This window comes from Pseudoalteromonas sp. TP27 (genome assembly GCF_056470645.1).
In genome coordinates this window covers 1-56,520 of sequence record NZ_JARDAK010000018.1, presented here as the reverse complement: position 1 = coordinate 56,520, position 56,520 = coordinate 1, and the positions used below count along the sequence as shown (strand labels likewise).

The window sequence follows — 56,520 nt, the reverse complement described above, 5'->3', positions numbered from 1 at the left end:
AGCAGGAGCCGAAAACCATAATGAAGGTGAAGGCTTATTTAGTGAGCGTAAGCTCGCCGCACTTCAAGCTTATTTTGAATGGATGCCAATACGTAATGTAGCTGATAAAGAGCGTATCTACCGCCAGTTTGAGTTTGGTAACTTAGTATCATTATATATGCTTGATACCCGAGTGTTAGCGCGTGATGAACAATTAGATTACGCTAATTTTGATCTAACAACTGCAACAGGACAAGGGGAATTTGTTAACGCTATAAGTGCCAGCGATCGAGCACTATTAGGAAATGAGCAGCTAACGTGGCTTACCGATAGAATTTTGACTTCAGACACACAATGGCAAGTACTAGGTCAACAAGTATTAATGACAAAAATCCATGTGCCTTTCGAAGTCATGCAATTGCTTTCAACAATACAACAAACGCAAGCCGCAGGTGGGAGTACCAGTAATTTGCTTGTTCAAGCAAATGTATTATTTGCCGAGCTTGCGCAAATTAAAGGCCGATTACTGGGTGCAGACCCAACCTTAACCGAAACAGAGATTGCGCGAGTAAAAACGACGATCCCTTACAATTTGGATGCGTGGGATGGCTATGCATACGAGAGAGAGGTACTACTTGGTACAGCTATCGCTGCGCAAAAAAACCTGGTTGTACTTGCTGGTGATACACATAACGGTTGGGCAGGACAGCTTAAAACTGACGCAAGCAACCCGATAGCTGCATCACAAAATGCAGGAGTGGAGTTTGCTACTTCGTCAATTTCATCTCCTGGACTTGAGAGCTACTTAGCACTTAACACTCAAGACCCACAGACTGTCGCCCAAATAGAGCAGGTACTTACATTGTTAGTTGACGATCTTGCGTACACCAACTTGGTAGAACGAGGTTTTCTAACAGTCACATTTACACAAGAAAAAGCCCACGCACAGTGGAATTATGTAAGCACAATTAAATCTCAAGACTATCAAGTCTCTGAAGATCGTAGAAAAGAGTTTAGTATGGTGGCGGGTCAGCCACAGTTGCAGAGCGCTTAACGTTTAGCTTCTAACCCTGCCAAGCGCGTATCTATGCGCTCTACCACCTCAACTAAGCGGGCAAGTAATGCTTGGTTGAGGTGATTTTCTGCTAACTCTTCTGCTTTAGGCGTTTGTTCATTCAATACATCTTTTTGTGCAAGTATCGCTTCTCTAAACTCACTCGCGTTAACTACACCGAGTAAAGATACTAGTGCGCCATTTCCTGACTGCCCAGCTGTTTCAAAACTTAAACGGTGCAACCCAAATAGTCGCATTAACGGGCCTTGGCTTAACCCTACATCAGTTATTTTTTCAAGCGGAATCGATTTTTCTTCTTTAAATAATATGCCACGTTTAACAACTAGTTTTTGCTGTAATAAATCAGCCGACATAGCTGCGAGTATTCGCCCGCCCACCAGCCATACGATAAGTAAAATGATAGGTATAAGCGGTATAGTAACAAGAACCAACATTGCAAATAGCGAGGTAGTAACCATCCAATATTGTTTTACCTTGTAATCGAATGAAGCACTTTTTAAAATATGTTTTGTCATTGTTTTAATCCTTTATCTATATAACTACAAATACACTCTGCAAGCTTCAATGCTCTCTACTCAATCTTACAAACTAATAACGACTTTTATAGCAAGAACAATAAACACAACACCCAATATTTTATCAAGCCATGGGCTTTGCTTGGTAAAGCCTAATTTGTTTTTTGAAACCTCAGTAAGTAACGCCACCAGCAAATACCAGCCTGTATCAATTACAAACACCGTTAAGCACATAACAACACCAATGCTAAATGTCAGGTTTTGTGGATCTATAAATTGCGAAAACAACGCTAAAAAGAAAATGGCTAATTTAGGGTTTAAAAAAGCAATGGCAAAACCATCTTGCAATGCTTTAATGCTACTCACTTCGCTTTTTTGTATTTTAAGTTCATCGTTGTTGGATTTAGACAATAAAATTTTAATTCCTAGGTAAGCTAAATAAGCAGCGCCTAAATAAACTAGCACTTGGTATACGGAAGGAAACTGCGTCATTAAAGCGCCTAACCCCAATAACGATGCACCGGCATACAAGCCAACACCAGTACCATGACTGAGCGCGGCAAGCATACCGTTTTTCATACTACCGTTAAGTGAGTGCTTTAAAACCACCGCTAAACTTGGCCCTGGTGACATTGCGCCCATCATGCAAATAGCCGCTAGGCTTAACCATACTGAAAATGTCATTTAAAGCTCGTCAATTTCAATAAGTAACGTATAACCGTGCACTTGCCCATAAAAACCTGCCAATGGCACTGCGTTTAACACTTTCCAGCCATCTTGGTTTAATTCCTGTATGCGCTCATTCAGTGCAGCTATATCTACCCCACCCAAAAAACGGGTCTTTCTAAATTCGATTACTTTTTGCATTTTAATCCTTGTATACCTTATAACGTGTACTCAAAATCGTAGTAGTGAGCCCCTTGCTCAATGCGTATTTTCATACTGCCAGTTAACCCTTCTAGCTCATTAGTGCCTGAATCAGGAATAACATTTAAAATAAGGCTGTCTTGGCCTTTATCCATAGTGCCAAAATGCTGCAGTACAAAACTGCCTTTTTTGCCGTCAAGCTCACCTATCACTTGCTCTATAGCAACATAACCGGCACTGCCTTGCGTAGGAGTCATTGCGCTTAACATTTCGCCTTGGCTGGTAGCATTAAGCGCGCCATTAAATGTTTTATCTATCGACATGCGCCCTAAATTAATGCCATTTTGGCCGCTTGCGTAGCCTTCAATTGGGGCTAGATTTACATTAAATTTTCCACTTACGGTTGCTGTAGTCATAACGTTTCCTTATTGATGCTAATGTTTAAGAGTATTGATTTTTATTATCTTAGTACCATATCTATACCTTAACCTTTAAAAAGAATCCACTATGTCAAAAAACACATCCGCATCCGAAAAAGCCGCTTTTAGCAGCTTATTACCTGTTTTTGCTTTTATTAAACCGTATAAATGGATGGTAGTCGCCGCCCTGGCTGCGTTATTAGTTACTGCGGGTGTTAACTTATCCTTAGGGCAAGGTGTTAAATTTGTTATTGATCATGGATTTATTGCAGGCTCTAAAGAACAATTACAACAAGCTGTACTTGTACTCATTGGTTTAATCAGCTTATTAGCAGTAGGCACTTTTAGCCGTTTTTATTTAATGTCGTGGATTGGCGAACGAGTAAGTAACGATATTCGAAAAGCCGTGTTTAATCGTATTGTTACCTTGCACCCAAGCTACTTTGAAGAAAACCGCAGTGGCGAGCTTATGTCGCGTTTAACCACCGACACCACATTACTGCAATCAATTATTGGTTCATCATTTTCTATGGCGCTGCGCAGTGTACTTATGTTGATTGGTGGACTTGCTATGCTGCTATTTACTAATTTAAAACTTACTTTAGTGGTTGTAGCCTGTGTACCGCTGGTACTTGTACCCATGATGATATTTGGTCGCAAGGTACGCAAACTAGCAAGTTCTAGCCAAGATGCAATAGCCGACATAAGTACCTATGCAGGCGAAATCATACAAAATATTAAAGTAGTACAAAGCTATAGCCATGAAGAACAAGAGCAACATGCCTTTGCACTTGAGACCGAAAAAGCCTTTAACGTGGCAAAAAAACGCATTAAGCAACGTTCATTTTTAATAGCTGTGGTGATTTTTTTAACCTTTAGTGCAATTAGCGCTATGTTATGGGTAGGCGGTAACGACGTACTTGCGGGCACTATGACCGGCGGCGAGTTAGGTGCATTTGTGTTTTACGCTATTATGGTTGCAATGTCGGTGGCAACCGTTGCTGAAGTATATGGCGAGCTACAACGCGCAGCAGGTGCAGCAGCAAGGCTGCTTGAGTTACTTGCTGTTAAAAGTGAAATAGAAAACCCGCTAAACCCACAAGATAGTAATTTACTGCAAGAAAATAATAGCCCTGCTATTACGCTTGAAAATATAAGCTTTAACTATCCCTCTCGCCCAGACGTAAGCGCGCTTAATAAAATAAGCCTAAATATAAATCAAGGCCAAACCGTGGCAATTGTTGGCCCTTCTGGCGCAGGTAAAACAACGTTATTTGAATTACTACAACGCTTTTACGATCCAGCTAGCGGAGCCATTAAATTTAAAGATGTAAACATTAAAGATTTATCACTTAATACTCTGCGCAATAAAATGGGCATGGTAGCGCAAAACCCTATTTTGTTTAGCTCCGATGTAATGCATAACATTCGTTACGGCAACCCAAACGCAACCGATGAGCAAATATATGCCGCAGCAAAGTATGCGCATGCCGATGAATTTATTAAACAATTACCGCAAGGTTATAACAGTTTTTTAGGTGAGCAGGGTGTGAGGTTATCGGGTGGGCAAAAGCAGCGTATTGTGCTTGCACGTGCTATATTAAAAGACCCTGAAATACTTCTTCTTGATGAAGCCACCAGCGCGCTGGATGCGCAAAGTGAGCACCATGTACAAGCAGCGCTTGAGCATTTAATGCAAAATAGAACAACATTAATAATTGCCCATAGGCTGGCAACGGTAAAACATGCCGATGTGATTGTAGTCATGGAAAATGGGGAGATTATAGCAACGGGTACTCACCAAGAGTTGTTAGTAAGTAACCCGCTGTATCAAAAACTGTGTGAATTACAGTTTAATAAGGATTAACCTTCGGTATTTGGCACTATCTGAATTTCTACACGGCGGTTTTGAGCACGGCCATTTGCACTATCATTAGTTGCAATTGGGCGTGTTTCGCCATAGCCCATAGTGCTAATACGTGTAGCCATAATTTGTTGATTCACTAAGTAGTCTTTCACACTTTGTGCGCGTTCACGCGACAGGTTCATGTTGAAGCTATCTTTACCCGTACTGTCGGTATGCCCTTGCACACTGAGGTAGGTTTTTTCGTACTTGTTCATTACTTTAGCAATAGCATCTAACGTATCGTTAAAGCCTGATGAAATATAAGACTGAGCAGTCGCAAACGTAATGTTTGATGGCATTACTAAACGTAAGTTATCGCCTTCACGCACTACTTCAACACCTGAACCCGCTAATTCATCACGAAAAGCTTCTTCTTGCTTATCCATGTAGTCGCCAACAGCAGCGCCCGCAAGTGCTCCTATTGCTGCGCCAATAAAAATACGTTTATCTTTATGATTACCCGTAGCCTTACCTAATACACCTCCAGCTGCAGCGCCTATAGCGGCTCCTTTACCTGTGTTATTCATTTCACAACCAGAAAGTAATACAGCTACTACGGTTACGCTTAAAAGTGATTTAGTTAAAGTCATGGTGATGCCCTATTCATTAAGAATTTAGCAAGAGTATGCAAATATAGGTATGAACAAACTATGAAGAGGGTGTTAAAACCAACGCATCTTGCTTGATTGTTAAACAGACACCAAACTAATGTGTCATTTTAATAAAAATGTCATACTACGCTGTGACAATTTAATAAATTTTACAAAGGATATTGGTGCAATGCTAATTGCTATTTTTAGACAGTTTTTTTTACTAGGGTGCATGAGTTTTGGTGGCCCCGCTGCGCATTTAGGTTATTTTAAACGCCACTTTGTAGACTCGTTAAATTGGTTAACTAACACCCGTTACGCGCAGCTTATTAGTTTAAGCCAAGCACTGCCAGGGCCTGGCTCCAGCCAAGTTAGTTTTGCTATTGGTGTTGAGCGTGCTGGAGTACTGGGTGGTATAGCTGCTTTTGTAGGTTTTACGCTGCCTTCCTTTTTAATAATGGTGCTGCTTGCGGTTAGTGCTCATCAGTTTGACGCTGTTTACTTTGCTATTATTGCAGGCTTAAAGTTATTTGCTGTTGTTATAGTCGCTGATGCAACACTTAGTATGGCTAAAAGCTTTTGTACAAGTGCTGCGCTTAAGTTACTTGCTGTAATGAGTACATTTGCTTTGGTGTTATTTCCAATGATGGGAACTCAAATCGCTATTTTAATAACCGCTGCAACAATAGGTGCTATATGGCCTTTATTAAAACTGGGTACAGCCACAGAAGATGCTAGCAGCAAAAAAAGTAATATTAATTGGATTGCACTGGGATTATTTGCGATCTTGCTTAGTGTTAGCTTTATTCCACTAGGACATGAGTTTGCTTTGTTTGCCCCTTTTTACCAGGCAGGTGCAATGGTGTTTGGCGGCGGACACGTAGTACTGCCGGTACTTCAAGCTGGCGTGCCAGCATTGAGTAATGATCAGTTTTTGAGTGCTTACGCAAGTGCACAGGCAGTGCCAGGGCCTATGTTTACTATTGCTACTTACTTAGGCGCACAACTGACTACAGAATTCCCTTTAGTGGGTGCTCTTATAGCTACACTACTTATATTTATGCCTGGTTTTTTACTTATACTGGCGTTTCAAAAGAGTTGGATTAACTTGGCAAGTAAGCCACGCTTTGCAAGCTCAATAACGGCACTTAATGCTGCTGTAGTAGGTTTTTTAGCGGCTGCACTGTATTCGCCAATTTGGACATCAGCGGTGCACAACCTTTGGCAAGTTGCGTTAGTAATAATTGCATTTGCATGGCTGCGATTTAAAAAGCCACCTATTTGGTGGCTCTTAGCTTTATTTATTGCTGTGGGTCTTTTACAGCACTATTTGCCATTACTCTAAACGTTGGCTTATCTGTTTGTTGCTCGTTAGGTGGGCTTAATTGCCCACTTACACTTTGATACGCTCTAAGCCCAAACACGGGTAATACCGCAAGCAAATGGTCCATTATTTCGGCTTGTAAATGCTCGTACGAAATCCAGCGTTTGTCTTCACTAAAGCAATAAAACTCAATAGGTAAACCATGATTAAGTGGTTGTAGCTCTCGTACCATTAACGTAAGCGACGTATTAATTTTACTGTGCTGCTTTAAGTAACCCTCTGCATAGCGACGAAATAGGCCTAAGTTAGAAACCTGAGCAGGTAACGTCGTTACTCGAATATAGTCGTGCAGCGGAATAGCCGCATCAATTTGCTTTCTAAACTCATCGCCCACTAAACAAATACTGTGCATATCAATATTGAGTGAGCGTTTAATACGTCTACCGCCCGACTCTTGCATGCCGCGCCAGTTTTTAAACGAACCAGCTACCAGCATATAAGTTGGAATAGTGGTTATGGTGTTATCCCAGTTACGTACCTTTACAGTGTTTAAACCCAAATCAATTACTTCGCCATCGGCGCCGTAGTTTTCTACTTGAATCCAATCACCATAGGTTACTAGGCGATTTGCTGCTATTTGAATACTGGCTACAAAGCCTAAAATAGTGTCTTTAAATACTAATAACGTAACGGCAGCAATAGCACCAAAGCCAGAGAGAATATAAGTAGGTGACTTCTCAAGAAAAATGCTCACAATTAAAATTGCACACACAATAAAGGTTATTAGCTTAACAACCTGAATTAAGCCCTGAATAGGGACTTCGCGTGCAAACTCTAACTGGTTATAAATAGTACCCGCAATACTCACAATACTACTAAAAATAAAACCCGCATAAATAATAAGCAAAGCTTGTCCTATTGTTTTTAGTATTTCTCCTGCTATTTCGTTAACAGGGTATACGCTATCAAACGTAGCTAAAAACAATACGCAGCACAGCATTCCGGCAATACGTTTATTTAGCTTATTAAGCATAGGAGAAAGCGCACCAATTCGCTCAGGAGAAAGCCTCGTCACTATTTTTTGAATGCCAGGTAACATTAATCTACGAGTAAATAAGTAAACAATTAATAAAGAGAATATTCCTATTGAGACTGCGGTAATTGAGCTAAGAAAATCCGCGTCGGGTACTTTTTCAAACCAAGGAGCAATTAATTCCTGTAGGTGGGTGTTGGTCATAGTGTTTCAATTTCCTTACTGATTTGTGGTTCAGGTAAATCTTGTGGAGCATAAATGTCGGCAAGCTGCTGATCTTTAGCAACCCATAGCTCATTCACATAATGTTGAAAATTAGCTTTAAATACTTTATCGCTTTGATAGCTGCCCTGCATACTTTCATTAATGGGCGTTACGTCTATAGAAACATAAATAGAATCTAGCTCACCTTTTAACAAGTTACGACAAACGTGATCTGTTTTACCGCTATATACTAAACTTGTATTAAGCATGGCATCAAATTGATCGGCTAATACTTCAAGCGCAAAAGCAATGCCGCCCGCTTTGGGCTTTAATAAATGTTTAAAAGGACTTTGTTGCAGATTATGTTTGGCTGGCGTATAGCGTGTACCTTCAACAAAATTAATGATGGTAGTAGGATGATGACGAAAATTACGACAGCTACGTTTGGTGCGCTCTACATCCAACCCTTTCAACTTTGGATTTTTAGCTAGTTGCGCTTTGCTTACCCGTTTCATAAACGGCATACCCATGGCCCACGCACCAGTGCCAATAAAAGGCATGTATTTTAATCCGTCTTTTAAAAAGAACTTAGGGGCAGGCAATGCATGTAATGAGCTAAGTACCGTTATATCTAACCAACTCGCGTGGTTACAAATAAGTAAATACCAACTTTTTGAGTTTAAGTTGCCACTTATATCAACCACAATATTAGGGCAACCTAACCAAAGTCCTAAACGGTTGCCATTACACCAACCTCTATAAGCACTGTGTAATATAGAGTTAACCACAGGCAAAGGCAGTAATAACTTAATAAGGCCCAGTACAAATACTAACGAGCCAAAAAGTATCATGTTAGAAAACAATACGCAGCCTACAATTAAGCCGTTAAGCCAATTTGGTAACCACTTTTTTAGCATAACTGTAAGCTCATATTTTTTACCTTTTATTTATGGTTTTTTTCGAGCGATTGCAGTGTTTGCTCTTTATTTTCCCATAAGCGGTTTAGCTCGCTTTGAAAGCGCACTCTAAATTCAGAATCACCGGTGTAGTCACCAATCAGCTCTTCGCTTACCGGCCTTACTTCCACGTGTATGTTGATATTTTTTACCTTACCACCAGCAAAATCCATAAACGTAGGAATACCATCTGGGTAATGAATGGTTACGTTAACCACTTTAGTAATCTGCTCACCCATTGCTTGCATTACAAAAGCAATACCACCCGCTTTTGGTTTTAACAAATGTGGAAATGGGCTATTTTGGCGCTCATGCTTTTGCGCAGTAAAACGTGTGCCTTCAACAAAGTTAACCACACTTACTGGCATTTCTTTAAATTTTTCGCAGGCCTTACGCGTTGTTTCTAAATCTTTGCCACGCAGCTTTGGATTCTTTTTTAATTGGCTTTTGCTCGTGCGAGTCATAAATGGGAAGTCGAGCGCCCACCAACATAAGCCTAAAATAGGCACATAAATAAGCTCTTTTTTCAAAAAGAAGTTTAAAAATGGAATTTTACGATTAAACACGCGCTGTAATACTAAAATATCGACCCAGCTTTGATGGTTTGCAATTACTAGGTACCAATCTTTTAGTTTAAGCTCTTCAAGGCCAGTTACATTAAGTTTAGTGGGTGTAAATAACTTTTGATTTAGGCTATTAAAGGTAACCCAAATTGTTGCAAATTGCTTTGCAGCCCAACTCATAAGCTTTTGTAGCGGCTTAATAGGAATAAGCTTTATAAGCCCACAAACAAAAATAGGCACAAACCAAAAAAGTGTGTTTATTGTGTAAAAAATAATACTAAATACACTGCGAATAACTGACATTACTTCCATTCCTTTAAACATGGCGCAGCAACCTTGTTACTGCACTTTTTATACTTAGTGATGTAATTATACCAATTCCAATAAATAGCTGATCTATTTTACTTGCTAAAACAACTCATTTCTTTGTTGTAAATTTTGCAAAGGGAACAACCATTTACATCAATTTACGCCTAGAACTGAATTATTTTTTCGGCGTAAAATTTAGATCACATACTTAATGGAATTGGTATTAACCTAAATTATTAATCTTCAAAATAGGTATAGCCTTCAAGGCCTGCATTAAGCTCAGCCAAATAACCTTCTTTACACTGCGCTGATACATCAAGTTTATTAACTTGGTACGCAAAGTTGTCAGCTAAAATGGCGCTATCATAGTCAACAAACTTTAATACATCCTTAACGCTATCACCTTTTATGGCATTGGTTAACACGTAGCCATCGTCGTTAAGCTCTACATGCACCGAATCGGTATCGCCAAATAGGTTATGTAAATCACCTAAAATTTCTTGATACGCGCCGACCATAAACATAGCAATATGATATTGTTCGCCATGTTTATATTCTGGAATGGGTAAGCTAGTCTCGATACCAGCGCCTTCAACGTATTCACGAATCTGCCCGTCAGAGTCACAGGTAATATCTTGAATAATCGCGCGCTGAGTCAGTGGCTGAGTTAAGTTTTCGATTGGCATAACCGGAAACAACTGCTGAATACCCCATACATCAGGCAACGACTGAAATAATGAAAAGTTAACAAAGAGTTTATCAGCAAGCTTTTCATTTAAATCGTCGAGTACTTCACGGTGCGCGCGCGCGTTATTACTAAGCGATGCACGTACACGATGTAAAATAGTAAAGTAAAGCTGCTCTATTTTCGCCCACTCTAGCATGCTTACTAAGCCATGCACGTACTGATCGTGCGCTTCGCTAAATAAGTGCATAGCATCGTGATAAATCTCAAGTGCCATACGCGGGTTTAAACGCTGTAAACACTGCCACATCTCATCAAGCACTAATGCGCTATTTTCAAGCGGTGGCTCTGGATTTAAATGATTTGGCGCTTTTTCTACGTCAATTACATCGGTAATTAATACCGCATGGTGAGCCGTTAAAGCACGACCAGATTCGGTGATAATGGCCGGATGCGTAAGGTTATGTTGGTCACACACTTCTGCAAATGCATTCACTACATTACGCGCGTACTCTTCTACTGTGTAGTTCATTGAACATGCACTACGCGATCCAGAGCCCTCGTAATCAACGCCTAGACCGCCGCCCACATCAACGGTATTTAACGGTACGTTTAATTGCGTAAGCTCAGCAAAGTGACGCGCACATTCACGCAAAGCACGGTGAATATCACGAATGTTGGCAATTTGAGATCCAATATGAAAATGCACCATTTGCATTAAATGCAATTTGTTATGTTTTTTAAGTACTTCAACAGCGCTAAGCACTTGCCCAGCAGTTAAACCAAACTTACCTTTTTCGCCACCGGTATTTTGCCACTTGCCTTTACCGACTGAATTTAGACGAATACGAATACCAATAGCTGGCTCAATGCCTAGGTTGTCTATTTCATCTAATAACGTGGTTAATTCTGAAAGCTTCTCTACCACAATTTTTACACTGTGGCCCATTGCTTGGCCAATACACGCTAAGCGTAAAAACTCACTGTCTTTATAGCCGTTACACACAATAGTAATTGGCTCTTTTGCTACACCCAAAATGGCCATAAGCTCTGGTTTTGAGCCGGCTTCTAAACCAACAAGCCCACTTGGATGCGCTAATAGCTTACTTACTACAGAGCGTTGCTGATTTACTTTAATTGGATATACGCAGGTGTATTTACCGTTATATTCACGATTTGCCCGCGCTTGCGTAAATGCGTTAGTAAGTGTGTCTACACGATTTTTTAAAATATCGGTAAAGCGTACTAAAACCGGCAACGTTAAACCCTGCTGTTTAAACTGCTCAGTTAATTGTGTTAAAGAAATGGCCGGTTTTGTTTGGTCGCCATCTGGGTAAGCCACCAGTTCGCCTTGTGCGTTAATATCAAAATAACCATCACTCCAATGAGCAACGTTATAAGTGGCGCGTGCTGTTTCTAAACCCCAGGTCATGGCAACTCTTCTTTAGTCAATTAGGTATAAAGGCGCATTTTAATACGTCACTATCCACTAGGCTAACAAAAATTGAACTTTCACTCACTCCTAACTAACTTTATTCGTCAAATCAGTTAAAATGTCATTGAGCAAAACGCCAAGCACTGGCAGAATTGCCCCTTTTTCATACTCAACCTAAAAAGTGTAATAGTAACTATGGCAAATTTAGATCAAAGTAAGTGGTTTACTGAAATTAGCGACCGTGATGGCAGCGCATTTTCATTACGTATTAATAAAAAGTTAGATGAAAAGCAGTCTCCTTTTCAAAAGGTAGAAATGTTTGAAACCACAGACTTTGGTAATTTAATGATCATCGACGGGTGTACCATGGTAACAACCCGCGAAAACTTCTTTTATCATGAGATGATCAGCCACCCTGCACTTTTAGCGCATCCAAACCCTAAAAACGTCGTTATTATTGGCGGCGGCGACTGCGGTACTTTACGCGAAGTATTAAAACACCCTGGCGTAGAAACAGTAACGCAAATAGATATAGACGAAGTAGTAACGCAAATGTCGTTAAAGTACTTCCCAGAGCTTTGCGAGTCTAACGACGATCCACGTGCAACGGTGATGTTTGACGACGGTATTAAATACATGCGCGAAGCCGCTGGCGAATCTATCGACGTGGTTATTGTTGATGGCACAGATCCGGTAGGCCCAGGTGAAGGTTTATTTAATCATGCGTTTTACACAAGCTGTTTAGATGCACTGCGCCCAGGTGGTATTTTAGTACAGCAAAGTGAATCGCCACTTATGCATATGCCATTACTAGTTGAAATGCGCGAAGCAATGCTAAGCGTAGGCTTTAACGATTTACAAACACTGCCATTCCCACAACCAATTTACCCAAGCGGTTTATGGTCAGTAACACTTGCACGTAAATCAGAGACATTTAACGGTTTCAGAGAAGACGGCGCAGCACAAATAGCTGAGCAAAGTGAATACTACAATAGCGGCATTCATCATGGTGCACTCGCTACACCTAACTACATGAAGCGCGCATTCGATAAAAAATAATACCAATCTGCTTATATATGGGGTCTATTTAACGTTAAGAAAATTACGCTAGAACTAGGCAAAAATTTTTGTATCTAGTTGTTCTAAATAAAAAATTTTTAACGACGTTATAGTGCAATTTAATTCGTTAAATTGATCAAAGATTTATGCAGGTTGGTATAATCTATACCAATTTTATTAAACTAAAAAGGGAGCATGTAAATGCTCCCTTTTTTATACTTTTAAAAACGCCATTGCGCATTTAGCATTACTTGCTGCTGCGAGATTCGTTCATTAAATCCAATTGGCACTCTGTTTTTTGCAACACTTTTAACTGCTGAACCTTCAACCCCAATTTGTAATTTATTAGTAAGCTGGTATCTCCATGTTGCGGTTAAACCTTCGCCATTGCTTGCATTAGGATCAAATGCAGTGGTGTCGTTATCTGTCACTTTAAAATAATCATAACGTACCGAAACTCGATGCTTACCTTCTTTATGGCTTAGCATTAAATAATGACTGTAAAAGGCATTATCTATTAAAGCATTAGCGCCCATTTCGGTTTTGCCATTGAGCACCTGTGCAATAAAACGTGTTTTACTGTTAAATTTATAAAGCCAAGCGGCGCTCGTAAAGCGAGTATCCCAAGCATACTGCCCTGAACTATAATTAACCGCCGCTGGATCGCCGTTGTTATCATAGTAGTAAATTCTAAATTGTGATTTTTTCAAATAATCCCAATGTATACCGGCGTAATAGCCAAAGCGCCCGTCTACCTCTTCAAACGGTAAAACCTGATTAGCTTGCCAGCGTAATTCGTATTCGTTTAATGCCGCTACAGGCAAAAATTGCACGCTTTCGTTAAATGTAGTTTGCCTATCGTGTAATGCAAAACCACGCCACGCAAGTAAAGTACCTGCAGGGTCATTGCCTTTAAATGTCGCACCTACAAAGCTAAAGCTATGTCTGCTGTTAAAACGTTTTGCTGGGCGCTTAATAGTTACTTCAGCACCAACAGTACGCACTTCCTCACCTATCCAGCTATTAATAGCTGAGTTTGTATAGTTATAAGGAGAAGTCCAGCCTATGTCAGGGTTTTCAAGCGACATAAGTGGATAAAATCCCCCTACGCGCACATGCCATTTATAGTTACTGTTAGAAAGCGGCTGATACTTTACATAGGCTTGCGTAAAACCTAAGCCAACGTCAGGATCCTGATTCGCATTTAGCACACCATGAGCCGACCAACTAGATGCCAAATCAATATTAAAGTCTAAAATACCTTGGGATAAAATAAGTTCATCGCTTTTAGTATCATGCCGATAAAGCCCGATACCGCCCTCTTGGAAGCTAAGCGTATCGTCGCCTTGCACTGTTCTGACCTGTATTAAGCCTTTTACTTGTGCGTACAATACATTACTAAAACATAAAGCACCGGAGACAAGCACCAGCCTCATTAAGCTATTAATAGTCATCAAATTCATCCGTAGCAAAGTCAATTTGCTCCGCAATTTCCTGCTTTACTTTATAAGTGATCGGGTTAGTAGCCACAGTAATAGTTTGAGATTCAACCTTACTAATATCACTAAATCCAGAATGCCAAACACTTAACGTGTATTCGCCTGCATTAGCGCTTAAATCAACACTCCCGTTTTCATCAGTAATAGCAAAAATAGTACTATCTACCACCACAATATAACCTAGCATCCAGTCGTGAATGTTACAGCCAAGCTCAACCACACCCGTTTGGTCAAAAGTAATGGGCGCTTTAGGATGCTCTTTATATAGCTTTAATTCGAACGTTTTGGCTTTAGAAAATGAATAAACATGGTGCATGATAGAGTCCGCATTCGGAAACTCTACTTTTGCATTTTTTGGTACAACTAAAATACGTGGCTTAAATTCTCGATTTTGCTGGCTCATAGCATAAGGTGCTTCAGGAGGAATAACACTAGAAGAGTCTCCTGCAGTTAGCCATACAACAGCGTTGGGTAACTGGTCATTATTAGCATTTTTAATTGTAATATTTACTGCAAAAACTCCAGTACTAACACTTAGTAAAAATACACAAAGTAAGCTTTTTATCATTTTTCTGACCGTCATTATCAATTTGTTTACATTATAGACCGATTAAGCCATTAAATTCTTTCTATTTTTTAAAACATTGAATACGTATGTAAGCAGTCGTATTAATCACCAACAGTCATTATCCTTAAATGTCACCACCGACTCATCTAAGGACACACCATGAGAATACCAGCACTTGTGCTTTTAGCCTTTGCTAGTAATAGCTACGGACAAACCGTAGAGCTAAAATCGCCAGACACAAAAATAACAGTCATTATTTCTGACGAAAGCACCACGCCAAGTTATTCAATTAAATTTAAAAATAAAGCAGTTATTAATAAGTCCTTACTTGGCTTTGAATTTAAAACACAAGCAGCCTTTAGCGATGGTTTTAAAATTAAAAGCATTGAACAACAAAGCGTTAACTCGCAGTGGCAACAACCCTGGGGTGAACGCCAAAACGTTGTTGACGAATATAACGAATTAGCCGTTACCTTTACAAAAAATGAGCCAAATAAAGGCACCTACACCATTCGATTTAAAGCATTTGATAGTGGCGTAGGTTTTAGATACGAAGTGCCACAACAAACCGGCTTCGAACATACAGAAATAACTAAAGAGTTAACTGAATTTGCAATAAACAATAGTCAAGATGCTACCGCATGGTGGATACCTGCTCGAGGCTGGAACCGCTACGAATATGTGTATAACACTACCCCACTTAACGAAGCTCCACTAGCTCACACACCATTTACGTTTAAAACAAGTGACGGTACTCACATTAGTATTCATGAAGCTGCCCTTGTTGATTACGCAGGTATGGTGCTTAATCAGCGTCGTCCTGGTACGTTTACCGCCGATTTAACTCCGTGGTCAGATGGTGTTGCCGTTAAAAAACAAGGTGCTTTTAAAACACCATGGCGCACCATTCAAATAGCCGACAGCGCTGTTGGGTTAGTTAATTCAGACATAATACTAAATCTAAACGAGCCTAATAAGTTGGGTGATGTGTCGTGGGTTAAACCTGGTAAATACGTCGGTATTTGGTGGGGTATGCATATAAACACGCAAACATGGGGCAGCGGTAAAAAACACGGCGCCACTACACAAACCACAAAATACTACATGGATTTTGCAGCACAATATGGGTTTGATGGCGTACTCGTTGAAGGCTGGAATATTGGCTGGGATGGCGATTGGTACTTTAATGGCGATGTATTTAACTTTACCAAACCGTACGACGACTTTGATATAGCAGCGCTTGCTCAATACGGCAAAGAAAAAGGCGTACAGCTCATTGGCCACCATGAAACATCAGGCAATGTAAGCAACTACCGTGACCAAATGGAAGATGCCTTTGCCCTTTACGAAAAATCAAACGTAAGCCAAGTAAAAACAGGTTATGTAGCCGATGGCGGTAATATAAAGCGTATAGACGAAAGCGGCATTGCTCGCCACGAGTGGCATGACGGCCAGTTTATGGTTAACGAATACCTTTATAATGTAAAACTTGCAGCTAAACATAAAATTAGCATTAATACTCACGAGCCAATTAAAGATACAGGCCTGCGCCGTACTTATCCAAACTGGATTGCGCGCGAAGGTGCACGCGGACAAGAATACAATGCATGGGGTTCACCACCTAACCCACCAGAGCATGTACCAATGCTTGCTTTTACCCGCATGCTTGCAGGACCAATGGACTTTACGCCAGGTATTTTTGATATGAGCTTTAATGGTTTAGGAGGCGATACAAACCGCCCACAAACCACACTTGCCAAACAACTCGCACTTTATGTTGTGTTGTATAGCCCAATTCAAATGGCTGCTGATCTGCCTAAAAATTACTTAGAGAAGCCCGACGCATTTCAATTTATTCAAGACGTACCAACAGATTGGCAACAAAGTGTGGCTCTTGATGGTGAAGTAGGCGACTTTATTGTATTTGCTCGCAAAGAGCGTAAAAGTGCTAAATACTCAGGAAACGATTGGTACCTAGGTGCTGTTACTGACGAAAAGGCTCGTACTATTGAGGTGAAACTCGACTTTTTAGAGCAAGGCAAAAAGTTTGAAGCACAAATTTATAAGGATGGTAAAAGCGCAGAGTGGAAAAACAATCCGTACGATCTAGTTATCGAAAAACGTATTGTAACTACAAACGATAAACTAACGCTTAAGCTAGCCACCAGTGGCGGCACCGCTATTCGTTTTAAAGCACTTTAATATAATAAAACCCCTGTATTTACTATGCAGGGGTTGATACCTTTATTGGCAAATATACTTGTGCACTTAAACCGCCTTCTGGGCGGTTTTCTAGTTTTACTTTACCGTCGTGCATATCAACAATGCGCTTAATAATAGCAAGGCCTAAGCCGCTACCTTCACTGCCACGCGCCGCATCGCCTTGTTTAAATGGCTCAAACACAGACTCTAATTCATTTTCAGGAATGCCGGGGCCACTGTCGTTTACAGCAATAACCACGTATTTTTTGTTTGAATTAAAATAGCTAAGTACTTCAATATCGCCCTCAGAATAACGCAGTGCATTACCAATCATATTGGTAATCACACGCTTAATAGCCACAGAGCTTAACGGTATATTTCCTATATTTGGATTACTTTTAAACGTAATAGTACGTTGATGCTGAAGCTCAGAATTAACAACTTCGGCAACTAAAGCATTTATATCTTCGCAGCTTAGCTCATCTGTTTTATGGTGGCGTAAATACTCAATAAACTGATCGATAATCCCGTTCATATCTTCTATATCGTAAATAATACCTTCACGAAGATAGTCGTCCTCATCAACCATCATTTCGGTAGCTAAACGGATGCGAGTAAGCGGCGTGCGTAAATCATGAGACACACCAGCCATTAGTAAACGGCGGTCGTTTTCAAGTGCGGCAATTCCGCGCGACATTTGGTTAAACGCGCGCGTTACTTCTATTACTTCTGTAGAGCCTTCTTCTTCTAACTTGGTAGAAAAGTCGCCTTTGCCTACTTTTACTGCGGCTTGTTGCAAAGCTTTTAAAGGCCTATTGAGGTGCCTTGCAAACAACCATCCACCCAGCACACTCAAAAATCCAATACTTGATAAGTAAAAAGTCAAAAACTCTAAGTTATTCTCTTTAAAACCTTTAAGCGGTACTTTTACCCAATAACCAGGCGCTTGAGGTGCTTCAACCCAATAGATTAACGGATCTGTTTGACTAATACGTACACGAGAATAACCACCAAGTTGCTCAGTCATGCTACGCGATAGCATAGAATATTCGCGGCTTTGCCCAAGTCCTTGGCGCATTGCTTCGCGCTGCGTCATTACCTCGATGCCAGTGATTTCAAAAAACTTTGCAGATACTTCGTCGTTTATTTCAACGCCGTCTTCCCAATCAATAAATACCGTTTTAATTTGTTTAGCGAGCATTAAATTAACTTGCTCAATAGTTGGCTTTACAACGTAAAAACTAACCGTAACATACGACACTATTTGATTGATCAGCAGCAAAGCTGCCACTAAAAATACAGTTTGCCCAAACGCACTACGCGGAAAAAAACCCATAAATATTACTTTTCACCGTCGGGAACAAACACATAGCCCAAACCCCAAACGGTTTGAATATAACGCGGATTGGCCGCATCTACTTCAATCATGCGGCGAAGTCGCGACACTTGCACGTCAATACTTCGTTCAAGCGCACTGTAATCACGACCACGCGCTAGGTTCATTAGCTTATCGCGGCTAAGTGGCTCACGCGGATGCGAAACCAGCGCTTTAAGTACTGCAAACTCACCACTGGTAAGTGAAATTGTTTTATCTCCTTCACTCATTTCTCGCGTTGCCAAATTAAGCGTAAATTTACCAAAAGCAATTAAGTTTTCCTCAGCAGCGGGAGCACCTGGCACTTCTTTTGCGCGGCGACGTAAAATTGCTTTAATACGCGCAAGCAATTCACGAGGATTAAAAGGTTTAGGAATGTAGTCATCAGCGCCAAGCTCAAGGCCAATAATACGGTCTACTTCGTCGCCTTTAGCGGTAAGCATTACAATAGGGATTTCGTTTTCTTTTTGGCGTAAACGGCGGCAAATCGATAAACCATCTTCGCCTGGGAGCATTAAATCAAGAACCATTAAGTGAAAGTTTTCACGCTCTAGGAGTCTATCCATTTGATCCGAATTACCTGCGGTTCTAACAATAAAACCTTGCTCTACTAAGTAACGTTCAAGCAAACTGCGTAAGCGCATATCGTCATCTACAACTAATACTTTTGTGGTTTCGTGTCCCATTATCTCTTTCTTATTTTTATATCCAATTACTAGTTAATATAAATGAAAAACTTAATAATCAAAAATTAATTACCTGCTTAGATTGTTACTGAACATTTCAAAGCTTACTTGCGCATACTTTATTAAATTTTACACTCGACAAGTTTTGGCAAATTTAATAACGTGCACACCATTAGAATTAATAAAGAATTCACCATGAAAACAAATTTAGTTACCCGCGAAGGTTACTTGCAGTTACAACAAGAACACGACCACTTGTGGAATGTTAAGCGCCCCGAAGTAACCAAAATAGTGAGCTGGGCAGCCAGCCTCGGAGACCGCTCTGAAAACGCTGACTATCAGTATAATAAGCGCTTATTACGCCAAATAGACCGCCGGGTACGGTACTTGCGAAAGCGTATTCCTGATTTAAAAATCATCGACTACTCTCCCGTTCAAGATGGGAAAGTATTTTTTGGCGCATGGGTAGAAATAGAAAATGATGAAGGTGATATCAAAAAATTTAAAATTGTAGGCCCGGATGAAATTTATGAGCGTAAAGACTATATATCAATAGATTCGCCGATGGCGCGCGCGTTGATTAAAAAACAAGTAGATGACGATTTTGAAGTACTTACCCCTCAAGGTAAAAAGCAGTGGTATATAAATACTATTGAATATCAAAAATAATTCCTATATCAGTACCTACAAATAAAAACATTGATTCAGATCACATTAACTTTTCATTGTGTAATCTATTTGAGTAGGATATAAGGTAGTTAAGCAGGTTATTTTTAACTTGAAATTTTTAAGGTCTTTTTGAAATTTTTAAGGTCTTTTTAAGGTCGTGGTTATGTCAAACGTAGTACAGCGCATATTAAGTAATGCCGTATTGTTTGCACTTTTAATGAGTGTGAGCTTGACGCTGCACGCCCATACCACGCAGGTAAACCTTGATAACGCTAAAATATCTAATCACTTTATTGCTTGCGATACTCCTGACCAAGCGAATCTCGACTTTGACGTCGATTCTCATGCTAATACGATTACCCTTGGGGCGCTTCAACCACTCCCTAATGCCGTACACTCTTTTTACAAGAGCACTAATTTAAACAGACCTTTTAGCACTGCGTACCAACGTGGACCACCTAGCTATTTAATTTAATTCATTATTTTACAATTTAATTAAATTTTATAACTAGTAAGGTGACTATTATGTCTAACTTTAAAGAATTACGTACTCAAAATGTATCTCACGGCGTTATTGCAAGCACATTTGCAGATGATCAACCATTAATTGATTTAGCATCTCCTGCATTAAAAATGGTAAACAACTTTACGCAAACAACACCTATTCGCGCTCAGCACGAAACAACAATAACTGAAGCACTTAAACAAGTAAGCGCAAAACAATCAGACTTTGTTTTAGTAACTGACGAGCACCAAAAATTGATTGGTCTTGTTTCTAGCGCTGATTTACAAAGCTCTAAAATAACTATTATTGCCGAGCGCTTAAATACGCCAAGAGGCGAAGTAAGCTTACGCCATATCATGACACCTATTAGTAAAATTATGGGTGTGAGCATGCAAAGCTTGAGCTACGCATGCATTGGTGACGCGCTACAAACAATGGAGCATCAGGGTACAATGTTCTTATTAGTAACGACGGCAAGCAACGAAATTTGCGGTTTAATTTCAGCACGTCAAATAGCTAAAACATTGCATATCCCTATAAATATTTCGCCTATTGCTCACTCTTTCAGTGAAGTATTAGAAAACATAGAGCACCCTCACTAGGGCGCTCTTTTAGCTGAATTAATTTACTCCCTACCCAACCATCTTAAAGCAAGTAAAATAGCTTGCTTTAAGAGCTTTTCATTACTACCTCCTGTGATATTATTCAAGCAATTAACTACGCCAGAAACACGCTTCTGGTCTTATTTTATTGTATAAAAAGGTTTTTGCATGAGCGATATCTCTGCACGTTTAGCCATAGAACTAAACGCACAGCAGCAACAAGTTGTTGCTGCAACAAAGTTACTTGATGAAGGCGCAACTGTTCCTTTTATTGCCCGCTACCGAAAAGAAATTACAGGTGGTTTAGACGACACTCAATTACGCCTTTTAGAACAGCGCTTATCTTACTTACGAGAGCTTGAAGAACGCCGTAGTTTTATTTTATCGACTATCGAATCTCAGAAAAAGTTAACTGCTGAACTAAGTGCCGATATTGCCAATGCACAAAGTAAAACTGAACTCGAAGATTTATACCTACCTTATAAAGCTAAACGCCGTACTAAAGGCCAAATAGCAATTGAAGCAGGTTTAGAGCCACTGGCCGATGCACTATTTAAAGATGCGAATCTTGACCCAGAGCAACAAGCAGCGCAATTTGTAGATGCCGAAAAAGGCTTTGCAGATGTAAAGGCGGTACTTGAAGGCGCTAAATTTATTTTAATGGAGCGCTTTGCAGAAGACGCTAAATTACTCGCTAAATTTAGAAGTCATATTAGTCAAAATGGTGCTATTGAAAGTACAGTGATTAAAGGCCAAGAACAAACAGGTGCAAAATATCGCGATTACTTTGAGCATCAAGAGCTTCTTAAAAAAGTCCCTTCTCACCGTGCTCTTGCAATGCTTAGAGCCCGAAATGAGGGCGTACTTCAGTTAAATGTTAACCCTGAGCCAAGCTCTGAAAATTCAGCACAACTGTGTGCTCAAATGATTGCCGATCATTATCGTTTAGATATTAAATATAAAGCGGCAAGCCCTTGGTTATTAAATGTTGTGCAATGGGCGTGGAAAATTAAATTAGGCCTGCACCTAGAGAATGAATTTTTTGCAGCAATGCGCGAAAAAGCAGAAACTGGCGCCATTGATGTATTTGCTAAAAACTTGAAAGATTTATTAATGGCAGCACCTGCTGGCCCTCGTACTACACTTGGCCTCGATCCTGGTTTACGTACAGGCTGTAAAATTGCCGTTGTTGATAGCACAGGTAAATTGCTAGCGACACAAACTATTTTCCCTCATGCACCACAAAACCACTGGGATAAATCGTTGCGTACATTAGAGCAACTTTGTCGCCAGCATAAAGTAGAGCTTATTGCGATTGGTAACGGTACAGCATCTCGCGAATCTGATAAGTTAGTTGCTGAACTTATGAAAGCCAATACCGAGCTAAAACTTAATAAAATAATGGTGAGCGAAGCGGGTGCATCAGTTTACTCAGCGTCTGAATTTGCCGCGAATGAATTTCCTGATTTAGACGTTTCTATTCGTGGTGCTGTATCTATCGCGCGCCGCCTTCAAGATCCACTTGCTGAACTAGTTAAAATTGAGCCGAAATCAATTGGTGTTGGCCAATATCAACACGATGTATCGCAAAGCCAATTAGGCCAAAGCCTTATTTCAGTCGTTGAAGATTGTGTAAACTCAGTTGGCGTCGATTTGAACATGGCATCAGTACCGCTACTTACCCGCGTGTCTGGTTTAAACAAAACATTAGCGCAAAATATCGTTAATTACCGAGATACTAATGGCGTATTTACCAAGCGTAGTGAGCTTAAAAAGGTTGAGCGTTTAGGGCCAAAAGCTTTTGAACAAGCCGCTGGGTTTTTACGTATCAACAATGGTAGCGATCCGCTAGATAATTCATCTGTTCATCCTGAAGCCTACCCTATTGTTAAACGTATTTGTGAACGTAACAGCGTAGATGTAAGTAGCTTAATTGGTAACAGTGACTTTTTAACTAAACTTGCTGCTAACGATTATATTGATGATAAATTTGGTTTGCCAACCGTTACCGACATTATTACTGAGCTTGATAAACCAGGTCGCGATCCGCGTCCTGAATTTAAAACTGCTGAGTTTAAAGCGGGTGTTGAAAAAATTAGCGACTTAAAACCAGGTATGATCTTAGAAGGCGTGGTTTCAAACGTTGCTAACTTTGGTGCATTTGTTGATGTAGGTGTTCACCAAGATGGCTTAGTGCATATTTCAGCAATCACTAATAAATTTATATCAGACCCACGCGAAGTAGTAAAAGCGGGCGATATTGTAAAAGTGAAAGTAGTTGAAGTAGACGCAGCACGTAAACGCATAAGCTTTACTATGCGTTTAGATGACGATATTGATACAAGTAATAAGTCAGCAGCCCCTGCGGCGCAAAAAGCACAAACACGTACTAATAACTCACAATCTCGCGCTGCAAAGCCTAAACGTGACAACGGTAACGCGTTAATGGGTAATGCATTTGCCGATGCGTTCGCTAACGCTAAAACGAAAAAATAAACTTTAACCAAAACTAAAAAAACCGCGTAAGCGGTTTTTTTGTGTTCATTTTACTAAATTATTAACCATACGCCGAAAAGCCACTTTCGCTTTGTGGTGAACTCGTCATTTGATAAAAATTAGCAATACGCCCAGATCGAGCTTCCACATCGGCATCGCGAGATTGCTCTGTATTGGTGTCGTTTTCTGATTCTGCAATGCTGTTTTCGCTGGCTGAAAGCTTATTACTTTGCTCATCTTCTTCGCTTTGCTCTTCTTCTGGCATCGCAAGTTCGGCTTGGGCAGCTGCCATTTTTTGTGTTGCATCAGCTGCTATTGATCTATCCGCTCCCGATGGCTCTGCAGGCGCTAATGCGGCAGCACGTACGGTTTGCATTTTATCGATAGTGGCTTGCGGATCATTGGGGACTTCAGATACATCAATTTGTACCTCACCACTTACAGCATAGTTGGTGCCGTCCGGACCGCGTTCATAACCATAACTAGGCGATCCTGCATGTTGCCCGCCAACAGCAGCATGAGCTTGCTCGTGCACACGTACTTCCGTATCGCGGGCTTTAAGTTCTTTAATTTGCTGTTGTTCTTGTTCTAATTGCAGCTCTTCTTGCTCAGATTCTTTTTTCTCGATTGCTTCACTTTCTTCCTCAGAGCCCTCAGGATTTTCTGAGTTTCCATCGCGCTGCTGAACTGACTTTTCGTCTGCTATTTTTCCCGTTGCGTTATAAGTCGCAGCATCGCTACTGCCTGGTAATTTTGCTTTTTCAGCATCGCTTTGCGCTTTGGTTTCAGTATTGCTCGCACTGCTTGAAGCAGGAGCAGGAATAACTTCTCGTAGCTGGTTGTCACGCCGTGCGGTTTCCGTATAAACATTTGCTGTGTTTATATTGATAGACGGAAATGGCATGACAATATTCATTATACTAAACTTTAATATCGATTAACGTGCCAAGTACATCATCGGCCGTTTGAATTGATTGCGTGTTTGCCTTAGCGTTAAATTCTTCAACTTTCAAATTAACAAGTGCTTCATCAACACGAGCTGGTTGTGCTACAGGTGCAGTAATGGCTTCTTCTGGGCGTGCTGCGCTAAGCTGACGTTGCTGCGCTAATTGCGCGTCGTCTTGCTGCTCTATACTGGCACGGTTAATCTCAGCACTGGCTTTTTCAATACCTTGGCTAGCGCGATTAAACCCTTCTACACCACTATTAAATACAGATCCGATTGGCATATTAAAATCTCCATCAAATAAACATTGTTTAATTATCGCTCAGGTTATACTCAAAATAAAGCTTTAAACCGCGCTATTATTAGCTCTATTTTAAAGCATTGATTTAACGACAGATAAAAACTCACTTTTATGAGAAATAAATGGCGCATGCGACGCTTTATCTAGCACTTCGTATTCAAACTCAGTATTTAGTGCTGACATTTTTGAAATTGCTTTATAAGGCACTAACGCATCTAGTCGGCCAAATACGCCTTTAATAGGTACTGGGCAATGTGCAAATAAGTCACGAAGGTCGTCATTTTGTAAAATATCTAAGCCAGCACTTAATGCTTCGCTTTTTGGCGCACTATATTGGTTTAATAATTGTTTAAGTTGCTTTATATCATCACGCGCCGATTCGCTACCCATTGCTTGAATAGCTAAAAAGCGATCTATGGTTTTTTCTCGATGATTAACTAATTGCTCTTTAAACTGCGTCAATACATTCGGTTTTATTCCAGGCCAATTACCTGCCTCCGCAAAAAAAGGAGTCGATGCAATTAAAATAACTTTTGATACTTTTTCGGGCCAATGTTTTGCAATATAAAGTGCAAATAAACCACCTAACGACCATCCCATTAAAATAGACTGAGGCTTTAGCTGCTCACTTAAAATTACTGCTGCATCATGCAAAGTATAAGGGCTTGGGCAAACAAGGCTATTACCAAATCCCGGTAGGTCAAGGCTACGTACATTTCCTGAATATAAAGACTCAAGTTCTGGCTGTACTAATTGCCATACACCCTGATTCATTCCCCAACCATGTAATAACACTAACTCATTTTGCATATTTGCCTAACCTTTACCAAACTTAGGCTTATCATAACGTTTAAATAGGTGGTTGTAATGCACGGAGTGAATCAATGAAACAAGCCGTTTTAAATTGGTTATTTCCCTCTTATTGCGTGCAATGTCAAAGCCCGATTACGGCCAATTTAGGGTTATGTGATTATTGCCTTGAAGATTTACCGTTATTTGATTTTAGTAAGCATAATAACTTGCTCCATCGGCCCGATATTGTTGAGATGTTTCCTAATTGCGAGTTTGATAAGTTATTTTCCTGCGCTTTTTATCAACCGCCCTTTGAGCATTGGCTTAAACGGCTAAAATTTAATAACCAAATCCATTATAAAAAAGCATTACAGCAAACTATTAAAAAGCAGTTAGCGCAGTTTTTTGAGCAAAGTCCCGTTTTACCAAATGTTTTTATTATTTTACCTCTTCATAAAAGCCGGTTCGTAACACGCGGTTTTAATCAGGTAAGCCAAGTATGGCAGCCTCTTTTGTCTCAATTCGCACCTTTAAATAGTAGTCTTATACGCAATAAAAAAACCCAAGCGCAATCTGCACTTTCAAAAACCAAGCGAGTTAAAAATTTAAAAAATGCCTTTATTTGTACAGAGGATATGAGCGGAAAAACCGTCGCTATTATTGATGATGTGATGACGACAGGGGCAACATTAAACGCAGCTACTAGTGCACTAAAACAAGCAGGCGCTAAACAAGTGTGGGCTTTTACAACTTGCTTAACGCCTATTTAATTATTAAAAAGTATTATTCGCCATTTGCACGAAACGTATGACCAAAAAATAAAGCGTTGCTTAGTAGTCGACTAGTCCCATACCAGTAACCTCTAAATACAGGGTCGTCGGTCATGCCTATCACTGTACCTCGTCCATATGAGTGAGCAATTAAGCCAGCGCCGCCAGCAACCTGCTCAACATTAACGGCATCGGTAAAGCCTGCCAATAATGGGTTTTTAGTGTAGGTAAGTATATTTACAAACGGTGCATCTGAAGTTTCAAGTAACCAAGTACTGTTTTTGAATACGGGCAATGTATTGCGCTTAAGTGAAAACGTAAGCGGATGAGTCAAATCTACATTAGTATTAAAAATAGCCCCGGCAATGCGCTGACGCCCCGCTAAATGATCTTTATCGGCGTAACTTAACCCTTTGGTTTTAAATACACTTGCTACATCTTGGCGTGATAGATAACTTGCTTTGAGTAATTGCTGATCAGCTAAAAATTTAGCGCCGCCTTTATGGCCCCAAATAACGCCACCTTTTCTTACCCAACCTTTGATTGCCACTTTGTCAGCATCCGATAGGCTATTGTAGTTACCATGAGCAAGTACTATATGACTGTAATTACTGAGTTCAATAGAGCCTAAACGCTCCATTTCAACAATTGTTGGTGCAACGCCTACAAAGCGGTCGAGGTAATACCATACTTCTCCTGCTTCATACTGGCTTACGCCTTTACCGCCTATTAATAACACTTTTGGCTCGCTAACAACGGCCATTGTACGAGACCCTAAATCAGCACCTTTACTTGTAAGGCCGGTAGTTATTGGCTTAATCGCAATTCCAAATTCATTTTGTGCTTTATTTAGTATATCTACCCAATCGTTAGTTGTTTGTAAGCCAGCTGGGACAATAATACTGCCAGCATCAAAGTTCACTTCGCCTGAGTTTGTTTTAGCTGTTAATGGACTTAATGCTACCCGCGCTTTAACACCTTGCTTTAAAAGGCTGTTTAACATTTTAGGTGCTAGGTAGTCATCCCACGAAAAACCAAAAGCATAACCTTGCTCAAGTTTAGCAAAAGAAGGTTTAACTGCTTTTTGCCATGATGCATTTGCCACCTCTAAACCCCAGCTGCTTTTTACTTTGGCAAAAGGTAGATTAAACGCATGCGCTAATGTCCATCCAGACACATCGTAAAAGGTATTATCAGCAAAGTTTTTTTGCTCACTAAAAATAGCTTTTACCAAACGATATTGCGGTTGTGCTAAGGGCACAAAATAGCTATTAGTTGTAAAGCTTTTACCATTCGCTTTAAGTGATTTAGTCAGTGGGAAAGCATCAATTTGATGTTGCTTTAACAACTCTAAAAAGTATTTAATACGCGAGTTATCTTTTTCGCCCTCAACAACATAACCTTCAAAGCTTTCATCACTGGCTAAATCAGCCGCCTGATTATAAAACTTAGCTTGGTAGTCAAGTAACGCAGTTCGATTGTCAACAGCTGCTTTAAAGGTTGATAAGCTCGTTAATAACTGGTTTTTAATAGTAAAAGGAAAAGTAAGTGTACCGTTTATGGTTTCTTGCACATGCCCGCGAGAGCTTGCTTGTTCAAATAAAATTCCTACACCACCATTCACATCAGGATAAGTTGAACCTTTACCGTAATAAAAGTCGTCAAAGCTTTCTTCGGTAAAATAAAGAGCGTTGTTTTCATCTAATGTTTTTGCATGATAGTTAGCAATAGCTTTGGTTAATGTTACATTTTCATCTGGTGTTATTGGGTGCTTACGGCTCGCAATACCAGGCTGAAAAAAGTAACTGCTGTTAGGTCCCATTTCATGAAAATCGGTTAAAACATTAGGTTTCCACTGATGAAATTTGGCAATACGCGCACGCGATTCTGGGTGCTGCAGCAATAACCAGTCGCGATTTAAATCAAACCAGTAATGGTTAGTACGGCTACTTGGCCAATTTTCAACATGTTCACGCGTTTTAGGATCGCTTGATAAGTTCATGCCCCGATTACTGTTCGCCCAATTAGCAAAACGAGCAAGTCCATCTGGATTAAGTGAAGGGTCGAGTAAAATAACCGTGTTATTTAATAATTCATCTATTTCAGCACCTTGTGCGGCGGCTAAGTAATATGCCACCAGCAACGATGAGTTACTGCCTGATGATTCATTACCATGCACACTGTATCCCATCCATACAACTGCAGGCTGTTTTGCAGAGTCAGTTTTAGTGCCATTGTTATTACTTAATCGAGCTAAATGAGACTCTCGAATTTGCTCTATATTTTTAAGCTTTTGCGGTGCAGTAATCGTTAGCATTACAAGTGGGCGCTGTTCATGCGTGCGACCAATTACTTCAAAATTTATACGATCGCTTTTATCAGCCAATATTTCCATGTAACGCACGAGCTGATCGTGCCTTACATGCCACTCTCCTACTTCGTAGCCAAGCACTTGCTCAGGTGTTGGAATAGCGGGGTCAAATGTTACATCTTGTTCAAAATAATACGAAAGCGGTTTTGCTACACTTGAAAAGCTAAGCATTGCCACCATTATTGTTAATACCAAACGCATATAAATCACTCAAAAAATGTTCGTTGTTTGCACGCTACCATTGCTTAAAATAGATGCCAACTTTTTACGCTCAACACTAGCCGCAACACGATGAGCGGAGTATGATACGCAGTATCCGAGTAATTTAGTCAAGTATAGATGGTTTTATGATTTCTATTTCCGAAACAGCGCAAGCGCATTTTGCTAAACTATTAGCAGATCAATCACAACAAACCAATATTCGTGTGTTTGTTGTAAACCCTGGTTCATCACAAGCGGAATGTGGTGTGTCTTATTGTCCAGAAGACGCTGTAGAAGCGAGCGATATTCGCCTAAACTTTAACGGTTTTGATGCCGTTGTAGATGCAGAAAGTGCTCCATTTTTAGAAGAAGCTGAAATCGATTTTGTTACCGACAAAATGGGAACTCAGTTAACGCTAAAAGCACCTAATGCTAAAGCACGTAAAATAGGTGACGATGCATCGTTAAACGAGCGTGTACAGCACATGCTAGAAACCGAAGTAAATCCACAACTTGCTAACCACGGTGGTCAAGTAAGCCTTGTTGAAATTACAGCTGCAGGTATAGCGATACTTCAGTTTGGTGGTGGTTGTAACGGTTGTTCTATGATCGATGTAACGCTAAAAGAAGGCATTGAAAAAGAAATGATAGCTAAGTTTGAAGAAATCACCGGTGTTGCTGATATTACAGAGCACGAAGCGGGCGATCACTCTTACTATTAGGCCTGATAAATATGTTAAAGCAGCTTATTTATCGCTTAGGGAGCAATCCTAAGCTGAGCTTAAAGCGCTTTTTTCGCGGCTTAGCACTGTTTGTGCTAGCCGTGATATTCATATCTATTGGGTATTACACTCACTACAGCTTGCAAATAATTGGCGTTATAATTTTAGTCCCCGCATTATTTTTTGCCGGATGGGGCTACTGCGGTATTTTTGCTAATCGTTTTTCACAAGTTTTAAAAGATATGAGCCCTAAACACCACGACCCCGATCTCTGGAAATAAACCATTCATTTATTTAATCTAATAGCTGATTATTTATTTTTAAGTGGTAATATTTAATTATTAACGTAACACCGCGCATTAACATAAAACAGCTCATAGCCAACCATAACCCGTTATTTTGCCAGTCTATAAACACCCAAAACACACCAAAAAACCCCACTCCAGCTGAAAGTATCATGCTATTACGCATGTCCTTTGCTCGTGTGAGTCCAACAAAAATACCGTCAAACAAAAAGCAGCTCATGGCTAAAATTGGCAATGCTATTAGCCACGGTAAATAGTGTGTTGCCTCTTGAATAACCTCTGGCACATTAGTTAAAAGCTTGATTATACCGCTGCCAAACAATGCAAAAAAAGCGCTATATAACACGCCAAAAAGCATACCCCAAAATACGCTTATTTTAACCCAAAGCTCTATATTTTTAACGCTTCCTTGGCCTTTAGCTTGCCCTACTTTTGCCTCGGACGCGTAAGCAACGCCATCAAGAGCAAAGCTCACCAACATTAAAAAGTTAAGTAAAACAGCATTAGCGGCGAGTGTAGTTTCACCTATACGCGCTGCGTAAAATGTCATAAAGCTAAAGCATAATTGCAGTATTAAAGAGCGAATAAATATATCTCTATTCAAACTCAATAATTCAGTCATTTTGCTAATGCTCAACCAATTCGGTGCATCTAGCTCAATACCTTGTTTTTTAGCTAGTTTAACCACTAAAAAAAGTGCAAATACTAACGCCGTATAATCAGCAATCAGTGAAGCCCACGCAGCGCCTGCAACGGCCCAATCTAAATAAACAACAAAATAAATATCGAGCACTATATTAACGATATTAGTGACGAGTAATAAATAAAATGGACCTCGACCATAATGCACACCAAGCATCCAACCCAATAACACTAAATTACACAATGCTGCTGGAGCACTAAAAATACGAATGCTAAAATACTGATACGCTTGGGTAAGTACGTCGCTGTTAGCAGCGGAGAGGTAAGCAATAGCGTGTTTTATTAATGGGGATAATACAATTAATAGCACAGCCACTGCGCTTGCCAGCAATAGGCTTCGTTTAAGTAAAGCGGCAAGTTGGGTTAAATCGTTTTTTCCGTATGCTTGTGCCACGAGTCCCGTGGTGCTCATTCTTAAAAAACCAGCAAGCCAAAACAAAATAGAGATAACTGCAGAGCCAAGGGCAATACCCGCCAAGTAATGAGCGCTTCCTAAGTGCCCAATTACAGCAGTATCAACAATTCCTAACAACGGCACTGTGATATTTGATAGTATCATCGGACCCGCTAACAACAGCAAGCTTTTATGGTGTGCCTTATTATGTATAAAAAATTGTTTCATTTAGTATTATTTATCCTCATTAGTATATCTGTGCGGGCTCAAGCAGCCGTTATTTTACAGTATCATCATGTTAGTGAAACCCTACCCGCTGTAACTAGCGTTAGCGCAAACACATTTACTAAACATTTAAGCTATTTAAAAGAGCACAACTTTAACGTTATTCCTCTTAATGAGTTAATAAGCGCACTTCAGCAAGGTGAAACCTTACCTGATAAAACAGTCGCCATCACCTTTGATGATGGTTATAACAATAACTATGAACAAGCTGCACCTATTTTAGAAAAGTTTGGCTACCCGTACACTATCTTTGTAAATCCTAAATTAATAGACGAAGGCATGAGTTACGTAATGGGGTGGGATAAGCTCAAAGAATTATCTAAAAAAGGGGCATTAATAGCCAATCATAGCGGACAACATGATTACTTACACCTTAAGCTTGAAAACGAAACCGATGCACAATGGCAATCACGTATTAAGCAAGATATCCTTAGCTCTCAAAAGCGTATAAAAGAAGAAATAGGCCATGATTATAAATACTTAGCATATCCGTATGGTGAGTTTAACAATGAGTTGCAAGCACTTGTAACAGAGCTTGGTTTTGTGGGGATTGGTCAGCACTCAGGGGCTGTAAATAAAGATTCTAATTTTAGTCGCTTACCGCGTTTTCCTGCATCAGGCTTTTACAGCAAACTAGAGACTCTTATTACTAAGCTTAACTCACGCGCGTTTAATATCACCAATTTAACTTATCAAGATAGCGTTACACAGCAAAATCCACCCACGCTCACAATTGAATTTAATATGAGTGATTTCCATAAAAGCCAATTTGCTTGTTACGTATCAAGCGTAGGCCAAGCAGAATTAAAATGGATAAATAAAAATACAGTCGAAATAACCTCGCCAAAAGTGCTTAATAAAGGGCGTTCTCGTTTTAATTGTACAGCCCCTTCAATTTCAAGCCCTGGTGATTATTTTTGGTTTTCGCAGCCTTGGGTGATCCAATCGCCTAAAGCTTAACGACCTAACGTAACAGCCACTAGGTTATTTTATTAACTACTCTAAAGACCATAAAAAAAGGAGCCTAAAGCTCCTTTAAAATTGGTAAAAACTAAAAGACTAGTTCTTATAGTAATCGGCTATCTTTTTAAACTCTTCAGTTAAAGTAGTCGCATTAATTAATGGCACACTACCTTGTTTAAATTCAGGTTTAAAAATAGCTCTTACGGCTCCATTTTGATCAACTAATGCAACGGATGCACTATGATCGACCGCATACTCTGATTCTTCAGAGTCACTAATCGCATAAATTAAACCAAGCTCCCTAACAACTGGAAAAAGGTGTTTATGCTCTCCCGATACAGCTAAAAAGTCAGGGTTAAAATAATCTATATATTGCTTTCGTTTAGCTGGTGTATCGCGTTTTGGGTCAACCGATAAAAACCAAACTTGCAACGGATAATCTGCCTGTAAGTTTTTATAAACGGCGTTAAGCTTAGCCAACGTTAACGGGCAAATATCAGGGCAGCTTGTATAGCCTAAAAATACTAAATTCCACTGTCCTAAAAATTGTTGCTTAGTCACTAATTCGCCGCGCTGATCGTTTAGCGTAAAATCAGACAGTGGTTTTGCATTTTCGTAAACCAATGCATCTACATCTGGCGGGCTATTTTCATTTGAACATGCTGATAAAAACAAAACTAAAACAACAATTAATCCAAGCCATAACTGCTTCATAAAGTGAGCCATTTATCTATAAATAAGATTACAAAGAGTACCATTAAATGAATAATCGAAAAACGAAATAAGTCCATTGCAGTCTCATCATCTCCAGCAATTTTTAATTTAACCGCCTTATATATAAATACTGCATTTAATACACACGCACCTATTAAATATATTAATCCAGACATACCAATTAAATAAGGCAATACACAAACAACAGCGAGTAAAACAGAATAAGCAACAACGCACGTTTTACAAAAATCGATACCATGGGTTACTGGTAACATAGGGATTTTAGCGCGTTCATAATCACTTTTTCGTGCTATAGCCAGCGCCCAAAAGTGTGGTGGGGTCCAGGTAAATATTATCATTACGAGTAACCAAGGGGCTGCTGCCATTTGGTTTGTTTCTGACACCCAACCTAATAATGGAGGCATTGCGCCAGCCAACCCACCTATAACAATATTTTGCGGCGTTGCACGCTTTAAAAATGATGTATAAACAAATGCATAACCTACCAGTGCAAATAACGTTAATATAGCGGTTAAGGTATTAGCCCACACCATCAGCATAATAAAACCCGCAACCCCAATAACAGCTGCAAAACTAAGCGCATGTGTTTTACTTAAACGCCCTTTAGCTACAGGGCGATGACGAGTTCGTGCCATTTTTGAGTCTATCTCGCTATCAACCACATGATTAATAACCGCTGCAGCAGCAGAAAGTAGCCCTATACCTAACAAGCTAATAAACTGTACGACCATACCGCGCCCTACATCGGGAGCCAGCGCTAAACCAACCCAAGCTGTTAGCACCAGCATGGCTACCACTTTAAATTTACTAATTGCTAAGTAGTCTTGCAGCAAACTATGAGTACGCGAAATTAGCGATTGAGTATTAACGGGTAGCAGTATTTTTTTATCAATTATAAGTGCCATCATATTTCCCCTTTATGTGCGTGATTTTAGGTAATAACACAACCTAACCATGCTTAATAACAGTATGGCTGCCATCAAGTTATGTGCCAGTGCAACTCCCAACGGAATATGCCAATGTACTAAAATAAGGCCTAAGCTAATTTGGCAAAGTAAGACTAGTAATACGCTCACAACGCAGTTTTTAATTTTTTGAGAGTAAGCTTGGCTGTATATTTTCCACATAATTAATGCCAGAACAATGCAAGTAACCAGTGCCCAAATACGATGTAATAAATGAATAGACATGCGTGCTTGCTGCGATAACACACCATACTCATAATTACTGTGCTCAAGCGGTAATTGAAACACGCTACTTAATGAAAACGGTTGTGCATAATCACACAATGGTAAACCACTACAATGCGGAGCTGCGTAATTTGCAGCAAGCCAACCGCCAAGCGCTATTTGAATAACCAACACACTAAGCGCAATTAAACTCAAACCAAAATAACGCTTTGCGCCGCTATCTCCACCCATTATAGGTTTGGCAGTTAGTCGCAAATATAAAAGCGTTATAAGTGACAAAATACTAAAGCCACCCAATAAGTGGCCCATTACAATAAGCGGCTGCAGGTTCATAGTGACAGTCCACATACCAAGCGCTGCCTGAAACACCACTAGCAGAAGTAAAGCTAAAGGCAATTTAACTGGTGTTGTTAGGTATTGACGTTTTACAAAAGCCAATACAAACAAACCTAAAATAAGTAACCCTAAGGCGCCTGCAAAATAGCGATGAATCATTTCTTTCCACGCTTTTGCGGTTTCGAACATCATATCTGGGTAACTTTGGGTTGCTAAGGCTATGTCGGCCTCATGTTTAGGTACCGTTAAAAAGCCATAACAGCCTGGCCAATCGGGGCATCCTAAACCTGCGTCACTTAAGCGGGTGTAAGCGCCTAAGGCCACAACAATTAAAGCGAGCAATCCTGTTATTAATACTAAGTTTTTATAATTTTTATACATTAAACACTCCAACTTAAATAAGCTGATCAATTAGCTAGAACGAGAATAATTGAGTAGTTTTTTTAGATCTTTTAATAACCCTTTTTGCACTAAACGATTTTCTTGTGGCTCGACTTTAAAGGGGTATTCAAGTACCACTAACCCCATATGATCAATTAAATACAAACTTGCAGGATTTAAACTCTGTTGCTCGGTAATAATTTTCCATGGTAGATTTTTATTGTCGGGGCTTCCCATTACAGCCATATCCACTTTTCCTTGGTTTTTACCGAGTGCCACATATAAGTTATTAAGTGCATTGAGCTGTTCGCTGCATGGGGTGTTACATTCGTTTGAATAATTAAGTGCGATAGTCCATTGTTTTGGATTATTTTGCGGCCAATTTTCAAATTTTATTTCTTGGCTTAAAAACTCGCCATTGTTAGTAATTGCAGTAGGTAACCAATCGAACTTTAATGCGCCATATGCCAAAACTAATGGGATAGCGCAGCAACCCACAAACAAAAAAAGAGGATTATTTTTCATTAGATGTCCTTTTTTTACTCGCAAAAATAGCCACAACAGCACATGCAACAGCAATTAAAAACCATTGCACAGCGTAGGCATTATGCTTTTGAGGGCTCATAACAACAGCCTCATAATGAGGTGTTGCAATCTCATCACCAGTACCTTGTCTATAAGCCATAAAATTAATTAATGATTGCTGGCTTTGAGTGCTCAGCATATTCAAGTCGATAGATTGGATTCTTGTAGGTAAGTCGTTATTTGTCGTTGTATCTTCAAGCGTAAAGCTACTTAAGTTATTTTCTTTTATTTGCGCTTTAAGAATAAAAACACCTGTAGGCAGAGTAACCTTTGGCAGTGTATCTCTAGCTATAGGCGCTTTTACCCATCCTAAATTAACTAAAATCACTTTTTCTTCGCTGTCAGGCTTTAGTAAAGCAAGTAAGTCGTAACCTACTTGTCCGTTATAAACTTGATTATCTAAAAGCCAATATTGGTTTTGTACAAACCGCCCTTTTAACTCAACCAATACACCTGTTTTGTTCCAGCTGTCAGGCAGGTTAAGTAATTGAGACCAGCTCATCACACCACGAGTCTGTTGCTTAGCAATAGCGGTTAGTTGCTGCTGCTTTTGCTCACCCCGCTCCAGCTGCCAAAATCCTAATCGCACACACACAAGTACAACAACCACAACCATACAAAGTGTGATTATTGAGCTAAGCTTTTGTTTGTGCCATAAAACTAACTGCATAAGGTTCAACTCAGTGATTATTAAAATTATTATCGTACTGTTATTACTATTTATACTTTTTAACTTATTTAGAGCATTGTTTATTATGGTGTCAGGGAAAACTGGGGGGCGACCTATGTCTCACTTTTTAGGTCGTCGCGTATTGTTTTCGGTCGTTGTTCTAATTTTTGTTATTGCAGCGCTTAAACTTGGTTTTATTACAGCGAATAGCTCGCCAATAAACGCTACAGCACATATACAAATATAAATAAACACAACCAAACAACATCAACAAAATGCCAATACCAAGCAGCTGCTTGAAAAGCAAAATGCTTATCTTTAGTAAAGTGCCCTTTTAATATCCGTAAAAATATTACAAATAAAAGTACGGTTCCTAGCATTACATGCATGCCATGAAAACCAGTCAATAAAAAGAACGTATTACCGTAAACACCTGCATCAAGCGTTAGGTTGAGGTCATTATATGCATGTATGTATTCCTCAACTTGCAGCCCTAAAAAGCAAACACCTAATAAAATAGTGGCGCCCAAAAACACTTTAAGTGGCGTGCGCTTATTGTTTTCCATTGCTACATGAGCAAAATGTAAGGTAACTGAGGAGGTAAGCAGTATTAAGGTATTTATAAGCGGCAGACCTTGCCAACCCATAGCTTGGGTTGTATCACCGCTAGGAGTAGATACGAGAGGCCAAACAGCTTCAAACGTAGGCCAAAGTACTTCGTTGGTCATTGCATTATTACCCGCGCCACCTAACCATGGGACCGATAGGACTCGCGCATAAAATAATGCACCAAAAAAGGCCATAAAAAACATCACTTCAGAAAAAATAAACCAGCTCATCCCTTGCCTAAATGATCGATCCATTTGTGCTGAGTACAACCCTTGAGCAGACTCGCTGATAACATTTTTAAACCAGCTATAAAGCATATACAAAAGTACAGCTATGCCAACGTACAGTAAATAAACGCCACTGCCGCCTTCTTTTCCTATGTTCATAACAGTTAATGCAGCGCCTACAGCAATAAAAAATAATGCTATAGCCCCTACAATAGGCCAAGGACTTTGCTCTGGTACGTAATAGTTTTCATATTTTTGATTCATGTTACTTACTCCTAGTTTTACACTAGACATGCAGGCTAGTTATTACTCGCAACTAGCTGCTCACTAATATCAAATACGGTGTACGACAGCGTCAACTCTTCAATATCGCTTGGTAATGCGGTATCAACATAAAACAGTAATTTAAATTCAAGCTCTTCTCCTGCTTTTAGAGGTTGTTGATCAAAACAAAAACAGGCAATTTTATGTAAATACTTAGCCGCTTTACCTGGAGATACAGACGGCACCGCTTGCATTACTTTGTCGAGGTCACTGCTATTTTTAGCACTAAACATTACCTCACGCATGGCACCGGGTTTAACAGTAACGCTGTACTCTTTTGATTTAACAACAAACGGCGCACCAGCTTGCGCATGAGTTGTAAAACTCACGCCTATTTCGCGATCTTGCACTATTTGCGTACTTCGCTCTGCTTGCTCAAGTGACGGTTTACCATTAAGCCCTGTTACATCGCAAAACACGTCGTACAAGGGCACTAAGGCAAACGCAAAGGCAAACATACCTATACAAATAAGAACCAAGCGTTTAAGTAACGGTGCGTGTGTCATTACTTGATTACCGGCGGTATAGAGAAGGTATGATAAGGCGCAGGAGAGTCAACTTCCCACTCAAGCCCTTCAGCCCCATCCCATACTTTTGCAGGCACTTTATCGCCACCGCGTGCACATTTAATTACTACAGCCACAAACAGTAGTTGCGATAAACCAAAGGCAAAACCGCCTATACTTATAATTGCGTTAAAGTCGGCAAATTGCAGTGCATAATCGGGAATTCGACGTGGCATACCAGCAAGTCCTACAAAATGCATAGGGAAAAACAGAACGTTAACGCTCACCAGCGATAGCCAAAAATGCCATTTAGCTAGCGTGATATTAAACATGTTGCCTGTCCATTTGGGTAGCCAATAATAAGCACCTGCCATTATCGAAAACACAGCCCCTGTTACTAATACATAATGAAAATGCGCCACTACAAAATAAGTATCGTGGTACTGAAAGTCAGCAGGTGTAATTGCCAGCATCAACCCCGAAAAGCCACCCAAGGTAAACAGCACTATAAAAGCAATACTAAAAAGCATGGGCACTTCAAAAGTAATTGAGCCTTTCCACATTGTGGCAACCCAGTTAAATACTTTTACTCCTGTGGGCACCGATATAAGCATGGTTGCGTACATAAAAAATAACTCACCTGCAACCGGCATGCCTGTAGTAAACATATGATGCGCCCAAACAATAAAGCTCAATAGTGCTATGGAGGATGTGGCGTACACCATTGAGGCATAACCAAAAAGTCTTTTACGAGAAAAAGTGGGCACTATGGTCGATATAATGCCAAAGGCAGGAAGAATCATTATGTATACTTCTGGGTGACCAAAAAACCAAAAAATGTGTTGGAACATCACTGGGTCGCCGCCACCTGCAGCATCAAAAAAACTGGTCGCAAAGTACTTATCGGTAAGCACCATAGTTACCGCTCCCGCAAGCACTGGCATTACTGCTATTAATAAAAAAGCGGTAATTAACCATGTCCACACAAATAGCGGTAACTTCATCCACGACATACCGGGTGCACGTAAATTCACTATGGTTACAATCACATTAATTGCACCCATAATTGAGCTAATTCCCATAATATGTACGGCAAATACAAACATTGCAGTGTTATCGTTACTATAAGTTGTAGAGAGAGGAGCATAAAAAGTCCAACCAAATGCAGGTCCTCCACCGGGCATAAATAACGATGCAAGTAAGATTAAAAATGCAAACGGTAAAATCCAAAAGCTCCAGTTATTCATTCTTGGTAATGCCATATCTGGTGCGCCAATCATTAGTGGTATCATCCAATTAGCAAGGCCTGTAAAGGCCGGCATAACCGCACCAAACACCATAATTAAACCGTGTACTGTGGTCATTTGATTAAAAAAGTGAGGATCGACCAGCTGTAAACCAGGTTGAAATAATTCAGCCCTGATCACCATGGCCATTCCGCCGCCAATTAAAAACATGGTCAGCGAAAAAATTAAATATAAACTACCAATATCTTTATGGTTAGTTGTATAAAGCCAGCGTTTAAAACCTTTTACAGGATGATGAGCATGGTGAGCTTCATTGGCGTTAGGTTGTTCTACTATGCTACTCATTAGTTCGCCTCCACTTTGGCATCAATTGCTGCCTGTATTTGACTCGGCTGAATAACATCACCCGTATCGTTACCCCATGCATTACGTTTATAAGTAATAACAGCTGCTAATTGCTTTATAGATAACTGCTTAGCAAATGCTTGCATTGCCGTACCGGGTCGCCCATGAATAACTACATCAATGTGATCTTTTATATCGCCAAGCACTATCGGGCTTCCTTTAAGTGCAGGAAATACACCCGGTAACCCCATACCTGTAGGTTGATGACACGCCGCGCAACTGGCCATATACACTTGCTCGCCTAAAGTCATTAACTCTTCTTTAGGTAACGTTTGATCAAGCAGAGCAGCGTCGGCCAGTGCTGCTTTTTGTTTTGCTTGCTTTGCATCGGCTAGCCATACTTTAAAGTCAGCTTCAGATTTAGCTTCAACCACTACGGGCATAAAGCCATGGTCTTTACCGCAAAGCTCAGCACATTGACCTCGGTAAATACCTTCTTCATTAATATTGGTCCATGTTTCGTTTATAAATCCCGGGTTAGCGTCTTTTTTCACAGCAAAATCAGGTACCCACCATGAGTGAATAACATCATCAGAGGTCATTAAAAAACGTACTTTTTGGTTTATTGGCAGTACAAGCGGTTTATCTACTTCAAGTAAATAATTAGGATTTTTATCTGCAAGATTCGCTATTTCGTCTTGAGGGGTGGATAAAATAGAATAAAATGCGACGTCTTCGCCCATATATTCATAGTGCCATTTCCATTGCGAGCCTGTAATTTTAATAGTGAGATCAGCTTTGCTGGCATCTTCCATTGCAATTAGGGTTTTAGTGGCTGGTACTGCCATAGCAATTAAAATAACGAATGGAATAGCTGTCCAAAGTATTTCTACTTTAGTGCTTTCGTGAAATTGGGCAGGTACAGCCCCTTTAGATTTACGGTGATGAATCAGTGCCCAAAACATAATTGCGAACACTATCACCCCAATCACACAACATATTATAAATATGGTCATGTGCAGCTGATATACATTATTGCTTATATCGGTTACGCCTTTGCGCATATTGTACTGGCTGTTAGCCAAAACATGCTGCGGAAAAGCAATCAATACAAGCCACAAGGTAGAGGTCAGTTTACCCATGTGACGGCTCCTTTGATGCTATTGCGAGTGCAAAGCGAAGAGGCATACGGCTTAAACGCCAATTCGTTATTTTTATTATTTAACCAATCCTGTTTTTTTGATTGGTATCACTGTCCCAACAAAGAGTTTGTATATTGTGTGTTCTCAAAACTGAAAGCTGTGAGTTATTGTTAGTTCAGCACACTAATGATTAGCTAAAAAATGAGCAACAAGCAAGCTTTAGTATAAAAAACAACCGAGTAATATTTAAAAATTAGTCAAGTATCTGCAAGCATATCGACTATTTAATATTCAAAAAGCGAGCAAAACAAAGGGGTGTAACACATGAGGAAGGAGAAAAGCATGAGTGAAAAAAAGTTTACAGCTTAAATAATTAGTTAGCTGTTTAAGATATATTTTAGTACGAATTTTAAAACAAAAATGCGCACTAAAAAGTGCGCATGAATAAATTGATTGCTTAAAGCAATCTAAAATCTACATCCAATCGGCGTTTCTTATTACGCCAACAGCTAGGCCTTCAATGTTAAAAGACTCATTTTCAAGGTCTACTTCAATAGATTCAAAATCGTCGTTTTCAGCATGAAGTAATACTTTACGACCCGCTTTCTCAAGACGTTTTACAGTTACGTCTTCATCTACGCGGGCAACAACAACTTGCCCGTTTTCAGCGGTTTGAGTACGATGTACAGCAAGTAAATCACCATCCATAATACCAATATCCTTCATGCTCATACCATTAACGCGTAGTAAAAAATCGGCGGCTGGTTTAAACATTAATGGATCGATTTTACAATGACTTTCAACGTGCTCTTGCGCCAAAATAGGTGAACCCGCAGCAACACGCCCTATAAGTGGTAAACCTAATTGTTCAGGCTCTTCTTCTTCAATTAATTGAATACCACGGCTTGCACCTGGTTTCATTTTAATTGCGCCTTTTTTAGCAAGTGCTTTTAAATGTTCTTCAGCAGCATTGGCACTTTTAAAACCTAGTGTTTGCGCTATTTCAGCACGTGTAGGAGGCATACCAGTGTCTTTAATAAAAACTTTAATTAGTTCGAGTATTTGAGCTTGGCGGTTCGTTAATGGTCGCATACAACTGGTTTTCCATACAGTACATTTAACTGTGAGTATATACAGTTAAATAAAAATCGCAAATTTAAATTATGTCTTAAAATAGCCAAAGTAATTTCACTTGTGTACATTTTAGGGATATAACTAAAGCTAAGTTTATAAATGATTAAAAAGGCAAAGGAGTCGTTATGAGTATTTGGTATCAACCTATTACTTTAGAGTTTTGCAAACAGCTAGATGAAGGTATAAATGGTCAAGGTACGCTGATGAAAACTATGGGGATAGAAATCACAGAAATTGGTGATGATTACTTAGTTGCAACTATGCCTGCCATACCTGAGCATCATAACCCAATGGGAATGGTTCACGGTGGTGCTAATGTTGTACTTGCCGAAACAGTAGCGAGTTATGCCGCTAACTTTGTTGTCGATTTCACAAAATTTTACTGTGTAGGGCAGGAAATTAGCGCAAGCCATTTAAAAGCATCTCGCAATGGTACTTTAACTGCCACGGCAAGAGCATTTCATATTGGCAAACGTAGTTCAGTATGGGAAATAAAAATTACAAATAGCCGCAATGAGCTGTGCTGCGTATCAAAAATGACCGCAGCAGTCGTAGAGCGAAGATAGTTACTTATAGTTACTTTTCGATTGGGTAAATTGTAATTTCCATACCCGCACCAATCGCAGATATACGTAATAATGTATCTGCATCTAATGCTTGGTTAAAGCACTTAGGAGATGTGCCTGATTCAAAACCAATATCAAACGTTCTACGTGAACAACCTAACCATTGCTTTAGCGCGTTACGCGAACACGATTCAATAAGCTCACATATATGGTTTATTGCTTTATCAGGCGTGCTAACTTCACCTGTAGCTTCAATACGCGCTAATTGACGGTATTCGTCTTTGTCATAATGTAAAATCGTAGCGACTTTCTTCAAATCTGCCACTAGCAAACTAATATCTTGCTTTGATTCAAGCTCAAGATCTACATTTAAAAATTGAATTTCCGACATCGTTTCGTATTTATCCTCTAATAATTTCATTGCAAACTTTAACGCAGTTTTACCGTTATACCAAATCAACTATGCCCTATTAACCACTTTATATGGATATTTCGCAGCTTTTAAGTATTTTTTAGCATTTAAAGCTAGCTGGATATCAAACATCCAGCTCAATTAGACAAATAAGTCATGTTAGGAATTTAACTGTAATCTTTTTTATTTTTAAATGATTACAGTAAGCTATAGTTTAAACTGCGACAAAATGTCGCAGTAACTAATCCCATTAATGTAATAAACTAACCTCTAAAAATAATAAGACTAAAACATGAATAAAAAAATATTTAAACATGCGCGCAAGTTTCATAAATGGTTAGGTTATTTATTAGCACTACAAATTTTAGCATGGTTGCTAGGTGGCTTAGTTATGAGCGCAATTCCACTTGATAAAGTACACGGCAAACATTTAGCAACAAAAGTCCTTAGTAAATCATTTACACAAGCCGACTACCCAACATCACTTGATAATATTACGTCGCAAGTCGCTAACCCAACACAAATATTATTTGAAGGCTTTTTAACTACACCACTTATTACCGTTATTAGTAATGCCGAGCAGCAAAGCTTTAATGCCCTTACAGGAAGGCCTTTTGAGCCACCTACAAAAATACAAATTACTGCTAATGCTAAAGCACACTTACTTATTGACGCTCAAGTAATAAGTACAACCCTACTAAAAAAGGGCACCAGAGAAGTAGGATATAAAACCAATGTTTGGCAGGTACAATTTGACGACATGTTGAGTACAACACTTTACTTAGCTGAAAGTAACGGCAAAGTAGTGACTATTCGCAGCACACTATGGCGAATATTCGACTTTTTTTGGATGTTACATATTATGGATTACGATGAGCGAGAGGATTTTAATAATCCACTGCTTATTAGTTTTGCAGCAACCAGTGTACTTTTTTGCCTAAGCGGGATATTACTACTTATAAAAAATATACGACTAAAGCGATTAATCTCAATTAAAAGTAAGAACAAATCAAAATAGTCATATTAATTTTTAGGAGCTAGCGCACTCTCATTAAAGAGTGTGCAATCGCTAAACACTGATATTAGAATAATTTTATTCCAAGTGGTTAAATCGACTCAAATGTCGTTTTAACATTTCGTTTTCTAAAATCAACTCATCACGCTCATTCAGCAATTGTAAAATTAACGCTATTGCCGACCAATCTAACGAAAAGTCATGCTGAATACGGGCCGCTTTTTTGACTAAGGTTACTGCAGATACCGTAAATTTCCATTCTGCAACATGCTCTCCTTCAATAGGCACAGCAATACTATGTTCAACTAGCTCATATAAAATTGCTTCGTTAATATCACTACTCAAACATAGCTCTGTACTGGTAAGTAAATCTTCTTTTTGTGTCACAATAATTTGCATTATGGTTTACTCCAGTCGCTGCGGGGATCAAAGTGAGCTTTTTCGGCTAATTCTTCCCAAAGCTTTTTACTGGTTTCATTAATAGATGTTGGATTAACAATTTTAAGTACAGCAAATAAGTCACCTTTGGCTTTTTTACTAATTAATCCCTTACCTTTAATACGCAAACGTTGACCAGACTGGCTATTAGGCGGAATCGTTAGTTGAATTTTTCCTGTTAATGTCGGCAAATTTATTTTTGTGCCAAGAGCCGCTTCCCATGCTGCAAGAGGGACGACTATATTTAAATTATGACCTTCAACATCAAATAGTGGGTGAGGCACTAAACTAATTTGTAAGTACAAATCGCCATTTTGTCCATTCGCAGACCCTAATCCACCTTGCCCTTTTAGTCGAATTCGCTCGCCATTTACTGAACCTGCTGGAATTTTCACTTTAAGTGATTTTTTAATTTCAGAGACACGACCACTACTATCTCGCTGCGGTAACATAAACTCAACAGGCTTAACGGTATCAACTAAAGTTTCTTCAAGAAAAATTGGGAACTCTATTTCCACATCTTGTCCTTTTTGCGCGCGAGCAGCGTTACTTCTGCTTTGCCCTGAACGATCAAACCCACCGCCTCCGCCAAACATTGAATTAATGAAGTCAGAAAATTCCTCATCAGTTTGCGGATCACTTTGCTGATAATTACCTTGTGAAGAACCAGCGCTACCGCGATAATTTGTTTGCTGCTGACGAGCACGATTTTGTTGATGGCGACGTAGCTCGTCGTATTTTTTACGTTCTTCTTTGTTATGGATGACTTCGTAAGCTTCTGCTATTTCTTTAAATTTATCTTCTGCTTGAGGCTCTTTGCTTACATCTGGGTGATATTTTCTGGCTAACTTTTTATAAGCTACTTTAACCGCTTTATCATCTGCATCAGGCGATATCCCAAGTACTGAATAATAATCAACAAATTTCATTTGCAATCCAAATCCCCATATTGAGTAAGCTTTAAGCATACTCCTTAACTTATAATATTGTGTAGCTAAAATACAATAAATAGTAAGAAATAAATGAATAGTAAAATAACTTTGAAGAAAAAATTAATTAGACACTTTTTAGTAATATTCCTAGTAATATAAGTGCAGGCCTTAAGTTAACTTTATCTTTTATCTTCAGGGCTTTAAACTAGGCATTCCTGTAGTTCACATTTGTGATGGATATGACTCGATTTATTCTGGCCTTGTTGGCTTGCTGTGTGTGTGTTTCGGTATCAGCCGAACAATTTACCCGCTTTTCAACCGCTAAAAGACATCTAATTAAAACCCTACCTGATAACGCTAAAAGCATTTACTGCGGCTGTGATATTAAAAAAGAAGGTAAAAAACTAACCCCCGATCCGACTAACTGTGGTTACATTCCTCGAAACACTCTTACCCGCTCAGGCAAAGTAAATGTGCGAGCTCTACGTATTGAATGGGAACACATTGTTCCAGCCTGGGAATTTGGTCACCAGCTACAATGCTGGCAAGATGGTGGGCGTAAAAACTGCCGTAAAGTAAGTGCTAAATTTAGAAGAATGGAAGCTGATATAAATAACTTGGCGCCGGCTATCGGCGAAATTAATGCCGATCGCTCTAATTATCGCTTTGGCATGCTTAGCGAAAACGCAACACAATATGGCCGCTGCGAAGTAAAAGTAAACTTTAAGCAACGTGTAGTAGAACCGCCTGTTTATGCACGAAAACGTATAGCTGACACCTACGCTTACATGCAAAAAACATACGGTTTAAAGATATCAGATAAACAGCAAAAATTATTTAATGCATGGCAAAAGCAAGCATTCGCAGATACAAGTAGTGCGAGCAAGCTCTAAGCTTTAACACTCATTTACATAAATCAAAGTTATAAATATTGAATAAACGAGCGAGTGTTGTAATATTTTAAACAACTTATTTACAGAAAGTCCTTAATTATGTTTAAAAATAATAAAACCTCGCTTGCCATTTTTGCAGCACTTTCGGGCTTTGCTCTAACAGGTTGTGGCGGCGGTAGCGGTATCGACGCTGCTCCTGTAGTTACCACGCCGGTTACAACACCCATAAGTAACACTTCAACATGGACTGCAGGTGTATTTGAGCAGTCTAACGATTTAAAAAACTTTTGCGAAACACCCCGCACAGGTAACGATCCCTTTAACAACAACGACCCTTACCCAGATAAAGTAGGTTCCGCCCTTTACGAAAAACTTTGGCTTCGCTCTTGGAGCGATGAAACCTATCTTTGGTATGATGAAATTGCCGATAACGACCCTGAAAGCTTTGCTACAGTCGCCGACTACTTCGCTCAATTAAAAACAGAGCAGCTTACCGACTCAGGTGCAAAAAAAGATAACTTTCATTTTTCAGAGCCTTCTGAGGATTACTTTCAAGAAGCGCAATCGGGCGTTACTTCTGGTTACGGTATAAATTGGGCGTTTATTGGCGATACAGCCGATCGTATTTTACGCGTTGCTTATCTTGAAGATGATTCTCCAGCTAGCAATAAAGGCTTTCAGCGCGGTGATACCGTACTTTCAGTTGACGGCGTTAGCATTAATACCAATACAGAGTCGGGTGTAGACACACTTAACGAAGGTTTATTTAGCCCAGCTAACGGCGATTCACATACTATTGTTGTACGCAGTAACGATGGAACTGAGAAAACATTTAATGTAACCGCTGGCAATATTGAGCAAACACCTGTTCAAAACGTTAAAACAATTACAACCGCAAATGGCTCAAGCGTGGGTTACATGCAATTTAATAGCCATATAAGTATTGCCCAAGAAGGCCTTATTGCTGCGGTAAATAAGTTTAAAACCGATGGTATTGATGAGCTTGTAATAGACTTTAGATATAACGGCGGCGGTTTATTAGCGCTATCGGCACAATTGGCTTATATGGTTGCCGGTAATGCTAACGTGAACAACCGCTTTTATTATCAAACCCAACAAAACGATAAACAGCCCGTTGATTCGCCTTTCCCATTTATTGATGAAGAAATAGATTACTCTACTTTTTTTAGTACTGGAGAAAGCCTACCCGATTTGAACCTATCGAAGGTTTATGTATTAAGCACATCAGGTACCTGTTCGGCATCAGAAGCTTTTATCAATGGTTTAAAAGGTATAGACGCAGAAGTTATTTTAATTGGCGACACAACCTGCGGTAAGCCGTATGGCTTTACCCCAACTCATAACTGCGCAACAACTTATTACACTATTCAATTTAGTGGTGTAAATAGTAAAGGATTTGGTGAATACGCTGCAGGTTTTACACCAACCTCTACGCCACAGTTTGATGCCGATGTGCAAGGCTGTGAGATTGAGGACGACTTTGATCATCAATTAGGCGATAGTAACGAAGCTGTTTTAGCCACTGCATTATTTCATGTCGAAAATGGCAGTTGTCCAATTAGAACGACTACTGTAGCAAAAACAGAGCCAGCTAATTTTTCAAGCTCTCGTGAATCTCTCATTCCTTTAAATATGCCTGAGCAATTTACCCAGCGTAATATGGACTTAACGTGGCCAACACTGAGTGAGGAAAGGTAATGGCTAAATTATTACTCCCATTAGCTACATTACTCGCTTTAGGCGGATGCCAAGGTGTAAAAGATACCAGTATAAATAGTGAGCCAGCTAAACCCGCTATATTAACGAGTGTTAACCCTAGCGTTGTTGCAACACTACAACAGGCAATTCAACACGCTAAGGGAGGCGCATTAGTAACGCTTGCCGATTCGGTATTTACTAAGCGCAGTGAGTTGCTAATTGATCATGCAATGAGTAAAAGGCCTGATGGCAGAGTAATTATGGGGGCGCATAATATAAAATCTGAAAAGTTTATTTTGCAAGTACGTAATAACCAATGCGAACTTTACTATCCTAAAAAAGAGCTTACTACAGTACTTGAAGGTGTTACCTGTAAAGAATTATAAGGCACTCTAAAGTTTATAAAAAAGGCGCGCAGCATATCGCTGCACGCCTTTTTCTATTTTAAAGCGTTATTACAAGTCTTGATGCGGACCAAACACTTCATAATGAATCTGCTCGTTTTTAACACCTAGCTCAAGTAACTGGTTTTTTATAAATGCCATAAAACCGGCAGGACCACATAAGTAAAAGTCGCCATTACTCAATGGTAGCTGTGCTTGTACTGCATTTAGGTTCATTAACCCAGTAAAGTCAGCGCCCTCTGTCGTTTGGTTAAACCACGTCATTGTTTGTAAGCGGTTATAAACTGCATTTAACTCATTTAAATATTTTGAAAACGAATGCTGCTGAGTATTTTCGCAGGCATGTAAATACATAACCTCTTGATTAGAATTATCACTTAATAGCGTTTCAAGCATAGCCAGCATTGGTGTTTGCCCAACACCTGCTGAAATTAGTACCGCTGGGTTTGTATTATTACGTAAAAAGAAATCCCCTGCCGGCGGGTATAGCTCAACAATAGTGCCTTGCTCTAATGAGTGTAAATGATTAGACACCATGCCAGGCTTTGGCTGTAGCTCTTTTTTAACACTAATACGGTAGTTTTTAGCGTTACTTTTTTGTGAAATAGAATACTGGCGAATTTCTTCATACTCAGCGCCCTCGGGCTTAACTTTAATACCTAAATACTGCCCTGGTTTATGTGTAATAACAGCTTCGCCATCAACTGGCGTAAGTGTAAAGCTTGTTACTAATTCTGATTCAACTTGCTTGTTGGTTATTTCAAACTGGCGAGTGCCCGCCCAACCACCGTGTTTATTTTTACTGTGCTCATACAAAGCAGCTTCTTCGGTAATACAAATATCGGCAAGTACGCCGTAAGCTTCGCGCCATGCGTACTCAACATCAGGAGTAAATTGCTCAGGAATAAGCTCTTTTAGCGTACCAATTAAATGCGCACCTACAATAGGGTAATGTTCAGGTAAAATATTTAAGCTGGTATGTTTATGGTTAATACGTGCCAGTGCTTCTTTTAATACGGCTAAATTATCAATATTTTGTGCATACGCAGCCAATGCATTAAAAAGTGCAAATTGCTGACGACCTGTATCTTGATTCGCCATATTAAAAATATTTTTAAGCTCAGGATTATGGCTAAATAAACGCTTATAAAAATGATCGGTAACAACCGTACCCGCCTCTGCTAATAACGGAACGGTACTTTTAACAATCTCAATGGTTTTATCAGATAACATATGTTTTTTCCTATGGATGAACTAACCACGACGCCCATCAACACGACGCCGCGTTAATATAGGTGTGCAGTGAATTAAAAATAATAAAAAAGCCACTAACCACAGCAAAGCACTTATTTGCCAAGCAAGGTGAGGCCCAATAATAAAAGGGAGTAATGAACGAGTAATAGCGGCCACAAACAAAAACGCAAAAGCAACAGCCATGTAATGAGGAATGCTAAGTGTACGCCCTGTATGACCATGCGATACACGCGTCATCATTGCTAAAATCATCATACCTATTGTGCCAATAGTGATGAGGTGCAGCGCATCTTTAAACTGTATTGCACTACTATAAAAGCTAAATGCAACCATCATTAAACCAACACCTAACGTAAGGTACGAAAAATGCAAAGACCATAACAAAGGTACTCTCAATACCTTGCTATCCCACCAAAAACCAGCCCTAATTAAGTGAAGTACAGCAACAATTGCAATAACTAACGCAGGATTAATAATGTTCAAAAATAACTTATTAATAAAAAATACAGTGATAGCCACAATAGATAAATACATCACCGCTTTATCTATTTTAGGAGTACGTACTTGCTTGTTTAAACCAAGACCTTTAGCGGTAAAAAATGGTAAAACACGACCCCCAACAATGCCAACTAGCAAAGTAATTACCAGCACTGCAGTATCAACTACAGCAAGTGCAAGCTGCATGTTTTGCTTTATAACGAGTATTAAATACAGTGCATTGAGCGTACATAGCACAGCTAAAATAGCTAAAAATGGATAGTTACTTTTACTACTCGCTTTTAATAACATATTCGCCAGCACTGCTATGGCGCCTAGCCACCAAATAACTTGTAATGTAAGTGCGGCATATAAATTAAAATGAGTAATATCGGGCAATATCACAAAAAAGGCTAAACGCGCTGCAAGCCATATAAACGTAAGCCACATAAGGGCTTTGCCACTTATGCTCGGTACGCCAGTCCAAGTTTGTGCTGCGGTAAGTAAAAAGCCAACAGCAACAACCCCTGCAAAGCCAAACAGCATTTCGTGTGCATGCCATAATGTAGCCGGCACTGATAAATGCCAACTTGCATAGCCTGTTAAAATAAGTAGCCAATACCCCACTGACAAAAATGCCAATAAGCCACCGCCTAAAAAGAAAGGTCTAAAAGCGAGCATCCATAACGGCCATTGAGATACTTGATGAATAGCAACGCGTGCTGGCATTGGCTCAGTTAAGTTTATAGGGCGCATTATCGTACTTCCTGCCCTAAACCATGTTGTGCAATACAGCGCAGTACATAACTTACTTTTAAAATAGCAGCAATAACAATAGTGCTAATATGAGCTGATACTTGCACCGCCATAGAAAAGTATTCAGCAAACGGGTAACTAATTAAAATACTTGCCGAAATACATACTAAACTCACAAGCAATGCGGTATTAGCAGCAAATAATACTGTTTCGTATAGTGAACTAGACTGTATTTGATTGTTTAAATTATTCAGCATTAGTGTGTTCATGGCGATCTCTGTAACTAACTACGTTACTTAGCTATTACATATATTGTGCCAACAAATTTAATCAATTTAGTTCAATAACTTAAGTGAAATCACTTTACAATATGAGTCTTTATGACCTACCATAAATCAATTCATAAAAACACGTATGGGTCATTTTGACATGAATCAGCAATTCAACCTCACGCAAGTCGCTTTAGAGCTCGCACAAAGCACATTACACGAGCATAGCTTTGAGCAATTATTAGCAACGGTTGAACGGGTTATTCCAAGTGATGCAAGTGCGTTATTAGTGCTTCAGGGCGAGCAATTAAAACCACTGGCAATTAAAGGGTTAATGCCCGACAGTCTTGGCAGGCGATTTAAAATAGTAGAGCACCCCCGCCTAGAAGCTATTTGCAAAAGTACACTCGCGCTACAATTTGCGCACGACTGCCCACTACCCGATCCATACGACGGATTACTATTAGCCAAAACAGGCGACATACCGGTACATGCATGTTTAGGTTTACCTCTTTATGATAAAAACGCGCTACTTGGCGTACTCACATTTGATAGCCTAAACGCTAATGCATTTAATAATATTAGTACTGATACACTCAACACCTTACAAACCCTGTGTAGTGCGCACTTTAAAACGGCCTTAGAGCTTGCCCATTACAAACAGCATGCACAGCACTCAAGTGCATTAGTGCAAGAACTAAATCGTGAAGCGTTAACACGGGACGGTGGCGAAATTATTGGTCAAAGTCCGCTAATGCAAACACTTAAAAACGAAATTAAACTCGTTGCAGCATCTAACTTTAGCGTACTTATTTTAGGAGAGACAGGGGTAGGGAAAGAGCTGGTAGCACGCAATATTCATTTAAGTTCAGCTAGAAAAGATAAACCGCTTATTCACTTAAATTGTGCTTCACTTCCTGAGAACCTTGCCGAAAGTGAGTTTTTTGGTCATGCAAAAGGCGCCTTTACTGGCGCACAAAATGCGCGACAAGGTAAATTTCAATTAGCTGATGGCGGTACATTATTTTTAGATGAAATTGGTGAGCTACCTCTTGCCATGCAAAGCAAACTATTACGAGTGCTGCAAAGTGGCGAAATACAAACAGTAGGCGAAGACACGTCAAAATACGTGGATGTGCGCGTCGTTGCCGCAACCAATAGAGATTTAAAAGAAGAAGTAGCTAAAGGCCGCTTTAGAGCCGATTTATACCATCGCCTTAGTGTTTACCCAATTACTGTGCCACCACTTAGTAAACGCGAGCACGACATAACACTCCTAGCTGGTTATTTTATTGAGCAAACTGCTCGCAAATTAGGGATAAAGCAATTAAAACTAAGTACCGAAGCGCAATTACTACTTAATCAATACAACTGGCCAGGTAACGTGCGCGAGCTTGAACATGTCATTAGTCGCAGCGCCCTAAAGGCAAAGCAAAGCCAATGGCAAAATCCTATAATAACGATTACTAGCGAACATTGTGATTTAACACCAAGTGCGCAAACAAAATCTCTAGCAGAAAGGCAAGGTACAGCCAGCACCTTAATCAACCAACCTTTAAAGCAAGCTGTAGAATCGTTGCAATACAACGTAATTACTGAGCAATTAAAGCAGCATAACTACAACTGGTCGGCAGCAGCAAGAGTACTTGAATTAGATAGAGCTAACTTAGTACGCTTGGCTAAACGCCTAGGGATAGAAGTAAGAAAAACACTATAATCATTTAAAAAATAGCTAAAATGCTGCTAAAACTATTGATTAGCAGCTAACTTACTAAAGTGTACTTTCAACAATCCTGCAAAAGCTTGTACTTTAGCAGTGCGATGTACTAGGTGATGCGTGACGAGCCATACATCGGTAGGCCAGCTTAACTCACTGTGTAATATAGGTACTAAATCAGAATATTGCGCCGCTACGTCATGCTGTAATCCACCAATGCCTAGCCCTTTAATTATTGCACGAGTCGCTTCTGCGGTTTCAGACACTCGCAGCTTTATTTGCGATGCTGGTATATGCTCATCAGCCCACGCAAAATAAGGCACGCGGACATTAAAACCCGCTACACCCGATACAAAATTATGTTGTTGTAAATCACTTAACGATTTAGGAATTCCATATTTATTGATGTAACGCTTATTAGCATACAAGCCAGACGAAAGCTGCGCCAAATGCTGAGCAATATAATCGCCCTCATCAGGTCTTGGACCTGCACGCACTGCAATATGTGCTTGTCCGTGATCAAGTCTTAACCTTTTTTGTTCTAAAATAACCTCAAGCTGCACCTGTGGATGTAGCGCCTGAAATTGCTCACATACATCACCAAGCACATCCATAAAGCCACTTACCGTTGTGAGTAATAAACTCCCTCTAAGTGTGCTGTCGGCTGCTGCTATATCGTTATGTAACTGCTCTAATGAACTATGAATGGTTTGTGCTGTTGTAAATAATTTAGTGCCTATTTCAGTTACTTTATAACCACGAGCGTGACGATGAAAAAGCCGTGCATTTAAGTTTTTTTCAAGATTATTAATTCGCCTAAGCACTGTGCTGTGGTGCACATTAAGCTCTTCTGCGGCCGCCGTTAACGTACCTAAACGCGCCACTTCAAACGCTACTTTAACGTCTTGCCAATCTTCAAATTTAATCGCCATACTAATTACCTTTTACTTATGTGCATTTACGCACATAAGTGTTGCGTTAATTGGGGTTTTCTACAAGCAAAATTTTGCTACATTAGAGCTGTAAACTTAAACACTTAAAGGTCTCTAACATGTCAGCACCAAAAATTATCGCCCTAGCAGGAAGTCTTCGTCAAGAAAGCTTTAATCAAAAAATTATTAATGAAGCAGCGCGTTTTGCTCTACAAACAGGTGCTGAAGTAGAAGTAATAAAACTAAACGAATTGAATATTCCATTATTTAACGAAGATATAGAAGCGCAAGGTACACCAAGCGATGTACAACTTTTAAAAGATAAACTACGTGCAGCTGATGGTATTTTACTAGCAAGTCCTGAGTACAACGGTTCCATTACCGCTGCACTTAAAAATGCTATTGATTGGGCCTCACGTACAGAGCAAGGTGCGGTTCCAGCTTTTCGCAATAAAGTAGTCGCTTTATTTTCAGCATCCCCAGGCGGGCTTGGCGGGTTACGCGGTTTAAATCACGTGCGCGATATACTAAGTGGTATTGGGTCGTTAGTACTTGCAGATCAACTTGCAATACCCGCTGTACACACGTTACTTGATGAAAATGGCCAAATTAATGAACCTGTTACAGCGGAAAAAGTATCAGCCCTTGCTCATCAGTTAGTAAGCGTTGCAAGTAAATTAAAATAATTTAGTACGCCTTACCAAATAACTAATTACTTTGTCGCCGCTATTTTTGCGGCGATAAAGTCTGTATGCGTTACATATAAAAGCCCAGCTACTTTACGTATTACATAGTCTTCTTGCGGATCTATTTCGCCATCAGCATAGGCCAAGCGCCATAGTAGCTCTATTATTTCAATGCGCTGAACTGCACTACAATGCTCATTAATTTGTTTTGAAAACTGAAAGTAGTCAATAGCGCCATCTAAACTACTTGCTGCGTTAGTGGTTAGCTCTTCAACTTCTGAATCTGTTAAATTAAAGTATTTTTTTAAGGTTACAGTCAGGGTTTGTTGTTCATGATGGTCAAGCTTAGTATCAGCACGCATAACCTCTATAAGCAATGCTGCAACTGCTGTTTTTAAATCATGCTGCTCTATACTAGGTTCCTGATCATCGAATACAGCAAAAAGCTGCTTTATTTGTTTGAACATCACATTATCCCTTTTTGGGTGTTAGACTAAAGATAAAGAAATCGAACTTATATGAGTAGTTAATGGGTATTAAGTTCGCAAATTAAAGGATACATTTTTATGAAAGGATTAAATACACCACGCTTAGTTATTGGCAGCGTATTGGTGACCCTTTCGAGTATCGGCACTGTATTTGCCGAAACTGTCGAAAAAGAAAAATCATACGACTTTGATAATAAAGTACATTACTACCAAACTAAAATTGGCGAAGACAACTATAAAATAGAAATACAGTCAGACGATTACAAACACTTCGCTAATCAAAGTATGTTTTTACTGCGCCATGCAGATAGGTTGTGTCGTGGCAGAACCTTTATGTTAAAGGTCCTAGAAGGCGTACAAGAATACGAACGTTTTCCAACTAAACCACGAGCTTACCAACCCCCATTAAATGTTTTACTGCAATGTGAAGTACCCGAGAAAAAAGAAAAGTAAACTTATTTTTCATAACCCCATGGCGCTATCGGTGGAGTAATTGGTTTAGTTAAATCAAAATCCACCTTAAATTCACGCCCTTGGCGAATTAATCGATAAGTAAATACTTCCGGGTAAATATACATTTGCCATGTATTACCTACAGATTGAGCGATCCCTTGTGTAACAAATAACTCTTTAGAGTATTGATCTGCAGGAAACGACTGCATTTGTGCAAAGCCAGCATCCTGCGTGTGGCCACCATACATAGTGGATGCATCATCAGTACCATCCTTATGGCGATGATCATGCTTTAAGCTCAAGCCACTCCCTGTTTTAGTTATGATCCAGGTACGTGATGCATCATCCCCTACGTGAAACGGTACTTGTAACTCATTGTCTGTACATTTACGTACATGCATAACCAGTTTTTTATCTGCAAATGAACTTGGCCCCTTCGCATTATCTACCATTACTTTACCTTCAAACGCTTTTCCGCAATGTGCTGCAATACTATTAAAAAAGGTATCATGAGTAGGAATAGACACTAGCGGTGCAGGGCGTGCAAAAGCTGTCGATGAAGCAAGTATTAGAGTTACTGCAGTTAATAATTTCATATTTTTCTCGTTATAGTTATTTTAAAACACCTGTAATAGTACAGCTTTCTTAAGTACTTTATTAGAGGTATCTCTACTCAATTAAAGATGTAATTGAATAGAATGCTTAATTGATAACTAAATAGATCATAATAATACCAATCTGCTTATATATTGGGTCTATTTAACGTTAAGAAAATTACGCTAGAACTAGGCAGTAATTTTTGTATCTAGTTGTTCTAAATAAAAAATTTTTAACGAAGTTATAGTGCAATTTAATTCGTTAAATTGATCAAAGATTTATGCGGGTTGGTATAACTCACACATTACTCTCCTGCAGACGTAAAAAAGTCCGAATCGTTAGATTCAGGCTCTCTACAATATGAGGTCGGTGCGCTACGCAGTAGAATGTCGTGGTGCACAAAGCGGTGGAGAGTCACTTAGCAAATGCTACTTTATTGGCGTGCAAAGATATTGAGGGGTTTTGTTGTGATTTTGGTGTGATTTTAACGTCGGGAGTCGCTTTGCTCGCTCGACCTACGTGCTAGGTGTTGACGAGTGTGTATTAATTGTACGCATTTCACTTTTCTTCAGACGTAAAAAAACCCGAATCGTTAGATCCGGGCTTTCTACAATTTGAAGCCTGGTAATGTCCTACTTTCACATAGAAAATGCTACACTATCTTTGGCCGGGGCTCGCCTTCGAGCTGTTTTGTTTCACTACTGAGTTCGGCATGGGGTCTTGGCTATTTACTAAATCCCAGACAGCAAAAAACCCGTCACATTGCTGTAACGGGTTTCTTTAATTTGAAGCCTGGTAATGTCCTACT

Annotated in this window: 59 protein-coding genes (1 of these 59 only partly in view); 22 read left to right on the top strand and 37 right to left on the bottom strand. The window is 39.6% G+C overall.

All coding sequences use genetic code 11. The features are described 5' to 3' along the window. Positions 1 to 1,033: the 3' portion of an alkaline phosphatase D family protein gene (locus PX700_RS17485; protein ID WP_479521435.1), read on the top strand. It extends 746 nt beyond the left edge of the window; the window shows 1,033 of its 1,779 coding nt (coding positions 747–1,779); the start codon falls outside the window, past its left edge; its stop codon occupies positions 1,031 to 1,033. Here the strand turns inward: PX700_RS17485 and PX700_RS17480 are convergent. The 4 genes from PX700_RS17480 to PX700_RS17465 all read right to left on the bottom strand — a co-directional run bounded on the left by PX700_RS17480 (position 1,030) and on the right by PX700_RS17465 (position 2,852). Further along, positions 1,030 to 1,569 (bottom strand): PH domain-containing protein, encoded by a 540-nt coding sequence (locus tag PX700_RS17480; protein WP_415638505.1) that lies wholly within the window; start codon positions 1,567 to 1,569, stop codon positions 1,030 to 1,032. The genes PX700_RS17485 and PX700_RS17480 overlap by 4 nt on opposite strands. Positions 1,570 to 1,635: 66 nt before the next feature. Continuing rightward, positions 1,636 to 2,253: a LysE family translocator gene (locus PX700_RS17475; RefSeq protein WP_479521434.1), complete on the bottom strand. Its 618-nt coding sequence runs from the start codon at positions 2,251 to 2,253 to the stop codon at positions 1,636 to 1,638. Then, a complete protein-coding gene (locus PX700_RS17470; protein ID WP_479521433.1) occupies positions 2,254 to 2,436 on the bottom strand; it encodes a hypothetical protein in 183 nt (60 codons plus the stop codon). A gap of 17 nt (positions 2,437 to 2,453) precedes the next feature. Further along, positions 2,454 to 2,852, bottom strand: coding sequence for a DUF3224 domain-containing protein (locus PX700_RS17465; RefSeq protein ID WP_479521432.1), 399 nt, complete (start codon positions 2,850 to 2,852; stop codon positions 2,454 to 2,456). A 91-nt stretch (positions 2,853 to 2,943) separates the two neighbouring features. On the opposite strand from PX700_RS17465, the gene PX700_RS17460 reads away from it, so the two are divergent. Continuing rightward, positions 2,944 to 4,722, top strand: coding sequence for an ABC transporter transmembrane domain-containing protein (locus PX700_RS17460; RefSeq protein WP_479521431.1), 1,779 nt, complete (start codon positions 2,944 to 2,946; stop codon positions 4,720 to 4,722). Here the strand turns inward: PX700_RS17460 and PX700_RS17455 are convergent. Then, entirely contained in the window at positions 4,719 to 5,351 is a 633-nt protein-coding gene (locus PX700_RS17455) for a YiaD family glycine zipper/OmpA-like lipoprotein (protein WP_479521430.1), read from the bottom strand. The two genes, PX700_RS17460 and PX700_RS17455, sit on opposite strands and share 4 nt — an antisense overlap. Before the next feature lie 190 nt (positions 5,352 to 5,541). Between PX700_RS17455 and chrA the strand changes: the two genes are divergently transcribed. Beyond that, positions 5,542 to 6,696, top strand: coding sequence for a chromate efflux transporter (gene chrA / locus PX700_RS17450; RefSeq protein WP_479521429.1), 1,155 nt, complete (start codon positions 5,542 to 5,544; stop codon positions 6,694 to 6,696). On the opposite strand, the gene PX700_RS17445 is transcribed toward chrA, so the two are convergent. The 4 genes from PX700_RS17445 to speA all read right to left on the bottom strand — a co-directional run bounded on the left by PX700_RS17445 (position 6,653) and on the right by speA (position 11,857). Continuing rightward, positions 6,653 to 7,912: a mechanosensitive ion channel family protein gene (locus PX700_RS17445; RefSeq protein WP_024594278.1), complete on the bottom strand. Its 1,260-nt coding sequence runs from the start codon at positions 7,910 to 7,912 to the stop codon at positions 6,653 to 6,655. The genes chrA and PX700_RS17445 overlap by 44 nt on opposite strands. Continuing rightward, positions 7,909 to 8,829: an acetyltransferase gene (locus PX700_RS17440; protein ID WP_479521428.1), complete on the bottom strand. Its 921-nt coding sequence runs from the start codon at positions 8,827 to 8,829 to the stop codon at positions 7,909 to 7,911. The genes PX700_RS17445 and PX700_RS17440 overlap by 4 nt, the downstream gene beginning before the upstream one ends. Before the next feature lie 26 nt (positions 8,830 to 8,855). Beyond that, positions 8,856 to 9,734, bottom strand: coding sequence for an acyltransferase (locus PX700_RS17435; protein ID WP_479521443.1), 879 nt, complete (start codon positions 9,732 to 9,734; stop codon positions 8,856 to 8,858). Positions 9,735 to 9,976: 242 nt separating this feature from the next. Next, positions 9,977 to 11,857 carry a biosynthetic arginine decarboxylase gene (gene speA, locus PX700_RS17430; RefSeq protein ID WP_197161207.1) on the bottom strand — a complete coding sequence of 627 codons (1,881 nt, stop codon included), beginning with the start codon at positions 11,855 to 11,857 and terminating at the stop codon, positions 9,977 to 9,979. A 198-nt stretch (positions 11,858 to 12,055) separates the two neighbouring features. Between speA and speE the strand changes: the two genes are divergently transcribed. Beyond that, positions 12,056 to 12,919, top strand: coding sequence for a polyamine aminopropyltransferase (gene speE / locus PX700_RS17425; RefSeq protein WP_479521427.1), 864 nt, complete (start codon positions 12,056 to 12,058; stop codon positions 12,917 to 12,919). A 221-nt stretch (positions 12,920 to 13,140) separates the two neighbouring features. On the opposite strand, the gene PX700_RS17420 is transcribed toward speE, so the two are convergent. Further along, on the bottom strand, positions 13,141 to 14,373 hold the full coding sequence (locus PX700_RS17420; RefSeq protein WP_479521426.1) for a hypothetical protein: 1,233 nt from the start codon (positions 14,371 to 14,373) through the stop codon (positions 13,141 to 13,143). Then, positions 14,363 to 14,986 carry a cupredoxin domain-containing protein gene (locus tag PX700_RS17415; protein WP_479521425.1) on the bottom strand — a complete coding sequence of 208 codons (624 nt, stop codon included), beginning with the start codon at positions 14,984 to 14,986 and terminating at the stop codon, positions 14,363 to 14,365. The genes PX700_RS17420 and PX700_RS17415 overlap by 11 nt, the downstream gene beginning before the upstream one ends. A 159-nt stretch (positions 14,987 to 15,145) precedes the next feature. On the opposite strand from PX700_RS17415, the gene PX700_RS17410 reads away from it, so the two are divergent. Beyond that, positions 15,146 to 17,188 (top strand): glycoside hydrolase family 97 protein, encoded by a 2,043-nt coding sequence (locus tag PX700_RS17410; RefSeq protein ID WP_479521424.1) that lies wholly within the window; start codon positions 15,146 to 15,148, stop codon positions 17,186 to 17,188. A 22-nt stretch (positions 17,189 to 17,210) separates the two neighbouring features. Here PX700_RS17410 and envZ read toward each other — a convergent pair whose 3' ends face one another. Then, entirely contained in the window at positions 17,211 to 18,524 is a 1,314-nt protein-coding gene (gene envZ / locus PX700_RS17405) for a two-component system sensor histidine kinase EnvZ (RefSeq protein ID WP_197142449.1), read from the bottom strand. Between the two features lie 5 nt (positions 18,525 to 18,529). Beyond that, entirely contained in the window at positions 18,530 to 19,249 is a 720-nt protein-coding gene (ompR, locus tag PX700_RS17400) for an osmolarity response regulator transcription factor OmpR (protein ID WP_415638518.1), read from the bottom strand. 195 nt (positions 19,250 to 19,444) lie between these two features. Here ompR and greB point away from each other — a divergent pair, with 195 nt between their 5' ends. From greB to PX700_RS17380, 4 genes are all read left to right on the top strand, one after another. Next, positions 19,445 to 19,918, top strand: coding sequence for a transcription elongation factor GreB (gene greB, locus PX700_RS17395; RefSeq protein WP_415638519.1), 474 nt, complete (start codon positions 19,445 to 19,447; stop codon positions 19,916 to 19,918). A 163-nt stretch (positions 19,919 to 20,081) separates the two neighbouring features. Further along, on the top strand, positions 20,082 to 20,393 hold the full coding sequence (locus PX700_RS17390) for a hypothetical protein (RefSeq protein WP_166420602.1): 312 nt from the start codon (positions 20,082 to 20,084) through the stop codon (positions 20,391 to 20,393). Between the two features lie 50 nt (positions 20,394 to 20,443). After that, positions 20,444 to 21,025 carry a CBS domain-containing protein gene (locus PX700_RS17385; protein WP_479521423.1) on the top strand — a complete coding sequence of 194 codons (582 nt, stop codon included), beginning with the start codon at positions 20,444 to 20,446 and terminating at the stop codon, positions 21,023 to 21,025. Between the two features lie 168 nt (positions 21,026 to 21,193). Continuing rightward, positions 21,194 to 23,521 (top strand): Tex family protein, encoded by a 2,328-nt coding sequence (locus PX700_RS17380; protein WP_479521422.1) that lies wholly within the window; start codon positions 21,194 to 21,196, stop codon positions 23,519 to 23,521. Positions 23,522 to 23,582: 61 nt separating this feature from the next. Here PX700_RS17380 and PX700_RS17375 read toward each other — a convergent pair whose 3' ends face one another. The 3 genes from PX700_RS17375 to bioH all read right to left on the bottom strand — a co-directional run bounded on the left by PX700_RS17375 (position 23,583) and on the right by bioH (position 25,578). Continuing rightward, positions 23,583 to 24,437: a putative metalloprotease CJM1_0395 family protein gene (locus PX700_RS17375; RefSeq protein WP_479521421.1), complete on the bottom strand. Its 855-nt coding sequence runs from the start codon at positions 24,435 to 24,437 to the stop codon at positions 23,583 to 23,585. A 4-nt stretch (positions 24,438 to 24,441) separates the two neighbouring features. Beyond that, on the bottom strand, positions 24,442 to 24,750 hold the full coding sequence (locus tag PX700_RS17370; RefSeq protein ID WP_149594701.1) for a hypothetical protein: 309 nt from the start codon (positions 24,748 to 24,750) through the stop codon (positions 24,442 to 24,444). A gap of 90 nt (positions 24,751 to 24,840) precedes the next feature. After that, a complete protein-coding gene (gene bioH, locus PX700_RS17365; RefSeq protein WP_479521420.1) occupies positions 24,841 to 25,578 on the bottom strand; it encodes a pimeloyl-ACP methyl ester esterase BioH in 738 nt (245 codons plus the stop codon). Between the two features lie 74 nt (positions 25,579 to 25,652). On the opposite strand from bioH, the gene PX700_RS17360 reads away from it, so the two are divergent. Further along, a complete protein-coding gene (locus tag PX700_RS17360) occupies positions 25,653 to 26,330 on the top strand; it encodes a ComF family protein (RefSeq protein ID WP_479521419.1) in 678 nt (225 codons plus the stop codon). A 13-nt stretch (positions 26,331 to 26,343) separates the two neighbouring features. Here PX700_RS17360 and PX700_RS17355 read toward each other — a convergent pair whose 3' ends face one another. Continuing rightward, on the bottom strand, positions 26,344 to 28,902 hold the full coding sequence (locus PX700_RS17355) for a M14 family zinc carboxypeptidase (protein ID WP_479521418.1): 2,559 nt from the start codon (positions 28,900 to 28,902) through the stop codon (positions 26,344 to 26,346). 146 nt (positions 28,903 to 29,048) lie between these two features. Here PX700_RS17355 and nfuA point away from each other — a divergent pair, with 146 nt between their 5' ends. Beyond that, a complete protein-coding gene (nfuA, locus tag PX700_RS17350; RefSeq protein ID WP_002959571.1) occupies positions 29,049 to 29,624 on the top strand; it encodes a Fe-S biogenesis protein NfuA in 576 nt (191 codons plus the stop codon). Positions 29,625 to 29,635: 11 nt separating this feature from the next. Further along, positions 29,636 to 29,905, top strand: a complete 270-nt coding sequence (locus PX700_RS17345; RefSeq protein WP_479521417.1) for a hypothetical protein — start codon at positions 29,636 to 29,638, stop codon at positions 29,903 to 29,905. A gap of 13 nt (positions 29,906 to 29,918) precedes the next feature. Here PX700_RS17345 and PX700_RS17340 read toward each other — a convergent pair whose 3' ends face one another. Next, positions 29,919 to 31,190 (bottom strand): MATE family efflux transporter, encoded by a 1,272-nt coding sequence (locus PX700_RS17340; RefSeq protein ID WP_479521416.1) that lies wholly within the window; start codon positions 31,188 to 31,190, stop codon positions 29,919 to 29,921. Positions 31,191 to 31,232: 42 nt separating this feature from the next. On the opposite strand from PX700_RS17340, the gene PX700_RS17335 reads away from it, so the two are divergent. Beyond that, positions 31,233 to 32,270 (top strand): polysaccharide deacetylase family protein, encoded by a 1,038-nt coding sequence (locus PX700_RS17335; RefSeq protein ID WP_479521415.1) that lies wholly within the window; start codon positions 31,233 to 31,235, stop codon positions 32,268 to 32,270. Between the two features lie 99 nt (positions 32,271 to 32,369). Here PX700_RS17335 and PX700_RS17330 read toward each other — a convergent pair whose 3' ends face one another. From PX700_RS17330 to PX700_RS17310, 5 genes are read right to left on the bottom strand one after another with little or no spacing between them, the layout of a single operon-like run. Then, on the bottom strand, positions 32,370 to 32,987 hold the full coding sequence (locus PX700_RS17330) for an SCO family protein (RefSeq protein WP_479521414.1): 618 nt from the start codon (positions 32,985 to 32,987) through the stop codon (positions 32,370 to 32,372). After that, positions 32,984 to 33,913, bottom strand: coding sequence for a heme o synthase (gene cyoE / locus PX700_RS17325; RefSeq protein WP_479521442.1), 930 nt, complete (start codon positions 33,911 to 33,913; stop codon positions 32,984 to 32,986). Before cyoE ends, PX700_RS17330 begins: the two co-directional genes overlap by 4 nt. Before the next feature lie 12 nt (positions 33,914 to 33,925). Continuing rightward, positions 33,926 to 34,915 (bottom strand): COX15/CtaA family protein, encoded by a 990-nt coding sequence (locus PX700_RS17320; RefSeq protein ID WP_479521413.1) that lies wholly within the window; start codon positions 34,913 to 34,915, stop codon positions 33,926 to 33,928. Positions 34,916 to 34,945: 30 nt separating this feature from the next. After that, a complete protein-coding gene (locus PX700_RS17315) occupies positions 34,946 to 35,440 on the bottom strand; it encodes a transmembrane cytochrome oxidase associated protein (protein ID WP_415638532.1) in 495 nt (164 codons plus the stop codon). Beyond that, a complete protein-coding gene (locus PX700_RS17310; RefSeq protein ID WP_479521412.1) occupies positions 35,430 to 36,170 on the bottom strand; it encodes an SURF1 family protein in 741 nt (246 codons plus the stop codon). Before PX700_RS17310 ends, PX700_RS17315 begins: the two co-directional genes overlap by 11 nt. On the opposite strand from PX700_RS17310, the gene PX700_RS17305 reads away from it, so the two are divergent. Continuing rightward, the gene (locus PX700_RS17305; protein WP_479521411.1) at positions 36,124 to 36,417 is read left to right on the top strand and encodes a DUF2909 domain-containing protein; all 294 of its coding nucleotides are present in this window, start codon (positions 36,124 to 36,126) and stop codon (positions 36,415 to 36,417) included. The genes PX700_RS17310 and PX700_RS17305 overlap by 47 nt on opposite strands. Here the strand turns inward: PX700_RS17305 and PX700_RS17300 are convergent. The 5 genes from PX700_RS17300 to lexA form a co-directional block, all read right to left on the bottom strand. Next, complete coding sequence (locus PX700_RS17300; RefSeq protein WP_479521410.1) at positions 36,395 to 37,270, bottom strand: cytochrome c oxidase subunit 3; 876 nt, start codon at positions 37,268 to 37,270, stop codon at positions 36,395 to 36,397. The genes PX700_RS17305 and PX700_RS17300 overlap by 23 nt on opposite strands. A gap of 35 nt (positions 37,271 to 37,305) precedes the next feature. Next, the gene (locus PX700_RS17295; RefSeq protein WP_197180909.1) at positions 37,306 to 37,836 is read right to left on the bottom strand and encodes a cytochrome c oxidase assembly protein; all 531 of its coding nucleotides are present in this window, start codon (positions 37,834 to 37,836) and stop codon (positions 37,306 to 37,308) included. After that, on the bottom strand, positions 37,836 to 39,428 hold the full coding sequence (gene ctaD, locus PX700_RS17290) for a cytochrome c oxidase subunit I (RefSeq protein ID WP_479521409.1): 1,593 nt from the start codon (positions 39,426 to 39,428) through the stop codon (positions 37,836 to 37,838). The genes PX700_RS17295 and ctaD overlap by 1 nt, the downstream gene beginning before the upstream one ends. Further along, complete coding sequence (coxB, locus tag PX700_RS17285) at positions 39,428 to 40,570, bottom strand: cytochrome c oxidase subunit II (protein WP_479521408.1); 1,143 nt, start codon at positions 40,568 to 40,570, stop codon at positions 39,428 to 39,430. The genes ctaD and coxB overlap by 1 nt, the downstream gene beginning before the upstream one ends. 474 nt (positions 40,571 to 41,044) lie before the next feature. Next, positions 41,045 to 41,662: a transcriptional repressor LexA gene (gene lexA / locus PX700_RS17280; protein WP_166420582.1), complete on the bottom strand. Its 618-nt coding sequence runs from the start codon at positions 41,660 to 41,662 to the stop codon at positions 41,045 to 41,047. Positions 41,663 to 41,829: 167 nt separating this feature from the next. On the opposite strand from lexA, the gene PX700_RS17275 reads away from it, so the two are divergent. Then, on the top strand, positions 41,830 to 42,270 hold the full coding sequence (locus tag PX700_RS17275) for a PaaI family thioesterase (protein ID WP_024599638.1): 441 nt from the start codon (positions 41,830 to 41,832) through the stop codon (positions 42,268 to 42,270). Between the two features lie 10 nt (positions 42,271 to 42,280). On the opposite strand, the gene PX700_RS17270 is transcribed toward PX700_RS17275, so the two are convergent. After that, a complete protein-coding gene (locus tag PX700_RS17270) occupies positions 42,281 to 42,661 on the bottom strand; it encodes a hypothetical protein (protein WP_197180941.1) in 381 nt (126 codons plus the stop codon). A 313-nt stretch (positions 42,662 to 42,974) separates the two neighbouring features. Here PX700_RS17270 and PX700_RS17265 point away from each other — a divergent pair, with 313 nt between their 5' ends. Then, positions 42,975 to 43,700 carry a hypothetical protein gene (locus PX700_RS17265; RefSeq protein WP_479521407.1) on the top strand — a complete coding sequence of 242 codons (726 nt, stop codon included), beginning with the start codon at positions 42,975 to 42,977 and terminating at the stop codon, positions 43,698 to 43,700. Positions 43,701 to 43,775: 75 nt separating this feature from the next. Here PX700_RS17265 and PX700_RS17260 read toward each other — a convergent pair whose 3' ends face one another. Both PX700_RS17260 and PX700_RS17255 read right to left on the bottom strand, forming a co-directional pair. Next, positions 43,776 to 44,096 (bottom strand): chaperone modulator CbpM, encoded by a 321-nt coding sequence (locus tag PX700_RS17260; RefSeq protein ID WP_197180917.1) that lies wholly within the window; start codon positions 44,094 to 44,096, stop codon positions 43,776 to 43,778. After that, a complete protein-coding gene (locus PX700_RS17255) occupies positions 44,096 to 45,064 on the bottom strand; it encodes a DnaJ C-terminal domain-containing protein (RefSeq protein ID WP_479521406.1) in 969 nt (322 codons plus the stop codon). The genes PX700_RS17260 and PX700_RS17255 overlap by 1 nt, the downstream gene beginning before the upstream one ends. A 242-nt stretch (positions 45,065 to 45,306) precedes the next feature. On the opposite strand from PX700_RS17255, the gene PX700_RS17250 reads away from it, so the two are divergent. From PX700_RS17250 to PX700_RS17240, 3 genes are all read left to right on the top strand, one after another. Further along, positions 45,307 to 45,960 (top strand): endonuclease, encoded by a 654-nt coding sequence (locus PX700_RS17250; protein ID WP_479521405.1) that lies wholly within the window; start codon positions 45,307 to 45,309, stop codon positions 45,958 to 45,960. A gap of 99 nt (positions 45,961 to 46,059) precedes the next feature. After that, positions 46,060 to 47,679, top strand: a complete 1,620-nt coding sequence (locus PX700_RS17245; protein ID WP_479521404.1) for a S41 family peptidase — start codon at positions 46,060 to 46,062, stop codon at positions 47,677 to 47,679. Continuing rightward, positions 47,679 to 48,065, top strand: a complete 387-nt coding sequence (locus tag PX700_RS17240; RefSeq protein WP_479521403.1) for a hypothetical protein — start codon at positions 47,679 to 47,681, stop codon at positions 48,063 to 48,065. Before PX700_RS17245 ends, PX700_RS17240 begins: the two co-directional genes overlap by 1 nt. A 69-nt stretch (positions 48,066 to 48,134) precedes the next feature. Here PX700_RS17240 and hmpA read toward each other — a convergent pair whose 3' ends face one another. Genes hmpA through PX700_RS17225 form a run of 3 tightly spaced genes read right to left on the bottom strand, consistent with a single transcriptional unit; the run spans position 48,135 to position 50,839 of the window. After that, on the bottom strand, positions 48,135 to 49,316 hold the full coding sequence (gene hmpA / locus PX700_RS17235; protein WP_479521402.1) for an NO-inducible flavohemoprotein: 1,182 nt from the start codon (positions 49,314 to 49,316) through the stop codon (positions 48,135 to 48,137). Between the two features lie 21 nt (positions 49,317 to 49,337). Further along, complete coding sequence (locus PX700_RS17230) at positions 49,338 to 50,570, bottom strand: NnrS family protein (protein WP_479521401.1); 1,233 nt, start codon at positions 50,568 to 50,570, stop codon at positions 49,338 to 49,340. Further along, on the bottom strand, positions 50,570 to 50,839 hold the full coding sequence (locus PX700_RS17225) for a hypothetical protein (RefSeq protein ID WP_415638546.1): 270 nt from the start codon (positions 50,837 to 50,839) through the stop codon (positions 50,570 to 50,572). Before PX700_RS17225 ends, PX700_RS17230 begins: the two co-directional genes overlap by 1 nt. Positions 50,840 to 50,999: 160 nt before the next feature. On the opposite strand from PX700_RS17225, the gene norR reads away from it, so the two are divergent. Then, entirely contained in the window at positions 51,000 to 52,556 is a 1,557-nt protein-coding gene (gene norR / locus PX700_RS17220; protein ID WP_479521400.1) for a nitric oxide reductase transcriptional regulator NorR, read from the top strand. A 32-nt stretch (positions 52,557 to 52,588) separates the two neighbouring features. Here norR and PX700_RS17215 read toward each other — a convergent pair whose 3' ends face one another. Next, the gene (locus PX700_RS17215) at positions 52,589 to 53,488 is read right to left on the bottom strand and encodes a LysR family transcriptional regulator (RefSeq protein ID WP_479521399.1); all 900 of its coding nucleotides are present in this window, start codon (positions 53,486 to 53,488) and stop codon (positions 52,589 to 52,591) included. 119 nt (positions 53,489 to 53,607) lie between these two features. Between PX700_RS17215 and PX700_RS17210 the strand changes: the two genes are divergently transcribed. Continuing rightward, positions 53,608 to 54,174 (top strand): NADPH-dependent FMN reductase, encoded by a 567-nt coding sequence (locus PX700_RS17210; protein WP_165741124.1) that lies wholly within the window; start codon positions 53,608 to 53,610, stop codon positions 54,172 to 54,174. A 26-nt stretch (positions 54,175 to 54,200) separates the two neighbouring features. On the opposite strand, the gene PX700_RS17205 is transcribed toward PX700_RS17210, so the two are convergent. Beyond that, on the bottom strand, positions 54,201 to 54,641 hold the full coding sequence (locus tag PX700_RS17205; protein WP_166420568.1) for a tellurite resistance TerB family protein: 441 nt from the start codon (positions 54,639 to 54,641) through the stop codon (positions 54,201 to 54,203). Positions 54,642 to 54,740: 99 nt separating this feature from the next. On the opposite strand from PX700_RS17205, the gene PX700_RS17200 reads away from it, so the two are divergent. Beyond that, a complete protein-coding gene (locus PX700_RS17200) occupies positions 54,741 to 55,115 on the top strand; it encodes a hypothetical protein (protein WP_479521398.1) in 375 nt (124 codons plus the stop codon). Positions 55,116 to 55,117: 2 nt separating this feature from the next. Here the strand turns inward: PX700_RS17200 and PX700_RS17195 are convergent, their stop codons facing one another. Next, a complete protein-coding gene (locus tag PX700_RS17195; RefSeq protein WP_479521397.1) occupies positions 55,118 to 55,711 on the bottom strand; it encodes a hypothetical protein in 594 nt (197 codons plus the stop codon). Positions 55,712 to 56,520 lie beyond the last annotated feature (809 nt).

What these genes read in the sequence shown, in the direction of transcription:
- PX700_RS17480 (WP_415638505.1), bottom strand. Translation starts at nt 1,569, where the DNA reads ATGACAAAACATATTTTAAAAAGTGCTTCATTCGATTACAAGGTAAAA.
- PX700_RS17475 (WP_479521434.1), bottom strand. Translation starts at nt 2,253, where the DNA reads ATGACATTTTCAGTATGGTTAAGCCTAGCGGCTATTTGCATGATGGGC.
- PX700_RS17470 (WP_479521433.1), bottom strand. Translation starts at nt 2,436, where the DNA reads ATGCAAAAAGTAATCGAATTTAGAAAGACCCGTTTTTTGGGTGGGGTA.
- PX700_RS17465 (WP_479521432.1), bottom strand. Translation starts at nt 2,852, where the DNA reads ATGACTACAGCAACCGTAAGTGGAAAATTTAATGTAAATCTAGCCCCA.
- PX700_RS17460 (WP_479521431.1), top strand. Translation starts at nt 2,944, where the DNA reads ATGTCAAAAAACACATCCGCATCCGAAAAAGCCGCTTTTAGCAGCTTA.
- PX700_RS17455 (WP_479521430.1), bottom strand. Translation starts at nt 5,351, where the DNA reads ATGACTTTAACTAAATCACTTTTAAGCGTAACCGTAGTAGCTGTATTA.
- chrA (WP_479521429.1), top strand. Translation starts at nt 5,542, where the DNA reads ATGCTAATTGCTATTTTTAGACAGTTTTTTTTACTAGGGTGCATGAGT.
- PX700_RS17445 (WP_024594278.1), bottom strand. Translation starts at nt 7,912, where the DNA reads ATGACCAACACCCACCTACAGGAATTAATTGCTCCTTGGTTTGAAAAA.
- PX700_RS17440 (WP_479521428.1), bottom strand. Translation starts at nt 8,829, where the DNA reads ATGCTAAAAAAGTGGTTACCAAATTGGCTTAACGGCTTAATTGTAGGC.
- PX700_RS17435 (WP_479521443.1), bottom strand. Translation starts at nt 9,734, where the DNA reads ATGTCAGTTATTCGCAGTGTATTTAGTATTATTTTTTACACAATAAAC.
- speA (WP_197161207.1), bottom strand. Translation starts at nt 11,857, where the DNA reads ATGACCTGGGGTTTAGAAACAGCACGCGCCACTTATAACGTTGCTCAT.
- speE (WP_479521427.1), top strand. Translation starts at nt 12,056, where the DNA reads ATGGCAAATTTAGATCAAAGTAAGTGGTTTACTGAAATTAGCGACCGT.
- PX700_RS17420 (WP_479521426.1), bottom strand. Translation starts at nt 14,373, where the DNA reads ATGACTATTAATAGCTTAATGAGGCTGGTGCTTGTCTCCGGTGCTTTA.
- PX700_RS17415 (WP_479521425.1), bottom strand. Translation starts at nt 14,986, where the DNA reads ATGATAAAAAGCTTACTTTGTGTATTTTTACTAAGTGTTAGTACTGGA.
- PX700_RS17410 (WP_479521424.1), top strand. Translation starts at nt 15,146, where the DNA reads ATGAGAATACCAGCACTTGTGCTTTTAGCCTTTGCTAGTAATAGCTAC.
- envZ (WP_197142449.1), bottom strand. Translation starts at nt 18,524, where the DNA reads ATGGGTTTTTTTCCGCGTAGTGCGTTTGGGCAAACTGTATTTTTAGTG.
- ompR (WP_415638518.1), bottom strand. Translation starts at nt 19,249, where the DNA reads ATGGGACACGAAACCACAAAAGTATTAGTTGTAGATGACGATATGCGC.
- greB (WP_415638519.1), top strand. Translation starts at nt 19,445, where the DNA reads ATGAAAACAAATTTAGTTACCCGCGAAGGTTACTTGCAGTTACAACAA.
- PX700_RS17390 (WP_166420602.1), top strand. Translation starts at nt 20,082, where the DNA reads ATGTCAAACGTAGTACAGCGCATATTAAGTAATGCCGTATTGTTTGCA.
- PX700_RS17385 (WP_479521423.1), top strand. Translation starts at nt 20,444, where the DNA reads ATGTCTAACTTTAAAGAATTACGTACTCAAAATGTATCTCACGGCGTT.
- PX700_RS17380 (WP_479521422.1), top strand. Translation starts at nt 21,194, where the DNA reads ATGAGCGATATCTCTGCACGTTTAGCCATAGAACTAAACGCACAGCAG.
- PX700_RS17375 (WP_479521421.1), bottom strand. Translation starts at nt 24,437, where the DNA reads ATGAATATTGTCATGCCATTTCCGTCTATCAATATAAACACAGCAAAT.
- PX700_RS17370 (WP_149594701.1), bottom strand. Translation starts at nt 24,750, where the DNA reads ATGCCAATCGGATCTGTATTTAATAGTGGTGTAGAAGGGTTTAATCGC.
- bioH (WP_479521420.1), bottom strand. Translation starts at nt 25,578, where the DNA reads ATGCAAAATGAGTTAGTGTTATTACATGGTTGGGGAATGAATCAGGGT.
- PX700_RS17360 (WP_479521419.1), top strand. Translation starts at nt 25,653, where the DNA reads ATGAAACAAGCCGTTTTAAATTGGTTATTTCCCTCTTATTGCGTGCAA.
- PX700_RS17355 (WP_479521418.1), bottom strand. Translation starts at nt 28,902, where the DNA reads ATGCGTTTGGTATTAACAATAATGGTGGCAATGCTTAGCTTTTCAAGT.
- nfuA (WP_002959571.1), top strand. Translation starts at nt 29,049, where the DNA reads ATGATTTCTATTTCCGAAACAGCGCAAGCGCATTTTGCTAAACTATTA.
- PX700_RS17345 (WP_479521417.1), top strand. Translation starts at nt 29,636, where the DNA reads ATGTTAAAGCAGCTTATTTATCGCTTAGGGAGCAATCCTAAGCTGAGC.
- PX700_RS17340 (WP_479521416.1), bottom strand. Translation starts at nt 31,190, where the DNA reads ATGATACTATCAAATATCACAGTGCCGTTGTTAGGAATTGTTGATACT.
- PX700_RS17335 (WP_479521415.1), top strand. Translation starts at nt 31,233, where the DNA reads ATGTATAAAAAATTGTTTCATTTAGTATTATTTATCCTCATTAGTATA.
- PX700_RS17330 (WP_479521414.1), bottom strand. Translation starts at nt 32,987, where the DNA reads ATGAAGCAGTTATGGCTTGGATTAATTGTTGTTTTAGTTTTGTTTTTA.
- cyoE (WP_479521442.1), bottom strand. Translation starts at nt 33,913, where the DNA reads ATGGCACTTATAATTGATAAAAAAATACTGCTACCCGTTAATACTCAA.
- PX700_RS17320 (WP_479521413.1), bottom strand. Translation starts at nt 34,915, where the DNA reads ATGTATAAAAATTATAAAAACTTAGTATTAATAACAGGATTGCTCGCT.
- PX700_RS17315 (WP_415638532.1), bottom strand. Translation starts at nt 35,440, where the DNA reads ATGAAAAATAATCCTCTTTTTTTGTTTGTGGGTTGCTGCGCTATCCCA.
- PX700_RS17310 (WP_479521412.1), bottom strand. Translation starts at nt 36,170, where the DNA reads ATGCAGTTAGTTTTATGGCACAAACAAAAGCTTAGCTCAATAATCACA.
- PX700_RS17300 (WP_479521410.1), bottom strand. Translation starts at nt 37,270, where the DNA reads ATGAATCAAAAATATGAAAACTATTACGTACCAGAGCAAAGTCCTTGG.
- PX700_RS17295 (WP_197180909.1), bottom strand. Translation starts at nt 37,836, where the DNA reads ATGACACACGCACCGTTACTTAAACGCTTGGTTCTTATTTGTATAGGT.
- ctaD (WP_479521409.1), bottom strand. Translation starts at nt 39,428, where the DNA reads ATGAGTAGCATAGTAGAACAACCTAACGCCAATGAAGCTCACCATGCT.
- coxB (WP_479521408.1), bottom strand. Translation starts at nt 40,570, where the DNA reads ATGGGTAAACTGACCTCTACCTTGTGGCTTGTATTGATTGCTTTTCCG.
- lexA (WP_166420582.1), bottom strand. Translation starts at nt 41,662, where the DNA reads ATGCGACCATTAACGAACCGCCAAGCTCAAATACTCGAACTAATTAAA.
- PX700_RS17275 (WP_024599638.1), top strand. Translation starts at nt 41,830, where the DNA reads ATGAGTATTTGGTATCAACCTATTACTTTAGAGTTTTGCAAACAGCTA.
- PX700_RS17270 (WP_197180941.1), bottom strand. Translation starts at nt 42,661, where the DNA reads ATGTCGGAAATTCAATTTTTAAATGTAGATCTTGAGCTTGAATCAAAG.
- PX700_RS17265 (WP_479521407.1), top strand. Translation starts at nt 42,975, where the DNA reads ATGAATAAAAAAATATTTAAACATGCGCGCAAGTTTCATAAATGGTTA.
- PX700_RS17260 (WP_197180917.1), bottom strand. Translation starts at nt 44,096, where the DNA reads ATGCAAATTATTGTGACACAAAAAGAAGATTTACTTACCAGTACAGAG.
- PX700_RS17255 (WP_479521406.1), bottom strand. Translation starts at nt 45,064, where the DNA reads ATGAAATTTGTTGATTATTATTCAGTACTTGGGATATCGCCTGATGCA.
- PX700_RS17250 (WP_479521405.1), top strand. Translation starts at nt 45,307, where the DNA reads ATGACTCGATTTATTCTGGCCTTGTTGGCTTGCTGTGTGTGTGTTTCG.
- PX700_RS17245 (WP_479521404.1), top strand. Translation starts at nt 46,060, where the DNA reads ATGTTTAAAAATAATAAAACCTCGCTTGCCATTTTTGCAGCACTTTCG.
- PX700_RS17240 (WP_479521403.1), top strand. Translation starts at nt 47,679, where the DNA reads ATGGCTAAATTATTACTCCCATTAGCTACATTACTCGCTTTAGGCGGA.
- hmpA (WP_479521402.1), bottom strand. Translation starts at nt 49,316, where the DNA reads ATGTTATCTGATAAAACCATTGAGATTGTTAAAAGTACCGTTCCGTTA.
- PX700_RS17230 (WP_479521401.1), bottom strand. Translation starts at nt 50,570, where the DNA reads ATGCGCCCTATAAACTTAACTGAGCCAATGCCAGCACGCGTTGCTATT.
- PX700_RS17225 (WP_415638546.1), bottom strand. Translation starts at nt 50,839, where the DNA reads ATGAACACACTAATGCTGAATAATTTAAACAATCAAATACAGTCTAGT.
- norR (WP_479521400.1), top strand. Translation starts at nt 51,000, where the DNA reads ATGAATCAGCAATTCAACCTCACGCAAGTCGCTTTAGAGCTCGCACAA.
- PX700_RS17215 (WP_479521399.1), bottom strand. Translation starts at nt 53,488, where the DNA reads ATGGCGATTAAATTTGAAGATTGGCAAGACGTTAAAGTAGCGTTTGAA.
- PX700_RS17210 (WP_165741124.1), top strand. Translation starts at nt 53,608, where the DNA reads ATGTCAGCACCAAAAATTATCGCCCTAGCAGGAAGTCTTCGTCAAGAA.
- PX700_RS17205 (WP_166420568.1), bottom strand. Translation starts at nt 54,641, where the DNA reads ATGTTCAAACAAATAAAGCAGCTTTTTGCTGTATTCGATGATCAGGAA.
- PX700_RS17200 (WP_479521398.1), top strand. Translation starts at nt 54,741, where the DNA reads ATGAAAGGATTAAATACACCACGCTTAGTTATTGGCAGCGTATTGGTG.
- PX700_RS17195 (WP_479521397.1), bottom strand. Translation starts at nt 55,711, where the DNA reads ATGAAATTATTAACTGCAGTAACTCTAATACTTGCTTCATCGACAGCT.